Source organism: Asanoa iriomotensis (genome assembly GCF_016862515.1).
Lineage (GTDB): Bacteria > Actinomycetota > Actinomycetes > Mycobacteriales > Micromonosporaceae > Asanoa > Asanoa iriomotensis.
Genome location: NZ_BONC01000061.1, coordinates 1 through 49,373, shown reverse-complemented (window position 1 = coordinate 49,373; position 49,373 = coordinate 1). Strand labels below are relative to the sequence as shown.

The 49,373-nt window shown below is 70.8% G+C and carries 53 protein-coding genes; 27 read left to right on the top strand and 26 right to left on the bottom strand.

Annotated features, from left to right (window positions below; translation table 11 throughout):
* Positions 1-639 (top strand): GOLPH3/VPS74 family protein (locus tag Air01nite_RS31560; RefSeq protein ID WP_203706999.1); only part of this gene is annotated, 639 nt, incomplete at its 5' end.
* Between the two features lie 3 nt (positions 640-642).
* Here the strand turns inward: Air01nite_RS31560 and Air01nite_RS31555 are convergent.
* From Air01nite_RS31555 to pgsA, 3 genes are read right to left on the bottom strand one after another with little or no spacing between them, the layout of a single operon-like run.
* On the bottom strand, positions 643-1,794 hold the full coding sequence (locus Air01nite_RS31555) for a glycosyltransferase family 4 protein (protein ID WP_203706998.1): 1,152 nt from the start codon (positions 1,792-1,794) through the stop codon (positions 643-645).
* A 13-nt stretch (positions 1,795-1,807) separates the two neighbouring features.
* Positions 1,808-2,710 (bottom strand): phosphatidylinositol mannoside acyltransferase, encoded by a 903-nt coding sequence (locus tag Air01nite_RS31550; protein WP_203706997.1) that lies wholly within the window; start codon positions 2,708-2,710, stop codon positions 1,808-1,810.
* Entirely contained in the window at positions 2,707-3,348 is a 642-nt protein-coding gene (pgsA, locus tag Air01nite_RS31545; RefSeq protein ID WP_203706996.1) for a phosphatidylinositol phosphate synthase, read from the bottom strand. The genes Air01nite_RS31550 and pgsA overlap by 4 nt, the downstream gene beginning before the upstream one ends.
* Positions 3,349-3,511: 163 nt before the next feature.
* Between pgsA and Air01nite_RS31540 the strand changes: the two genes are divergently transcribed.
* The gene (locus Air01nite_RS31540) at positions 3,512-5,674 is read left to right on the top strand and encodes an elongation factor G-like protein EF-G2 (protein ID WP_203706995.1); all 2,163 of its coding nucleotides are present in this window, start codon (positions 3,512-3,514) and stop codon (positions 5,672-5,674) included.
* Positions 5,675-5,764: 90 nt separating this feature from the next.
* Positions 5,765-6,850, top strand: a complete 1,086-nt coding sequence (locus tag Air01nite_RS31535) for a winged helix DNA-binding domain-containing protein (RefSeq protein WP_203706994.1) — start codon at positions 5,765-5,767, stop codon at positions 6,848-6,850.
* Positions 6,851-7,636: 786 nt separating this feature from the next.
* On the opposite strand, the gene soxR is transcribed toward Air01nite_RS31535, so the two are convergent.
* Positions 7,637-8,089 carry a redox-sensitive transcriptional activator SoxR gene (soxR, locus tag Air01nite_RS31530; RefSeq protein WP_203706993.1) on the bottom strand — a complete coding sequence of 151 codons (453 nt, stop codon included), beginning with the start codon at positions 8,087-8,089 and terminating at the stop codon, positions 7,637-7,639.
* Between the two features lie 51 nt (positions 8,090-8,140).
* Between soxR and Air01nite_RS31525 the strand changes: the two genes are divergently transcribed.
* Complete coding sequence (locus tag Air01nite_RS31525; protein ID WP_203706992.1) at positions 8,141-8,989, top strand: NAD(P)H-binding protein; 849 nt, start codon at positions 8,141-8,143, stop codon at positions 8,987-8,989.
* Between the two features lie 52 nt (positions 8,990-9,041).
* Here the strand turns inward: Air01nite_RS31525 and Air01nite_RS31520 are convergent, their stop codons facing one another.
* From Air01nite_RS31520 to thrS, 3 genes are read right to left on the bottom strand one after another with little or no spacing between them, the layout of a single operon-like run.
* On the bottom strand, positions 9,042-10,112 hold the full coding sequence (locus Air01nite_RS31520; RefSeq protein ID WP_203706991.1) for a CapA family protein: 1,071 nt from the start codon (positions 10,110-10,112) through the stop codon (positions 9,042-9,044).
* Between the two features lie 24 nt (positions 10,113-10,136).
* Positions 10,137-10,655, bottom strand: coding sequence for an HIT family protein (locus Air01nite_RS31515; RefSeq protein ID WP_203706990.1), 519 nt, complete (start codon positions 10,653-10,655; stop codon positions 10,137-10,139).
* Positions 10,655-12,661, bottom strand: a complete 2,007-nt coding sequence (gene thrS / locus Air01nite_RS31510; protein WP_203706989.1) for a threonine--tRNA ligase — start codon at positions 12,659-12,661, stop codon at positions 10,655-10,657. Before thrS ends, Air01nite_RS31515 begins: the two co-directional genes overlap by 1 nt.
* A 95-nt stretch (positions 12,662-12,756) precedes the next feature.
* Between thrS and Air01nite_RS31505 the strand changes: the two genes are divergently transcribed.
* Complete coding sequence (locus Air01nite_RS31505; RefSeq protein ID WP_239091095.1) at positions 12,757-13,902, top strand: class I SAM-dependent methyltransferase; 1,146 nt, start codon at positions 12,757-12,759, stop codon at positions 13,900-13,902.
* Here the strand turns inward: Air01nite_RS31505 and Air01nite_RS31500 are convergent.
* Entirely contained in the window at positions 13,899-14,462 is a 564-nt protein-coding gene (locus Air01nite_RS31500; protein ID WP_203706988.1) for a TetR/AcrR family transcriptional regulator, read from the bottom strand. The two genes, Air01nite_RS31505 and Air01nite_RS31500, sit on opposite strands and share 4 nt — an antisense overlap.
* Before the next feature lie 153 nt (positions 14,463-14,615).
* On the opposite strand from Air01nite_RS31500, the gene Air01nite_RS31495 reads away from it, so the two are divergent.
* The 5 genes from Air01nite_RS31495 (at position 14,616) to Air01nite_RS31475 (ending at position 19,411) form a co-directional block, all read left to right on the top strand.
* Complete coding sequence (locus Air01nite_RS31495; protein ID WP_203706987.1) at positions 14,616-16,091, top strand: MFS transporter; 1,476 nt, start codon at positions 14,616-14,618, stop codon at positions 16,089-16,091.
* Positions 16,092-16,203: 112 nt separating this feature from the next.
* Entirely contained in the window at positions 16,204-16,593 is a 390-nt protein-coding gene (locus Air01nite_RS31490; RefSeq protein ID WP_203706986.1) for a nuclear transport factor 2 family protein, read from the top strand.
* Between the two features lie 91 nt (positions 16,594-16,684).
* Positions 16,685-17,374, top strand: a complete 690-nt coding sequence (locus Air01nite_RS31485) for a response regulator transcription factor (protein ID WP_203706985.1) — start codon at positions 16,685-16,687, stop codon at positions 17,372-17,374.
* A gap of 29 nt (positions 17,375-17,403) precedes the next feature.
* A complete protein-coding gene (locus Air01nite_RS31480) occupies positions 17,404-18,768 on the top strand; it encodes a HAMP domain-containing sensor histidine kinase (RefSeq protein ID WP_203706984.1) in 1,365 nt (454 codons plus the stop codon).
* Positions 18,769-18,811: 43 nt separating this feature from the next.
* Positions 18,812-19,411, top strand: coding sequence for a hypothetical protein (locus Air01nite_RS31475; RefSeq protein WP_203706983.1), 600 nt, complete (start codon positions 18,812-18,814; stop codon positions 19,409-19,411).
* 1 nt (position 19,412) lies between these two features.
* Here the strand turns inward: Air01nite_RS31475 and Air01nite_RS31470 are convergent, their stop codons facing one another.
* On the bottom strand, positions 19,413-20,429 hold the full coding sequence (locus tag Air01nite_RS31470) for an adenosine deaminase (RefSeq protein ID WP_203706982.1): 1,017 nt from the start codon (positions 20,427-20,429) through the stop codon (positions 19,413-19,415).
* Entirely contained in the window at positions 20,426-21,214 is a 789-nt protein-coding gene (locus Air01nite_RS31465) for a trans-aconitate 2-methyltransferase (RefSeq protein WP_203706981.1), read from the bottom strand. The genes Air01nite_RS31470 and Air01nite_RS31465 overlap by 4 nt, the downstream gene beginning before the upstream one ends.
* Positions 21,215-21,309: 95 nt before the next feature.
* On the opposite strand from Air01nite_RS31465, the gene Air01nite_RS31460 reads away from it, so the two are divergent.
* Together Air01nite_RS31460 and Air01nite_RS31455 are read left to right on the top strand one after the other, a co-directional pair.
* On the top strand, positions 21,310-22,290 hold the full coding sequence (locus Air01nite_RS31460; protein ID WP_203706980.1) for an aldo/keto reductase: 981 nt from the start codon (positions 21,310-21,312) through the stop codon (positions 22,288-22,290).
* Between the two features lie 4 nt (positions 22,291-22,294).
* A complete protein-coding gene (locus Air01nite_RS31455) occupies positions 22,295-22,504 on the top strand; it encodes a hypothetical protein (protein ID WP_203706979.1) in 210 nt (69 codons plus the stop codon).
* A gap of 101 nt (positions 22,505-22,605) precedes the next feature.
* Here the strand turns inward: Air01nite_RS31455 and Air01nite_RS31450 are convergent, their stop codons facing one another.
* From Air01nite_RS31450 to Air01nite_RS31410, 9 genes are all read right to left on the bottom strand, one after another.
* Positions 22,606-22,809: a cold-shock protein gene (locus Air01nite_RS31450; protein ID WP_007075740.1), complete on the bottom strand. Its 204-nt coding sequence runs from the start codon at positions 22,807-22,809 to the stop codon at positions 22,606-22,608.
* 167 nt (positions 22,810-22,976) lie between these two features.
* Entirely contained in the window at positions 22,977-24,545 is a 1,569-nt protein-coding gene (locus Air01nite_RS31445; RefSeq protein WP_203706978.1) for an MFS transporter, read from the bottom strand.
* Positions 24,523-25,224 (bottom strand): LppX_LprAFG lipoprotein, encoded by a 702-nt coding sequence (locus tag Air01nite_RS31440; protein WP_203706977.1) that lies wholly within the window; start codon positions 25,222-25,224, stop codon positions 24,523-24,525. Before Air01nite_RS31440 ends, Air01nite_RS31445 begins: the two co-directional genes overlap by 23 nt.
* A 36-nt stretch (positions 25,225-25,260) precedes the next feature.
* Positions 25,261-25,533, bottom strand: a complete 273-nt coding sequence (locus Air01nite_RS31435; protein WP_203706976.1) for a DUF4235 domain-containing protein — start codon at positions 25,531-25,533, stop codon at positions 25,261-25,263.
* A gap of 37 nt (positions 25,534-25,570) precedes the next feature.
* A complete protein-coding gene (locus tag Air01nite_RS31430; RefSeq protein ID WP_203706975.1) occupies positions 25,571-25,921 on the bottom strand; it encodes a DUF3618 domain-containing protein in 351 nt (116 codons plus the stop codon).
* Complete coding sequence (locus Air01nite_RS31425; RefSeq protein ID WP_203706974.1) at positions 25,918-26,382, bottom strand: phage holin family protein; 465 nt, start codon at positions 26,380-26,382, stop codon at positions 25,918-25,920. Before Air01nite_RS31425 ends, Air01nite_RS31430 begins: the two co-directional genes overlap by 4 nt.
* A 124-nt stretch (positions 26,383-26,506) precedes the next feature.
* The gene (locus Air01nite_RS31420; RefSeq protein ID WP_203706973.1) at positions 26,507-27,328 is read right to left on the bottom strand and encodes a DUF1206 domain-containing protein; all 822 of its coding nucleotides are present in this window, start codon (positions 27,326-27,328) and stop codon (positions 26,507-26,509) included.
* Between the two features lie 37 nt (positions 27,329-27,365).
* A complete protein-coding gene (locus tag Air01nite_RS31415; RefSeq protein ID WP_203707000.1) occupies positions 27,366-27,695 on the bottom strand; it encodes a hypothetical protein in 330 nt (109 codons plus the stop codon).
* A gap of 40 nt (positions 27,696-27,735) precedes the next feature.
* Entirely contained in the window at positions 27,736-28,653 is a 918-nt protein-coding gene (locus tag Air01nite_RS31410; protein ID WP_203706972.1) for a phosphotransferase, read from the bottom strand.
* A gap of 17 nt (positions 28,654-28,670) precedes the next feature.
* On the opposite strand from Air01nite_RS31410, the gene Air01nite_RS31405 reads away from it, so the two are divergent.
* On the top strand, positions 28,671-28,955 hold the full coding sequence (locus Air01nite_RS31405) for a GNAT family N-acetyltransferase (protein ID WP_203706971.1): 285 nt from the start codon (positions 28,671-28,673) through the stop codon (positions 28,953-28,955).
* Positions 28,956-28,957: 2 nt separating this feature from the next.
* Complete coding sequence (locus Air01nite_RS31400) at positions 28,958-30,115, top strand: amidohydrolase family protein (RefSeq protein ID WP_203706970.1); 1,158 nt, start codon at positions 28,958-28,960, stop codon at positions 30,113-30,115.
* A gap of 492 nt (positions 30,116-30,607) precedes the next feature.
* Here the strand turns inward: Air01nite_RS31400 and Air01nite_RS31395 are convergent, their stop codons facing one another.
* Positions 30,608-31,222: a TetR/AcrR family transcriptional regulator gene (locus tag Air01nite_RS31395; protein WP_203706969.1), complete on the bottom strand. Its 615-nt coding sequence runs from the start codon at positions 31,220-31,222 to the stop codon at positions 30,608-30,610.
* Between the two features lie 137 nt (positions 31,223-31,359).
* Between Air01nite_RS31395 and Air01nite_RS31390 the strand changes: the two genes are divergently transcribed.
* Positions 31,360-31,704, top strand: a complete 345-nt coding sequence (locus tag Air01nite_RS31390; protein WP_203706968.1) for a YciI family protein — start codon at positions 31,360-31,362, stop codon at positions 31,702-31,704.
* A gap of 7 nt (positions 31,705-31,711) precedes the next feature.
* Here the strand turns inward: Air01nite_RS31390 and Air01nite_RS31385 are convergent, their stop codons facing one another.
* Positions 31,712-33,205, bottom strand: coding sequence for a glycoside hydrolase family 3 N-terminal domain-containing protein (locus tag Air01nite_RS31385; RefSeq protein ID WP_203706967.1), 1,494 nt, complete (start codon positions 33,203-33,205; stop codon positions 31,712-31,714).
* 253 nt (positions 33,206-33,458) lie between these two features.
* Here Air01nite_RS31385 and Air01nite_RS31380 point away from each other — a divergent pair, with 253 nt between their 5' ends.
* Genes Air01nite_RS31380 through pcaD form a run of 3 tightly spaced genes read left to right on the top strand, consistent with a single transcriptional unit; the run spans position 33,459 to position 36,385 of the window.
* Positions 33,459-35,099: a RecQ family ATP-dependent DNA helicase gene (locus Air01nite_RS31380; RefSeq protein ID WP_203706966.1), complete on the top strand. Its 1,641-nt coding sequence runs from the start codon at positions 33,459-33,461 to the stop codon at positions 35,097-35,099.
* Positions 35,100-35,139: 40 nt separating this feature from the next.
* The gene (locus tag Air01nite_RS31375; protein ID WP_203706965.1) at positions 35,140-35,643 is read left to right on the top strand and encodes a hypothetical protein; all 504 of its coding nucleotides are present in this window, start codon (positions 35,140-35,142) and stop codon (positions 35,641-35,643) included.
* A gap of 1 nt (position 35,644) precedes the next feature.
* Positions 35,645-36,385: a 3-oxoadipate enol-lactonase gene (gene pcaD / locus Air01nite_RS31370; protein ID WP_203706964.1), complete on the top strand. Its 741-nt coding sequence runs from the start codon at positions 35,645-35,647 to the stop codon at positions 36,383-36,385.
* On the opposite strand, the gene Air01nite_RS31365 is transcribed toward pcaD, so the two are convergent.
* Positions 36,382-37,611, bottom strand: coding sequence for a glycoside hydrolase domain-containing protein (locus Air01nite_RS31365; RefSeq protein ID WP_203706963.1), 1,230 nt, complete (start codon positions 37,609-37,611; stop codon positions 36,382-36,384). The two genes, pcaD and Air01nite_RS31365, sit on opposite strands and share 4 nt — an antisense overlap.
* Before the next feature lie 225 nt (positions 37,612-37,836).
* Between Air01nite_RS31365 and Air01nite_RS31360 the strand changes: the two genes are divergently transcribed.
* From Air01nite_RS31360 to Air01nite_RS31345, 4 genes are read left to right on the top strand one after another with little or no spacing between them, the layout of a single operon-like run.
* The gene (locus Air01nite_RS31360) at positions 37,837-38,553 is read left to right on the top strand and encodes an energy-coupling factor ABC transporter permease (protein ID WP_203706962.1); all 717 of its coding nucleotides are present in this window, start codon (positions 37,837-37,839) and stop codon (positions 38,551-38,553) included.
* Positions 38,550-38,930: a PDGLE domain-containing protein gene (locus Air01nite_RS31355; protein ID WP_203706961.1), complete on the top strand. Its 381-nt coding sequence runs from the start codon at positions 38,550-38,552 to the stop codon at positions 38,928-38,930. Before Air01nite_RS31360 ends, Air01nite_RS31355 begins: the two co-directional genes overlap by 4 nt.
* Complete coding sequence (gene cbiQ / locus Air01nite_RS31350; RefSeq protein ID WP_203706960.1) at positions 38,930-39,691, top strand: cobalt ECF transporter T component CbiQ; 762 nt, start codon at positions 38,930-38,932, stop codon at positions 39,689-39,691. The genes Air01nite_RS31355 and cbiQ overlap by 1 nt, the downstream gene beginning before the upstream one ends.
* Positions 39,688-40,464, top strand: coding sequence for an energy-coupling factor ABC transporter ATP-binding protein (locus Air01nite_RS31345; RefSeq protein ID WP_203706959.1), 777 nt, complete (start codon positions 39,688-39,690; stop codon positions 40,462-40,464). Before cbiQ ends, Air01nite_RS31345 begins: the two co-directional genes overlap by 4 nt.
* Before the next feature lie 45 nt (positions 40,465-40,509).
* Here Air01nite_RS31345 and Air01nite_RS31340 read toward each other — a convergent pair whose 3' ends face one another.
* From Air01nite_RS31340 to Air01nite_RS31330, 3 genes are all read right to left on the bottom strand, one after another.
* A complete protein-coding gene (locus Air01nite_RS31340) occupies positions 40,510-40,971 on the bottom strand; it encodes an SRPBCC family protein (RefSeq protein WP_203706958.1) in 462 nt (153 codons plus the stop codon).
* Between the two features lie 49 nt (positions 40,972-41,020).
* Positions 41,021-41,431, bottom strand: a complete 411-nt coding sequence (locus Air01nite_RS31335; protein ID WP_203706957.1) for a DUF2795 domain-containing protein — start codon at positions 41,429-41,431, stop codon at positions 41,021-41,023.
* Between the two features lie 66 nt (positions 41,432-41,497).
* Entirely contained in the window at positions 41,498-42,463 is a 966-nt protein-coding gene (locus Air01nite_RS31330) for a YihY/virulence factor BrkB family protein (protein WP_203706956.1), read from the bottom strand.
* 213 nt (positions 42,464-42,676) lie between these two features.
* Between Air01nite_RS31330 and Air01nite_RS31325 the strand changes: the two genes are divergently transcribed.
* The 4 genes from Air01nite_RS31325 to Air01nite_RS31310 all read left to right on the top strand — a co-directional run bounded on the left by Air01nite_RS31325 (position 42,677) and on the right by Air01nite_RS31310 (position 47,149).
* Positions 42,677-43,873: a glycosyltransferase gene (locus Air01nite_RS31325; RefSeq protein WP_203706955.1), complete on the top strand. Its 1,197-nt coding sequence runs from the start codon at positions 42,677-42,679 to the stop codon at positions 43,871-43,873.
* A gap of 84 nt (positions 43,874-43,957) precedes the next feature.
* On the top strand, positions 43,958-44,896 hold the full coding sequence (locus tag Air01nite_RS31320) for a hypothetical protein (RefSeq protein WP_203706954.1): 939 nt from the start codon (positions 43,958-43,960) through the stop codon (positions 44,894-44,896).
* Between the two features lie 239 nt (positions 44,897-45,135).
* Positions 45,136-46,737 carry an AbeC-like domain-containing protein gene (locus Air01nite_RS31315; RefSeq protein WP_203706953.1) on the top strand — a complete coding sequence of 534 codons (1,602 nt, stop codon included), beginning with the start codon at positions 45,136-45,138 and terminating at the stop codon, positions 46,735-46,737.
* 22 nt (positions 46,738-46,759) lie between these two features.
* Positions 46,760-47,149 (top strand): hypothetical protein, encoded by a 390-nt coding sequence (locus Air01nite_RS31310; RefSeq protein ID WP_203706952.1) that lies wholly within the window; start codon positions 46,760-46,762, stop codon positions 47,147-47,149.
* Between the two features lie 6 nt (positions 47,150-47,155).
* Here the strand turns inward: Air01nite_RS31310 and Air01nite_RS31305 are convergent, their stop codons facing one another.
* Positions 47,156-47,695 (bottom strand): hypothetical protein, encoded by a 540-nt coding sequence (locus tag Air01nite_RS31305; protein WP_203706951.1) that lies wholly within the window; start codon positions 47,693-47,695, stop codon positions 47,156-47,158.
* Between the two features lie 141 nt (positions 47,696-47,836).
* Between Air01nite_RS31305 and Air01nite_RS31300 the strand changes: the two genes are divergently transcribed.
* Positions 47,837-49,342, top strand: coding sequence for a glycosyltransferase family 4 protein (locus Air01nite_RS31300; RefSeq protein ID WP_203706950.1), 1,506 nt, complete (start codon positions 47,837-47,839; stop codon positions 49,340-49,342).
* Positions 49,343-49,373 lie beyond the last annotated feature (31 nt).

The following is a 49,373-nucleotide window of genomic DNA, read 5'->3' as shown; positions in this document are numbered from 1 at the left end:
GAGGATCTGCTGCTGCTGGGCTACCAGGACGACGGGACACCGACGCAGGACGCGGGGACGCTCGACTACGGGCTCGCCGGTGCGGTGCTCGTCGAGCTCGCGGCCGCCGGGCGGATCTCGCTCTCCGGTGGGCGCGTCAGCGTCACCGACCCGAAGGCCACCGGCGACCCGGTGCTCGACCACGGCCTGCGGCGCATCACCGGGTACGGGCGGGAAGCCACCCCCGGTGAGCTGCTCGACGGCATCCGGGGCGGCCTGCGCGACCTCGTCCTCGACGGTCTCGTCGCCCGCGGTGTGCTCCGCCGCGAACCGCACCGGGTCCTGCTGGTCCCGCTCCCCCGCTATCCCTCGGCCAACGGCGGCCAACCCGACGCCGAGACCGCGACCCGCGCCAAGCTCGATCTCCTCGTCAAGGGCGAGCCCACCGACACCCGCACGCACACCCTGGCCACCCTCGCCCTCGCCACCGGCCTGACCGCGTCAGCCTTTCCGGGCGTCGCCCGCGCCACCGTCGAGCGCCGCCTCGCCGAAGTCTCCGAGCCGGCCGAGCCCTGGCCCGTCGCCGCCGTGCGGGAGATTCTCGACGAGGTCCAGGTGTCGATCATCGCGATCACCACGATGTTCATGACCAGCGGCTGACGATCAGCGGTCCGCGGACCACTCCACGTCGATGACCCGCCCGTCGGTCGCCTCGATCGCGGCCGCGTACACCTCCAGCACCCGCAACGCCACCACCGGCCAGTCATAACCCGCGACCGCCGACCGTGCCGCGTCGACCAGGGCGGCGCGCTCGGCCGGCGCGTCCAGCAGCGCGTCCAGCGCCGAGCCCAACGAGGCCGCGTCGCCCGTCGTGAACAGCCGCCCCGCCCGGCCACCGTCGAGCACCCGGCGGAACGCGTCGAGGTCGCTCGCCACGACCGGCGTACCTGCGGCCATCGCTTCGGTCAAAATCATGCCGAACGACTCGCCGCCGGTGTTCGGTGCGACGTAGACGTCCACGCTGCGCAACATCCGCGCCTTGTCGGGCTCCGACACCAGGCCCAGATAGGTCACCCGGTCGTGCAGAGCCGCCGGCAGCCCGGAGCGCAGCTCGTCGAGGTCGCCCGGGCCGGCCACCAGCAGGCGCAGGTCGGGACGCGACGGCGCCAGCGCCACGAACGCGTCCCGCAGCACCGGGAAGCCCTTGCGCGGCTCCGTGAACCGGCCCAGGAAGCCCAGCGAACCACCGGAACCCGGCCAACCGGGCAACGGCGACGCCGCCGCGTAACGCGCGACGTCGACACCGTTCGGGATCTCGACCGCGCCGCCGTCGAGGTGCTCCACCTGCACCTTCCGGGCCAGCGCGCTCACCGCGATCCGTGCGGTGATCCGCTCCAGGACCAGCCGCAGCACGCCCTGTGCCGCGGACAGCGCCCGCGACCGGGTCATCGCCGTGTGGAACGTGGCGACCACCGGGCCCCGGCTGTTGAGCACGGCGAGCATCGACAGGCTCAGCGCCAGCGGCTCGTGCACGTGCAGCACGTCGAAGTCGCCGCGGGCCAGCCAGCGGCGCACCCGGGCGCTGGAGATCGGGCCGAAGGCGATCCGGGCCACCGAACCGTTGTACGGGAACGGGACCGCGCGGCCGGCCGGCACCACGAACGACGGCAGCTCGGCGGCGGCGTCCTCGTCGGCCGGTGCCAGCACGCTCACCTCGTGCCCGAGGGCGATCAGCGCCTGCGCCAGGTCGAGGACGTGGTTCTGCACGCCGCCCGGCACGTCGAAGGAGTAAGGGCACACGATGCCGATCCGCATGCTGCCCACCTCCTCAGACCTCCGGGGCCGGCGGTTTGTCCAGCCAGAGCCGCTGGAGCATGTGCCAGTCCTGCGGGTGCCGGGCGATCGACGCCTCGAACTTGCTCGCCATCTCCTGGGTCACGGCCGACACCCGTTCCCGCAACGTGCCCGTTTCCGGGCCGGGTATCTCCACCCGATGGTTCACATAGCCGCGAAGCGACTCCTCGTCGTACCACAGGTCGATCACCAGCAACGGCTTGCCCGTGCGGATCGCCAGCAACGCGGGACCCGACGGCATCCGGGTGCGCCCGCCGAAGAAGTCGACCTCGACGCCCCGCGCGGACAGGTCCCGATCGGCCAGCAGCGGCACGACCGCGCCCGCCTGCAGCCGGTCGACCAGGATGTCGAAGGGCGGCCGCTCGCCGCCCGTCAGCGGGAGGATCTCCATGCCGATGCTGCGGCGGAACTCGACGAACCGCTCGAAGACCGACTCGGGCTTGAGCCGCTCCATGACCGTGGTCAGCTTCCAGCCCATCGCGGTGACCCAGGCGCCGGCGGTGTCCCAGTTTCCCGAGTGGCTGAGCGCCATGATCACGCCGCCGCCGTCGGTGTTCATGAGCTCGACGAGCATCTGCCAGTTGGCGACCCGGAAGTCGTCGAGGTGCTGCTGGTGCGTCCGGGAGGGAAGGCGGAAGGCCTCTTTCCAATATCGGGCGTACGACCGTAAGCCGGCGCGTACGACCTCGTCGAGCTCTTCATCGGGCATGTCGGGGCCGACGACGCGCCGCAGGTTGCCGCGCAGCCGCTGCGTACCCTTGCCGTCCTTGCGATGGGCGTAGTCGGCGGCCGCGTTGAACAGCCCGCGCGCGACGGGCTCGGGCATGCCACGCACGAGCTTCCAGCCGGCCGCGTAGCCGAGGTCGACAGGGTTCACTCGGCGACCCGGGCGCGATCGGCGGCGTCGAGTTCCTTCGCCTGCGGGTACACGTACGCGATGCGCTGGATGATCGTGATGACGGAGAGGACGGCCAGGAACCAGACGGCGGCGGCGAACCCCCACGCGACGCCGAAGCCGGCGAGCAGGCCGCCGACGCCGATGATGATCAGGCGTTCGGCGCGCTCCGCGATGCCGACGTTGGCCTTCATGCCGAGACCTTCGGCGCGGGCCTTCACGTAGGACACGACCGCACCGAGGACGAGGCAGACGATGCCGCCGACCACGCCCCAGCGGTCGCCGCGGCCGGCCAGGATGTAGATCACCGTGCCGACGATCGCGCCGTCGGCGATGCGGTCCATCGTCGAGTCGAGCAGCGCGCCGAACCGGGTCGACCCACCGGACAACCGGGCCATCGTGCCGTCGACCAGGTCGACGAGGGCGAAGACCGTGACGACCAACGCACCGGCGACGAAATGGCCCGTCGCGCCCAGACCGACGGCGGCGCCGACCACGCCGATGGTCCCGGCGACCGTCACCTGGTTGGGCGTCACGCCCCACGCGATGAGTCGCCGGGCGACGGGTTCGACGACGTGGGCCATCGCGGCCCGCGCTGACACCTGGAAGATCTTCGCCATGGCGCACCCACGATAACGGTGCGGCGCCCGTGACGATACGGTGCCCGCTGTTCCCGGGCGGGTCGTCCGTCACTTGCTCACCTTTGTGGTCGGGCTTGTGTACGGCGGGTTGCGGGTGTGGGATCGAGAGATGACGTGAGCTAGCTCACCCAGGGAGGTCCCCATGGCTCAGAAGGGTCAGGAGAAGGGAGTCACCGGCCCCGCGCCGGTGGTGGATGAGCCCGGCAGGGTACGCAACGTGGTGCTCGTCGGACATTCCGGGTCAGGAAAGACGACCCTCGTCGAGGCGCTGTTGGCGGCGACCGGCACGATCAGCCGGGCCGGCTCGGTGACCGAGGGCACCACGACCTGTGATCACGACCCGGCCGCGGTCAAGCAGCAGCGGTCGGTGAGTCTCGCCGCCGCCCCGTTCCTGCACGAGGGCATCAAGGTCAACCTGCTCGACAGCCCCGGCTACGCCGACTTCGTCGGTGAGCTCCGGGCCGGGCTGCGCGCCGCCGACGCGGCGCTGTTCGTGGTGCCGGCCGCCGACGGCATGGACGCGGCGACCGCGACGCTGTGGGAGGAGTGCGCCAGCGTCGGCATGCCGCGCGCGGTCGCGGTCACCCGGCTCGACCATCAACGCGCCGACTTCGACGAGACGGTCGCGCTGTGCCAGCGGGTGTTCGGCGACAACGTACTCCCGTTGTATCTGCCCATGCTCGGTGACGACGGCGTGTCCACGGTCGGCCTGATGGGCCTGATCACGCAGCGGGTCTTCGACTACAGCAAGGGCTTCCCGCCCGAGGTGCGCGACCCCGATCCCGAGCACCTGCCGGCGATCGCCGAGGCGCGCAACGAGCTGATCGAGGGCATCATCGCCGAGAGCGAGGACGAGACGCTCATGGAGCGTTACCTCGCCGGCGAGGACATCGACACCGAGGTGCTCATCAACGACCTCGAGACCGCCGTCGCCCGGGGTCACTTCTACCCGGTGATCCCGACCTGCGCCGAGAGCAAGGTCGGCATCGACGCGCTGCTCGAGGTGCTGACCTCGGCGTTCCCGTCGCCGCTCGAGCACGACCTGCCGGTGGTCACCGGCGTCGACGGCTCGCCGCGGCCGCCGCTGACCTGCGACCCCGACGGGCCGCTGGTCGCCGAGGTCGTGAAGACCACGATCGACCGGCACGTCGGCCGGGTGTCGCTGGTGCGGGTGTTCTCCGGGACCCTGCGCCCGGAGGCGACCGTCCACATCTCCGGGCACGGCATGGAGCAGCGCGGCCACCCCGACCACGACTCCGACGAGCGGATCGCGCACATCTACTCGCCGTTGGGCGCGTCGCTGCGCGAGGTGCAGTCGTGCATCGCCGGCGACATCTGCGCGATCACCAAGTCGGGCAGCGCGGAGACCGGTGACACGATCTCGTCGAAGGACGACCCGTTGCTGGTTGCGCCGTGGGAGATGCCCGAGCCGTTGTTGCCGGTCGCGGTGGTCGCGAAGACCCGGTCCGACGAGGACACGCTGGCCAAGAACCTCGGCCGGCTGGTCGCGGGCGACCCGACGATGCGCCTGGAGCGCAACCCGGAGACGCACCAGATGGTGTTGTGGTGCATGGGCGAGGCGCACGCCGACGTCGTCCTCGACCGGTTGCGGGGTGGCGGGGCCGACATCGACACCGAGCCGGTACGCGTCGCGCTGCGCGAGACGTTCGTCGCCGGCGCCAAGGGTCACGGCCGGCACGTCAAGCAGTCCGGCGGGCACGGGCAATACGCGGTGTGCGACATCGAGGTGGAGCCGCTGGAGCGCGGCGCCGGCTTCGAGTTCGCCGACAAGGTGGTGGGCGGCTCGGTGCCGCACAACTACATCCCGTCGGTGGAGAAGGGCGTCCGCGCGCAGATGGAGCGCGGGATAATGGCCGGCTATCCGGTCGTCGACCTGCGGATCACGCTGTTCGACGGCAAGGCGCACAGTGTCGACTCGTCGGACGCCGCTTTCCAGACGGCCGGGCAGTTGGCGCTTCGCGATGCCGCGGAGAAGGGCCTGCTGACGCTGCTGGAGCCGGTCGACGAGATCACGATCCGGGTGCCGGACGCCTACGTAGGCGCCATCATGTCCGACATGTCGGGCCGTCGTGGCCGGGTGTTGGGCACGGAGCCTGACCCGGCCGGCGGTGAGCGGACGTTCGTCAAGGCCGAGGTGCCGGCCACGGAGCTGGTGCGCTACGCGGTCGAGCTGCGGTCGATGACGTCGGGTGCGGGGACGTTCGGGCGTTCGTTCGCGCGGTACGAGCCGATGCCCAGCCATCTGGCCGAGGCCGTCCGGAAGGAGCATGCGGCGTCCCACTGAGCTGATTCACGTCTTTGTCCGGGCGCGGCCAGTTTCTGCTTTGGTCGCGCCCGGGCTTTTTTGTCGGTGGTCGTCCATACACTCGGCGTCATGGATGGGCACGAGATCGCGCAGCGGCGGCTCGCACAGCAACATCTGGCCGGGCCGCCGTCCGCCGATCCGGTTTCGGTGGTGCGGCGGCTGGGGTGTGTGCAGTCGCAGGAATACGCGGTGGCCAAGTGGTCGCTGGGCCAGCGGTGCGCGCCCGGTGTCACCGACGCTTCGGTGCAGTCTCTTGTGGACGACGGCACCATTCTGCGCACGCACATCCTGCGACCGACGTGGCATTTCGTGCTGGGCGAGGAGCTCGGCTGGATCCAGGCGGTGACGGGCCCGCGGGTCCACGTGTTCAACGGCTACTACAACCGCATGCACGGGCTGTCCCCCGACGTCGCCGCCCGCACCACGTCGGTCATCACCTCGGCGCTGAGCGGCGGCAACCACCTGACCCGGCCGGAGCTGGCCGCTGTCTTGGCTTCGGCCGGCCTGCCGGCGACGGGCAACAAGCTGGCCTACGTGGTGATGTTCGCGGAGCTGGAGGGGTTGATCGCCAACGGGGTGCGGCGGGGCAAGCAGCACACCTATGCGCTGGTCGCGGAGCGGGTGCCGGCGCCGATCACGCTCGACCCGGAGGCGGGCCTGGTCGAGCTGACGCGGCGCTATTTCACGAGCCACGGGCCAGCGTCGATCAAGGACTTCGCATGGTGGTCAAGCCTGACGGTGACCCAGATCAAACGCGGCATCGAGGGCTGCGGCGACGCCCTGACCAGCACGGTGGTCGACGGGCGGACCCTGTTTTTCGCTTCGGACGGCCCGGAGCCCGCTCCACCGCCGGCGGCTTCCTTGCTGCAGGGTTATGACGAATATGTGGTGGCTTACACGGACACGAAGTTTGTCTACAACGTGGAGGGTCGGGCGCCGACACCGGGCCGCTACAACGAAAACATGATGTTCCACCCGATCACCTTCGACGGCCAGATCGGCGCCTTCTGGCGGCGCACCCCGACCCCGAAGCAGATCACCCTGGAGATCGACCTATTCGTCGAGCCAACGGCCCGACAACGCAAGGCCCTTACGGAGGAGGTGGAACGCTATGAAGCTTTCGCCGGCTTACCGGTGACAGTGACCTTCGTCTAACGCCAATGGCCATGGCCTGGGTGCGCGATCCGGCTCCCGGCCGTAAGACGACGTCTTTGATCTGGCAATGATTGGTGCTTCGACGGAGCTCGGTTTTCGGGTTGCCGCCGAAGACCCGCCGATCATTTCGGCGGCGTGCCGCCGAGGCCCCGCGTCTCACGCGGCCGACGCGGAAGCAGCTCGTCCTTGGGCACGGCCCGCTGGCAGGGGAAGCCCGCGCCTTGGGGCGCCGCGCGGTGACCAGCGCGGGACGCAGGATTACGAGGAGGGAGCAGTCGGGGCCGAGGCGGAAGCAGCTCGTCCTTGGGCACGGCCTGCCGGCAGGCGAAGCCCACCTTCGGGGCCGCCGCGCCGTGACCAGCGCGGGACGCAGGCCGCCGAGGACGTAGATGCCATGCGGCAGCGGAAGGCCGCTGTTAGGCGCGGGCCACTGGTGGACGCAGCTCTTTGAGGCCGCCGCGGCGGTCGACGCGGCACGCTGGCCACGAGGCGAGCGCCGCAGGCGCCGGGGCGAGGCTTCTCGCCGCTACGAACGGCCCGCTGGCAGGCGAAGCCCGCACTTTGGGCCGCCCTGCCGCAGCCAACACACGACGCGTGCCGCGCAGGAGGTGGGGGCCGTGCCGCAGCGGAAGCGTCGCCGTTAGGCGCGGGACGCTGGTGGGCGCAGCCCGCGCTTTGGGGAGCCGCGCAGGTGGTCGACGCGGGCCACGACGGCGCGCGCGTCGGGGCCGCGGCGTATGTGTCACGTTGGCCGGCGTTGCCCGCGGTTAGGGAGGCGCAGGGTGGTCAGCGGGTTGGGCGGGCCTCGAGGAGGTGGGCGCCGGGGCCGCGGGCGCTGAGTTCGTCGTTCGGGTTGACCATGGCGCATTCGTCGAAGGAGAGGCAGCCGCAGCCGATGCAGGTGGTGAAGCGGTCGCGCATGCGTTGGAGTTGGGCGATTCGGTCGTCCAGGGCCTCGCGCCAGCATTCTGAGGCTCGTAGCCAGAACTCGCGGGTTGGCGGTTGGCCTTCCGGTAGGAAGCCGAGGACCTCGCCTACCTGAGCCAGCGGGATGCCTGCCCGTTGTGAGGCGCGGATGAAGGCTATGCGGCGCAGCGTGGTGCGGTCGTAGCGGCGTTGGTTGCCCGTCGTGCGGCGGCTGGAGATCAGACCCTGGCGCTCGTAGAAGCGCAGCGCCGACTGTGGGACTCCGCTGCGGGCCGAGAGGTCCCCGATCGTCAGCTCCTTCGCGGGTGGCACCCGGCCAGCCTAGCTTGACTTGAACAAATGTTGAGGTTTGAGGGTGGTGGCATGACGGACCTGAACGGCACCATCCTTGTCATCGGCGGCACCGGGAACATCGGGCGGCGGCTTGTCGATTTCCTTCACGGCCAACCGCTGCGGGTGTTCGCCCGCCGGGCCGCCGCGTTGCTCCCGCCCGGCACCGACGTCGTCCGTGGTGATCTCGGCGAACCGGGCTCGCTCGCGGCCGCGCTCGGCGGAGTCGACCGGGTCTTCCTGCTCTGGCCCTCGCTCGACGCTGACGGGATTGACGGCGTGGTCAACGCGCTGGCCAAGGGCGGCGTCAGGCATGTGGTGTACGTCTCGGCCCTGCAGGTCACCGACGACAACCGCCGCACGATCGGGGTCTGGGGCGAGGTCGAGCAGGCCGTGGTCGACGCCGGGCTCGGTCACACGTTCCTGCGCGCGAGTGGGCTCGCCACCAACACGCTCGGTTGGGCACCAGCGGTGCGGGCCGGCGAGCCGGTTCGCATCCCCTACCCGGGTGCGCGACGGTCGTTGGTCCACGAGGCGGACATTGCCGCTGTCGCCGCCGCCGCGCTCACAGAGGGCAAGAAGCACGTCGGACGGTCCTATGTGCTCACCGGGCCTGCGGCTGTCAGCCAGGCCGACCAGGTCGCCGCGATCGGCGACGCCATCGGTCGCCGGATCGAGGTCACCGAGCAGCCGCACGACGAGGCACGGGCCGCGATGACCGCCTGGGCGACGCCGGAGTGGGCCGACAACGCCCTGGCCTACTGGGCGTCGCTGGTCGACCACCCCGAGCCCGTGACGAGCGACGTCGAGGACATCCTCGGCCGCCCGGCCCTTTCCTTCCGACGCTGGGCCGCGGACCACGTCGCGGACTTCAGCGCCTGACCCCCACGCGCGATGTGGCCGTCGACGAGGCGAGCGGCCGCGCCGTCTCGTGTCAGGCCGGGGCGTCGGACAGGCCCGTGCACCTGGACGCCACGCGCAGCTTGTCCTCGATCTTCTTCTTCGCCGCCCCGGAGACCAGGACCGGTTGGCCTGTGCCCGAGACCGTTGCCGGCAGGAACGTCTTGTCGACGACCGACCGGCCGCGGACCGTCAGTTTCAGGACGCCCGAGTCGGTGCTGTGCGAGTTGCCGTACCACAGGAAGTTGCCAAGACCATAGTGGACATACGTCGAGTCCAGCCAGCCGTCCGTCAACAGCGTGTGGGCGTGCGTGCCCAGCACGATGTCCGCGCCTGCCCCGGACATCCGTTGCGCGAACGTCTTCATCTGGCCGCTCGGGCACGAGCTGCCCTCCACGCCCCAGTGCATGAAGACGATGACCAGGTCCGCTTTGGCCCGCGCCGCTTTCACCGCCGCGGTCGCGCGCGCGGCGTCGAAGGCCATCGCCACACCTGGGCGGGTCGCCGTCGGCTTCCATTCCGCCGACAGCTCGCCCACCTGCGACATGCCCAGGACCGCGATGCGGACACCCTTGATCTCGGTCAGCCACGGGGCATAGGCCTCGTCCGCGGTTCGGCCCGCTCCGAAGATCGGGTACTCCGCCTCGGCGGCCGACGTCAGCGTGTCGAGCAGGCCCAACCGGCCGTAGTCCAGCGCGTGGTTGTTCGCCACCGACGCCGCGTCGATGCCCGCGGCGCGCAACGCCGCGTAGGCGCTGTCCGGCGCGCGGAAGTGGAACCGCTTCGGCTCCGGTGTGCCCCGGCCCGTCACCGCCGTCTCCAGGTTGACGATCGTCAGGTCCGCGTCCGAGAGCGTCGAACTGATCTTTCCGAACGCCGTGGCCGGGTCGTCGAGCAGACCCAGCGTCCGCCCCGTGAAGTGGACGTCCCCGGCGAACGCGAGCGTCAGCTCCGCCGGCGGCGCCGGAGTCGAAGCAGCGGAGGAAGGAGCGGCTGACGGAGACGAGGCGACGGAGTCCCGCCACCGAGGGTCACCGGCCGCCTCGCCGGCACACCCGGCGGTCAACGCCGCCACCAGCACGACCGCCGCCCACCCACGTCTCATGGCGAGAGGGTACGAGAGAAACGCTCAGTTTCCAGTCCCCCAGGCGTCCGAGAGCAGGTCCCGGGTGTCCGTCAAGAGCTGCGGCAGCACTTTTGTCTGCCCCACGATCGGCATGAAGTTGGCGTCGCCGCCATAGCGCGGCACCACGTGCTGGTGCAGGTGGCCCGCGATGCCGGCGCCGGCGACCGAGCCCTGGTTGAGGCCGATGTTGAAGCCGTGCGCGCCGCTCACCCGGCGGATCGTGCGCATCGCGTCCTGGGTGAACGACGCCACCTCCGCCACCTCGTCGTCGGTGAGGTCCGTGTAGTCGGCGACGTGGCGGTAGGGGCAGATCAACAGATGACCAGGGTTGTACGGGTACAGGTTGAGCACCGCGTAGACCACCTTGCCGCGGGCCACCACCAGGCTCTCGTCAGCCGGCAAATGGGGCGCCCGGTCGAACGGGCACCCCTCGCCGGACTTGTCCCCACCGCCCGTGATGTATTCGAGGCGGTGGGGCGTCCAGAGCCGGTCCAGTCCGTCCGGCGTGCCGGGGCCGGCCATCAGGACGCCGACGGCGACTCGTTCGTACGCGACCGCACGACCGAAACGACGTGCGCGACGGCCTCCGCCAGCGGCACACCGTTGCGCTGCGAACCGTCGCGGTAGCGGAACGAGACCGTCGAACCCGACACGTCGTCGTCGCCGGCGATCGCCATGAACGGGATCTTCTGCTGCTGCGCCGTGCGGATCTTCTTCTGCATCCGGTCGTCGGAGGTGTCGACCTCGGCCCGGATCCCCTCGGCCCGCAGAGCGGAGACGAAAGCCTGCAGATAGTCGGCGTGGTCGTCGCGGATCGGGATGCCGACCACCTGGACCGGTGCCAGCCACGCCGGGAACGCGCCCGCGTAGTGCTCGGTCAGGATGCCGAAGAACCGCTCGATCGAGCCGAACAGCGCCCGGTGGATCATCACCGGCTGCTGCCGGGTGCCGTCCGCCGCCTGGTACTCCAGCCCGAACCGCGCGGGCTGGTTGAAGTCGACCTGGATCGTCGACATCTGCCAGGTGCGGCCGATCGCGTCACGGGCCTGCACCGAGATCTTCGGACCGTAGAACGCGGCGCCGCCCGGGTCGGGCACGAGCTCCAGGCCGGAGTCGCGGGCCGCCGACTCGAGGTGCGCGGTCGCCTCGGCCCAGTCGGCCTCGTCGCCGATGAACTTCGGCGAATCGTCGCGAGTGGACAGTTCCAGGTAGAAGTCGGAAATGCCGTAGTCGCGCAGCAGGTCGAGCACGAACGCGAGCAGCGACCGCAGCTCGCCGGGCATCTGCTCCCGGGTGCAGTAGATGTGCGAGTCGTCCATCGTCAGGCCGCGCACCCGGGTCAGGCCGTGCACGACGCCCGACTTCTCGTAGCGGTAGACCGTGCCGAACTCGAACAGCCGCAGCGGCAGCTCCCGGTAGGACCGCCCGCGCGCCTTGAAGATCAGGTTGTGCATCGGGCAGTTCATCGGCTTCAGGAAGTATTCCGCGCCTTCGAGCTGCATCGGCGGGAACATCGTGTCCTTGTAGTACGGCAGGTGCCCGGACGTCTCGAACAGATGGCCCTTGGTGATGTGCGGGCTGTTGACGAACTCGTAGCCGGACTCCTCGTGCCGCAGCCGCGAGTAGTGCTCCAGCTCGCGCCGGATGATCCCGCCCTTGGGGTGAAACACCGCGAGCCCCGAGCCGATCTCGTCGGGGAACGAGAAGAGGTCCAGGTCCGCGCCGAGCTTGCGGTGGTCGCGGCGGGCGGCCTCTTCGAGCAGCTTCAGGTACGCCTTCAGCGCGTCGCGGGTCGGCCACGCCGTCCCGTACACCCGCTGCAGTTGGGGGTTCTTCTCGGATCCGCGCCAGTAGGCCGCCGCCGAGCGCATCAGCTTGAACGCGCCGATGAGCCGGGTGCTCGGCAGGTGTGGGCCGCGGCACAGGTCGGACCAGCAGGTCTTGCCGCTGTCCGCGTCGACGTTGTCGTAGATCGTCAGCTCGCCGCCGCCGACCTCGACCGTCTCCTCGGAGTCGAGCTCGCCGGTGCCCTTGATGTCGACGAGCTGCAGCTTGTAGGGCTCGTCGGCGAGCTCCGCCCGCGCGTCGGCAGGCGAGGCGAACACCCGGCGGCGGAACCGCTGCCCGGACTTGACGATCTCCTGCATGCGCTTCTCGAGCTTGGCCAGGTCGTCGGGCTGGAAGGGCTTGGCCACGTCGAAGTCGTAGAAGAAGCCGTTGTCGATCGGCGGTCCGATGCCGAGCTTGGCCTCGGGGAAGACGTCCTGCACGGCCTGCGCGAGCACGTGCGCAGTCGAGTGCCGCAGCACGTTGAGGCCGTCGGGCTCGTCGATCGCCACCGGGGTCACCGTCGTGTCGACCGCCGGCACCCAGTCGAGGTCGCGCAGGCGGCTCTCGGCGTCGCGCACGACGACGATCGCCTTGGGCCCGTTCATCGGCAGGCCGGCCGCGGCCACCGCGTCGGCCGCCGTCGTCCCCGCGGCGACGACGACAGGGTCGGCCACGGCGAGGGTGCGGGATGCGGACACGGCGGATCTCCTCGGTCGAAGGACGTTTGGGTAAATGCTAGTCATCACGCCTGGCGACGCTGCGATCAGCCGGAGAAGGGGGTTACATTCAGCCCGTGAGCCCGTCGGACATGATCTCGGCCCTCAAGCGCCGCTACCAGTCGTTCTCCGCGACCGAGCCGGTCGTGCCGTTCGCCGTCGTGCCGGCCGGGGGATCCCCGCAGGTGCTCGGCACCGGCGACCCCGTCTTCACCCTCACCGTCAAGGACCCGCGCGCCGCCAAGGCGCTCGGCTCGCTCGACCAGCTCGGCGTCGCGATCGCCTACCTGCAGGGTTGGCTCGACGTCGACGGCGACCTGGCCGCGGCCCTGAAGATGCGCAAGTTCTTCAACGACTTCCACCCGATCGCCTACCTGTCCCGGTTCACCCCGGCCGCCCTGTTCCAGGGGCGCAAGGAGAACGACCGGCAGGCCATCTCGCAGCACTACGACGAGGACAGCGAGTTCTTCCTGACCTTCCTCGACACCCGGCACCGCTGCTACACCGAGGGCGTCTTCGCCAGCGACGACGAGCCGCTGGAAGACGCGATGACCCGCAAGATGGACCTCGCGCTCGAGGCGATCGAGGTCAAGCCCGGCGACCGGGTGCTGGAGGTCGGCGGCGGCTGGGGCGCGTTCTCGGAGCACGCCGCCCGGCGCGGCATCGACGTGACGACCACCACACTGGCGGTCGAGTCGGAGCGCTATCTCAAGGACCTGTTCGCCCGTGAACAACTGCCGGTGAACGTGGTGCGCCAGCACATCTTCGGCTACCAGAGCGACCAGAAGTTCGACGCGATCGTCAACATGGGCGTCACCGAGCACCTGCCCGACTACAAGACCACGCTGGCGAAGTACGCGGAGCTGCTCAAGCCCGGCGGCAAGGTCTATCTGGACGCGCTGGCGATGCGCCGCAAGCACGGCATCTCGACGTTCATGAAGCGCTACATCTACCCGGGCAACTCGGCGCCGCTGCTGCTGCACCAATACCTGCGCCACGTCGCGCGGTCGCCGTTCGAGCTGATCAGCATCGACGACGACCGGCACAACTACTACCTGACCTGCCGCGAGTGGGCCAAGCGCCTCGACGAGCGGCGCGACGAAATCGTGGCCCGCTGGGGCGAGCCGCTCTACCGCCGGTTCCGGCTGTTCCTCTGGGGCTCGGCGGCCGGCTTCGACACCGGGCTGGTCCAGGCGTACCGCTGGGTGCTGAAGATGCCTTAGGGCTGCGGGGGCCGCAGACCGTCCAGGACGAAGCCGAGCAGTCGGTCGGCCATCTCGGGGACGGTCTCGGTCGCCAGCACCACGCCGTGCACCAGGCGCAGGACGTCGTCCGGGTCGACGTCCTTGCGGATCTCGCCGGTCTCCTGCGCGCGCTCGAGCAGGTCGCCGGCGGCGTCGCGCATCAGCGCCTTGCATTCCAGCATCGTGGGTGAGCCGGTGCCGAGCATCCGCTTGACCGCCGTGCCCACGCCCCGCTTGGCCTTGATGTGGTCGAACTGCAGCCGCAGCCAGCGGGCGAACGCCTCGCCGGGCGGATATTCCTCGGCCAGGGCCCGGCCACGCTCGGCCAGCACCTCGATGTCGGCGCGGTAGACCGTCGCGAGCAGTGTCTCGCGGTCGGGGAAGTGTCGGTAGAGGGTGCCCGGGCCGACCCCGGCCCGCCGGGCGATCTCGTCGAGCGTCGTCTTCTCGCCGTGCTCGGCGAAGGTCTCCCGGGCGGCCGCCATGACCCGTTCCCGGTTGCGGCGCGCGTCGGCGCGCAAGGGACGCTCAGTCGTCACCGCTTCCTCCCCTGGTCACTGTGTGGCACCACACTATTTCCGGAGACTGTCTCCGGATAGTGTTGCGAAATCGGAGACGTCCTCCATATGCTAGCTCACGAGCTAAGCGGAGACGATCTCCGCTTCCATGCCTCTCCTCGGGGGAAGAGAACCTTGTCCACGCAAACGTCAACGCCGGCGATCGTGAGCAGCGCCGGCACCGAGGCCCGCGCACCGGGCCGGCTCGCGCTGTTGATCATCGTGGCGTGCCAGCTCATGCTGGTCGTCGACGGCACGGTCATGAACGTCGCGCTGCCGCACATCCAGGAGGGCCTCGGCTTCTCCACCGCCGGGCTGTCCTGGGTGATCAACGCGTACACGCTGACCTTCGGCGGTCTGCTCCTGCTCGGCGGCCGGGCCGGCGACATCCTCGGCCGGCGGCGGCTGTTCATAGCCGGCATCGCGCTGTTCACGGTCGCGTCGCTGGCCGGCGGTCTCGCCACGTCCGCGACCTGGCTGCTGGTCGCCCGGGTCGTCCAGGGCATCGGCGCGGCGATGGCCGGCCCCAACACGATCGCCCTGATCTCCACCACGTTCACCGAGCCGCGCCAGCGGATCCGGGCGCTCGCGCTGCTCTCGGCGATGGCCAGCGCGGGCTTCGCGATCGGCCTGATCCTCGGCGGCGTCCTCACCGACGTGCTGTCCTGGCGCTGGGTGCTGTTCATCAACGTGCCGTTCGGCATCGCCGCGGTGCTGCTCGCGCCCCGGCACGTCCGGGAGCCGCAGCGCCACCCGGGCCGCCTGGAGTGGCCCGGCGCGGCCACCGCGACGCTCGGCATCGGCGCCCTGACCTACGGCTTCATCCACGCCTCCACCCACGGCTGGTCGGCCGGGCAGACGCTGACCGCGCTCGGGCTCGGCGCCGTCCTGCTGGTGACGTTCCTCGCCATCCAGATGCGGTCCGCGCAGCCGCTCGTACCGCTGCGGCTCTTCAAGGACCGCAACCGGGCGGTGGGTTACATCGGCTTCATGCTGGCGCCCGCGGCGATGATGTCGGCGTTCTACTTCCTGACCCAGTACGTGCAGATCGTGCTGCACTTCGGGCCGCTGGCGACCGGCCTCGCGTTCCTGCCGATGGCCGGCTCCGTCTTCCTGATCAGCCGGGTCGTGCCGCGGGTGCTGCACCGGATCGGCCCGCGCCCGCTCGCCCTGACCGGCGCGCCGCTGATGATCGCGGGCCTGGCCTGGCTGACGCAGCTCGACACCACCAGCTCGTACGCGGGATCGCTGCTCGGCCCGATGTTCCTGCTCGGCCTCGGCGGCGGCCTGATCTTCGTGCCGCTGACCCCGGTGATCATGGGATCGGTGGAGCCGCGCGACGCGGGCGTCGCCGGCGGCGTGCTGCAGACCATGCAGCAGGTCGGCGCGACCCTCGGGCTCGCGGTGCTGATCGCGGTGTTCGGTGCCGCGGTCGGACCGGCGGGCGCGGCGGGTACGACGGACGCGGCGACCTTCGTGCACGGCATGAACGTGGCCAACGTGGCCTCCGTGGTGATCGCGGCCGGCCTGGTCGTGGTGGCCCTGAGCTTCCGCTCGGTCCGCCGACCGGCCGCACAGCCAGAGCCGCACGTGGTCGTCGAACCGGCGTAGCCGCGCAAGGAACGGTCCGTTTTTAACGCCTCGCCCAGAGTGGTGTTAAGAACGGACCGTTCCTATGCGAAAAGCGTTAATAACGGACCGTTGCTTGCGGAAAGATGCCCGCATGGATGGTTCACGCGGCCGGGTTGCCGACTGGGTCGAGGCGTACGAGCGGCTGTGGCGCACGCCCGGCACCGAGGGGCTGGCCGAGATCTTCACGGGAGACGCCCGCTACAAGCAGGGCCCGTACGCGGAGCCGGTCGTCGGCCTGCCCGCGATCGCCGTCATGTGGGAGGCGGAGCGGGACAGTGCCGCCGAGCCGTTCACGATGGCCCCCGAGGTGCTGGCGGTCGACGGCGACACGGCGGTCGTCCGGCTCGAGGTGCGCTACGCCGAGCCGGTGCCGCACGAGTACCGCGACCTGTGGGTCCTCCGGTTCGCCCCCGACGGGCGATGTCGGGAATTCGAGGAATGGCCGTTCTCGCCAGGCGACCAGACTGTTATGTCCGAATAAGACGGTCTAAGTCCGGCGAATCGGACGTAGCCGTATGGATGACGGACAGTGTGCCCGCCCCCCGACTTGCCAAGGGCAGTAGGTTCTTCACGTGGCCACGGTCCTCCTGGTCGAAGACGACCATGTCGTACGCGGCGCCATGCTGCGGTCCCTCGCCGACCGCGGGCACGCGGTCCACGCGGTCGGCACCGCACTCGACGCCCTGCGCCGGGTCGCCGCCGAGACGCCCGACCTCGTCGTGCTCGACCTCGGTCTGCCCGACCTCGACGGCGCCGACGCGCTGCGCATGCTCCGCGGCATCACCGACGTGCCCATCATCATCGCCACGGCGCGCGACGACGAGCAGGGCATCGTGCGGCTGCTGCGGGCCGGTGCCGACGACTACATGGTCAAACCGTTCACCGGCGCCCATCTCGACGCCCGGATCACCACCGTGCTGCGGCGGGTGGGCCGGGCCAGCCGCACCGTCGCGCCGGCGGTGCACGAGGTCGGCGGCCTGCGCGTCGACGTCGGCGAGCGCAGCGCCCAGCTCGACGGCGAGGCGCTCGCGCTGACCCGCAAAGAGTTCGACCTGTTGGCCTACCTCGCGGCACGCCCGGGCCGGGTAGTCTCCCGCCGGGAGTTGTTGGAGGAGGTATGGCGCCAGCCGTCCGTCGGCGAGGATCAGACGATCGACGTCCATCTGTACTGGCTCCGCCGCAAGCTGGGCGAGTCCGCGGCGAAACCCCGCTACCTGCGCACCGTGCGGGGGGTCGGGTTCCGGCTGGTGGCCCCCGACTGAGGCCGGCGCTGGCCGCGCTCGCGGCCGGCATGACCACGGTCGTCGCCCTCGCGTTCCTCATTCCGCTCGGCATCGCGATCCAGCGCGACAACCGCGAGGACGCGCTGTCCGAGGCTGCCCGGCGCAGCGGCATCGTGGCCGGTGCGCTCGCCGTGACCACCGAGGCCGAGCGACTCGACACCGCGATCCAGGCGGCCGGCGGCGACATCCACGTGCACGGGGTCGAGGCCGGCGCCAAGTCGCGGGCCGCAGGCGTCGACATCGAGCGCGCGTCCGCGGGCGACCAGCCGATCGTGGTCGACGTCGACGGCGGCGCGCTGCGGCTCGAGCCGGTCAAGGTCGGCAACCGGATCGCGGTCATCGAGGTGTTCGTCGCCGACAAGGCCCTCGCCGGCGGCTCCGAGCAGACCTGGCTGCTGCTGTTCGGGATCGCGCTGGCCCTGGTCGTGGTCACCGTGATCGTGGTCGACCGGATCGCCGGCCGGGCGGTCGGCGCGGCCCGCACGCTGGCCAACGCGGCGGTCGGGCTCGGCGACGGCGACCTGACGACCCGCGTGCGACCCAGCGGCCCGCGCGAGCTGGCGGAGGCCGGGCTCGCCTTCAACCGGATGGCCGAACGGCTCAGCGTCACCCGCACCGACGAGTTCGAGCTGGTCGCCGACCTGTCGCACCGGCTGCGTACGCCGCTGACGGTGTTGCGCCTCGACGCCGACGCCCTCGACTCCGACGACACCAGCATCGGCTCGTTCAGCGAGGCCGAGCTCGACCGGCGGCGCACGATCCGCCGGATCAGGCAGGCGATCGTCACGCTCGAGGGCGAGATCGACGTGCTGATCAAGACCACCCGCAAGACCATCTCGCAGGACGTCGGCCCGGGCAGCTGCGACGCCAGCGAGGTCGTCCGCGAGCGGATGGTGTTCTGGTCGCAGCTCGCCGACGACCAGAACCGCCCGCACCGGGTGGTCGGCGCGCACACCCGCATCCAGGTGCCGGTGCCGCGGGCCGAGCTGGCCGCGGCGATCGACGCGATCATCGGCAACGTGTTCCGCTACACGCCGCAGAGCACGGCGTTCGAGGTCGCGATCTCGCGCCGGGACGGTTACGTCGCGGTCCGGGTCGACGACGCGGGCTCCGGCATCGCCAACCCGGAGCGCGCGCTGCGCCGCGGTGCCAGCGACCGCGGCTCGACCGGCCTGGGTCTCGACATCGCCAAGCGGGTCACGCTGCAGGCCAACGGCTCGGTCAGCATCGACCGGGCCCAGCTCGGCGGCGCCAGCGTGGTCATGCTGCTGCGCGACCCGGACGCACCGGAGAAGCAGGTCAGCCGCTTCGGCCTGGTCGGCCGCCTGGCCCGCGAGCCCGCCGCCCGCCGTCGCCAGAAGCGCGGCGAATAATCCTCCCCTTCCACAACGATCGACCGGCGGCGATACTGGCGCGGTGAAGCTCAGCCGCCGCGCCGCCGGTCCTCTGCTCGCCGCCGTTCTCGCTCTGGTGCTCTGGCCCGCGCCGGCGTTCGCGCACGGTGGCGCGAAGATCACCGTCAACCACGACGGTCGCGGGTCCGTGTGGGTCACCGTGACCTATGCGGACGGGCACACGAACGAGGGGTTCGTCGACGCCACGCTGACCGCCAAGGAGGCCGACGGCACTGCGGTGGAGCCGGCCAAGATGGTGCAGTCGTCGGCGCCCGGCACGCTCGTCTACATGAGCACGCTGCGGGCCGGCGCGTGGGACGTCACCGTCGAGTTCGGGCCGCCGATCGCCCGCACCTGCAACGCGAAGTTCCAGGTCGGCACCAGCAACAACACGCAGCAGACCAACTGCGACGCGCCCACTCCCCTGGCCGCGTCGGCCCCCGCGGACGAGAGCGCCGGCGGCGGCAACACCACCGCGTGGCTGCTGATCGCGGTGGCGGCCGTCGGCGGCCTGGTCTGCCTGATCATCGCCGTGCTGCTGCGCCGCCGCCGCGACGCCGAACGCGCCGAGGCCGCCGCGGCCGCCCGCCGCAAGACACCCAAGGCAACCGCCAAGAGGTGACTCAGGCGGCGGCGTACGCGTCGATCTCCGCGGTGATCCGCGTCTTCTCGGCCGCCGGCAGGAACGAGGCGTCGACCGCCGCGACCGCGAGGCGGGCCACGCCGGCCGCGTCCAGGTCGAGGAGGCGGGCCGCGACCGCGTACTCGTCGTTGAGGGTCGTGCCGAACATCGGCGGGTCGTCGGAGTTGATCGTCACCGGCACGCCGGCCGCGACCAGGGTCGGCAGCGGGTGCTCGGCGAGGCTCGCCACCGCGCGGGTGCGGACGTTGGAGGTCGGGCAGACCTCCAGCGTGATCCCCTCCCCGGCGAGATACGCCATCAGCGACGGGTCCTGGGCCGCGGAGATGCCGTGGCCGATGCGTTCGGCGCCGAGCTCGCGCACCGCGTCCCAGATCGTCTCCGGGCCCGTGGTCTCACCGGCGTGCGGCACCAGGCGCAGGCCGGCCGCCCGCGCCTTCTCGAAGTAGGGCTTGAACTGCGCGCGCGGCACGCCCACCTCGGGGCCGCCGAGCCCGAACGAGACCAGACCGTCGGGGCGCTCGTCGAGGGCGACCCGCAGGGTCTCCTCGGCCGCCGGCAGCCCCGCCTCGCCGGGGATGTCGAAACACCACCGCAGCACGATGCCGAGCTCTTTCTCGGCGGCCAGCCGCGCGTCCTCGATCGCGGCGCAGAACTCCGGCGCCGGCATGCCACGGCGGATCGACGAGTACGGCGTGACGGTCAGCTCCGCGTAGCGGACCTGCTGCCGGGCCAGCTCGCGGGCGACCTCGTACGTCAGGATCCGGACGTCCTCGGGCTCCCGGATCAGATCGACCACCGACAGGTAGATCTCGATGAAGTGCGCGAAGTCCCGGAACTCGAAATAGGACGCGAGCGCGTCGATGTCGGTCGGCACCGGCGTGCTGCCGGCGTGCCGCGCTGCCAGCTCGGAGACGATCCGCGGCGAGGCGGAGCCGACGTGGTGGACGTGCAACTCCACCTTGGGCAGGCAGGCGATGAATGCGGCGAGGTCGGTCACCAGGAAGCTCCTTGGGTCTGCGCCACCACGAAGACGCGGCGGAAGGGGAAGAACGCGCGGTCGTGGCTGACCGGATAGGCCGCCGCCAGCCGCTCACCCAGCTCGCCCCGGTAGGCGGCCCAGCCGGCCTCGTCGGCGCCGAACGCGGCTCGGACGGGGCGCAGCGCCGTGCCCTCGAGCCACGCGAGGACGGGGTGGTCGGCGGCGTTGCCGGGGAGCAGGTGCACGTACTCAGTCTCCCAGGCGTCCACCGCGCAGCCCGCCGAGGTCAGCTCCACTGCGTACTCGGCCGCGGAGGGCACCGGCATCCGCCGCACGACCCCGCCCAGCGTCTCCTTCCAGCGCGGCGCGTCGGCGAGCTCGTAGAGCGCGTCGTGGGCCGGCGAGGAGAAGTTGCCGGGCACCTGGAAGGCGAGCCACGAACCGTTCGCCAGCGCGCCCGCCCAGCGGTGCAGCAGCGCGAGATGGCCCGGCACCCACTGCAGCGCCGCGTTGGAGACCACGACGTCCACGCCGGGCGAGGGCACGAAGTCACGCAGGTCGCCGAGCGCGAAGTCGACCGGCACGTCGAGCGCGCGGGCGGACGAGATCATCTCGGCCGACGAGTCGATGCCGCGGACCAGCGCGTCCGGCCAGCGGGCGGCCAGCGTCGCGGTCAGCGTGCCGGGGCCGCAGCCGAGGTCGACGACCTGGCGCGGCCGTTCGGCCGGGATCCGGGCGACCAGCTCGTGGAAGGGGCGGGAGCGCTCGTCACCGAACCGGCCGTAGACCGCGGGGTCCCACATGATGCCTCCAAACCGTACGTACGTCTTGCTACAGACTAGGGACTGGGCGGTACCGCCGGCAAGGGCCTTTAAACGTTCCAGATAGGGTTCCCCTCGTGGAACACCGCCAGTTCGGCCGGATCGGCCGCGACGCTTCCGTAGTGGGCCTCGGTGCCTGGCAGCTCGGCGCCGATTGGGGCGACGTCAGCGCCGACGACGCGTTCGCGACCCTGGACGCCGCGGTCGACGCGGGCACCACCTTCGTCGACACCGCGGACGTCTACGGCGACGGCCGCAGCGAGCAGCTCATCGGGCAGTTCCTGCGACGCCGACCGGAACAGATCATGGTGGCCACCAAGATGGGCCGCCGCGTGCCGCAGGAGCCGGCCAACTACACGGCCGCCAACTTCAAGGCGTGGACCGACCGCTCCCGCGTCAACCTCGGTGTCGAGCGGCTCGATCTGGTGCAGCTGCACTGCCCGCCGACCGCGGTGTTCGCCGACGACGAGGTCTTCGACGCGCTCGACGCGCTGGTCGAGGACGGCGCGATCGCGGCGTACGGCGTCAGCGTGGAGACGGTGGACCAGGCGCTGACCGCGATCGCGCGGCCGCACGTGGCCAGTGTCCAGATCATCCTCAACGCGTTCCGGCTCAAGCCGCTCGACCGGGTGCTGCCCGCCGCGGCAGCCGCCGGCGTCGGCATCATCGCCCGCGTCCCGCTGGCCAGCGGGCTGCTCTCCGGCCGCTACGACGCCAGCACGACGTTCGCGGCCGACGACCACCGCACCTACAACCGGCACGGCGAGTCGTTCGACGTCGGTGAGACGTTCTCGGGCGTCGACTTCGCGACCGGCCTGCGCGCGGTCGAGCGGCTGCGGCAGTACGTGCCGGACGGCACGACGATGGCCCAGTTCGCGCTGCGCTGGGTGATCGATCAGCCGGGCGTCACCGTGGTCATCCCGGGCGCGCGCGGCCCCGAACAGGCCCGCGGCAACCTGGCCACGGCGGCACTGCCGCCGCTGACGCCGGAAGCGCTGGCCGGGGTACGCGAAACGTATGACGCGCTCATCCGGCCGGCGGTCCACGACCGGTGGTGACCGCATGAGGGGCTGGTTCCGGCTCACGCTCGGCCTGCTGGCCGTCGTCGTCGGTTTGGTGTGGACCCTGCAGGGCCTCGGTCACCTGCGGGGCAGCGTGATGTCCGGCGACGACGTCTGGGCGATCATCGGGCCGGTGGTGGCCGGGATCGGCCTCGTGCTGCTGGTGGTGGGTCTGCGCGCCCGCAACAAGGCGAGGCGACAGCAGCGGTGAGCACCACCAAAAGTCGAGCCCCACGCGCCGGTCGGCGAGAGGGGCTCAACCTACTCCATGGGCCGGCTGGCGCCGGCCCGTCACGTCTGGTTCCTGAAACGTCAGATGGGGCGGACCTGCTCGGCCTGCGGGCCCTTCTGGCCCTGCGCGATCTCGAACTCCACCCGCTGGTTCTCCTCCAGCGTGCGGTAGCCGCTGGTCTGGATGGCCGAGAAGTGGACGAACACGTCAGCACCCCCGCCGTCGACGGTGATGAAGCCGAAGCCCTTGTCTGCGTTGAACCACTTCACGGTTCCCTGCGCCATGTGTATCTCCTTGTCGAAACTGGCGGCCGAACGCCGTGCGGCCGGTTGGCCGTTTTCGAGCAGCGGCGCCTGAGTCGGCCTCCATCTCAACGAAGGAGGTCTCTCAACCCCGATGTCTCATCAACAGCGGGGACCAGCAAACCACGTACCGAAAAACTCCGCATAGCCTACCCGACGAATTTCTCCGACATGTGATCTGCGGCGTCGGAGTTCGATACCGGAATGGCCACGACCGGCTCAGGCGCATCGACGTGTCGCCCTGCCAGCGCGAGCGCCACGAGCGCTCCCAGCCCGCAGAGCACGGCCGTGGCCAGGAAGATCTCGCGGTATTCCTGGCGCAGCGCCGCCGCGACCGCGGCCTGGTAGTCGGCCATGCGGCGCGCCTGCGTCGCGGCGTCCACACCGAACCCGAGCGGTGGCACGAGGTCGGCGGTCAGCTCCTGGAAACGGTGCAGACCCCAGCCGGTCAGCGCGGCCAAACCGACGAGCATCCCCACCGTTCGGGCGACCACCGCCGCGGCCGAAGCGATTCCATGTTGCGCACTGGGCACCGCGCGCAGCACCGCCGCCGATAGCGGCGCGATGACCAGCCCGAGTCCGAGACCCGCGAGCACGAGGTCGGTATCCATCCGGGGCAATGGCCCGAACCGCGCCGCCGCGAGGTCCGCGGGCCAGTTCGCGATCAACAGGTACGCGACCGCGGCCAATGCCAGACCGGCGAAGGTCACCACGCGCTCGCCGAGCCGCCGCGTGAGCAGCCCGCCGAGCACGGCGCCGACCGGCAGCGCGACCAGGAACCGGGTCAGCACCAGCGCGCCGTCGAGGCCGTCGCGGCCGAGCGCGGTCTGCGCGAACAGCTGCACGTCGACGAGCGTGACCATGAGCGCGGCGCCGGCCAGCAGGTTGGCCACCAACGCGGCCGAGAACGGGCGCAGCAGGGCACCGACCGGGTCGAGCAGCCGCGTGCGGGCCTTGGCCTCCCAGACGACGAACACGACGCCCACCGCGGCCGCGGCGCCCAGCGTCGGCAGGCCCCAACTCGGCAGCACGGCGCGTTGCGGGTCGGGGTTGTAGAGGGCCACCACGAGCAGCCCCAGCGCCACGGCCAACAGCAGGCCGCCGACCACGTCGACGGGTTGGCGTTCCCGCCGTTCGTCGTGGCGGCCGGGCAGGCCGCGGTGCACCGCGAAGGCGACGAGCGCGGCCAGCGGCAGGTTGATCCAGAAGACGCCGCGCCAGCCGGCGACCGCGGCGATCAGGGCGCCGTAGAGCGGGCCCAGCACGCTGCCCAACTCCTGCGCGGCGCCGACCAGGCCGAGCGCCAGCGGGCGCTGGCGGACCACGAGGTCCGCGGCCAACGCCATCGTGACCGGCAGCAGCGCGCCGCCGGCCAGCCCCTGCACCGCGCGCCCGATGGCCAGCGTGACCAGGCCGGGTGCGAGCGCGGCGACCAGCGAGCCCACGGCGAAGCCGGCCAGGCAGACCTGGATCACCAGGCGCCGGCCGTAGCGGTCGGAGAGGCGGCCGAGCAGCGGCATGCCGGCGACATAGCCGAGCAGGTAGCAGGTGACCACCGGGGTGATCCGCTCCAGCCGGTTCACCGGCACGGCCAGGTCTTTCATGATCTCGACGAGCAGCGTCACGACCACGTACGCGTCGAGGGCCGCCAGCAGCACCGCCACCCCGCCCGCGGACAGGGCGAGGCGGCTGCGCCTAGACGGCGGGGACGGTGACATCGACGGGCTTGTCGAAGTCGCTGAACTTGATGGTCACGGTGCCCTTGCCGTCGCCGGGCACGACGAACCGGAGCTGGCGGACCAGCGAGTCCGCGACGCCGATCCAGACGGTGCCCTGCACGTCGCCGCTCACGCCCGGCACCAGGCCGGCCATCGCGCCGCCGTTGAAGGTCGCGTCGACCACGTAGTGCTCGGCACCGTCCAGGGTCTCCTTGCCCTTCGTGGTGCCCTGTGCGGACGAGAGCACCGCGCCGATGCCCTTGGCCGGATCGAGGATCGCGGTCGGGTCGTAGAGCGCGGCGGCCTGGGCCAGCGGGATCTTCTGCCAGCCGCCGGTCAGGCCGTTGACGTAGATGAAGCCGTCCTTGGCCACGAACTGCAGCTCGATCGGCATGCCGACCTGCTCCAGCGTCGCGGTGCCCTGAGCCGTGCCGGTGTTGTCGATCGCGCCCTTGGCGGACTTGATCGGCAGCGCGCCGGTGTCCCCTTCGGTCGTGATGTCGAACGCGGCCGACGTGATCGTGCGCATCTTGGCGGCCGCGGCCGGCAGCAGCGTCGAGGCCGCGGGCAGGTTGGGGTCGCCCGCGGCGGCGTTGCCGTCGCCGTCGTCGCCACAGGCGCTGACCGAGGCCAGCGCCGCCAAGAGGACGGCAATGATGAATGTGCGGGGAGGGCGCATACCGGGATGCTACTCATCCCGAGCCCTCCTGCCGCGTTAGTCGTGTGGCCAGTGGCCGGTGAACTTACGGACGCCGGTCGCGCCCGCCCGGTCGATCGACGCCCGGATCATCGCCACGATCGCGCCCTGCAGCGCGGCCGCCAGCAGGATCTCGCCCCAGCCGCGGTCCTCGTCGATCGCGTGCGGCGCGGAGCTGTGCATGGTCATGGACCAGACCCGCTGGAACACCATGCCGGACAGCGTGCCCGCCGCGAGCCCGAGCACGATCGACGCGGGTTTGTAGTTGGCCTTGCTGATCTGCTTGGACACTTTGGTTCCCCCCGTAGAACCTGTGGCGCGCCCTGACTCAGCGGCGACGCCTACGCATCACCAACAGGATGACAGCCACGGCACTCGCCGCGACGCCGATCAGCGTGGCTACCGGCACCGGATTGGGGCGCAGGCCGGCCTGGCCCCCCGACCGGCCGCCGTTGGTGTCCCGCATCCGCGCCGCCGTGGTGCTGGCCCGGGCCCGGAACCGGTCGCGGGCCTGCGACGCCGAGCTCCTCATCCGCGCCTTGACGTCGGCCTTGGCGGCCAGCAGCTGGACGGTCTCGCCCAGCTCGGCGCGCGTGCGCCGGATCTCCGCCCGGAGCTCGGCCGGGTCGGACGACGTGCTGCCGTTGCTGTGGCCGTGACCGTTGCCCGATGCCGTCATCGCGAAGCACCTCCGCCGCTGCGGTGGCCGTTCCCATTGTTCCGGAAACCGTCCTTGACGGTCTGGAGGTCGGCCTTGAGACCCTCGGTGACGTCGGCCGGCACGGGCGGCGTGGCCCGCTTGACCTGGCCGCGGCCGACCACCGCGAAGAGGCCGGCGAGGATCAGCAGGAAGCCACCGACGGCCAGCGCCGCCAGCCAGAGCGGCAGCACGATGTCGATGGCGATCACGGCGGTGGCGATCAGCACCGCGATGCCGAAGTAGGCGAGGCCGGCGGCGCCCCCGAAGAGCCCGGCGCCGATGCCGGCGTGCTTGGCCTTCTGCGTCAGCTCGGCCTTGGCCAGCGCCAGCTCGTCACGGACGAGCCGGGACATCTGTTCGGTGGCGCGCTGCACCAGCTCCCCCGTCGACGGGTCGGCGTCGGCACGGGGCGGTGCGGCGGCGTTGCGTGCGTCGACCATCGCGGCCTCCTCTCACGAGGCTTTCGTATGCCCCGCGCCCGCGCCGGTCAATCCTCGTGTCCGGTGCGAGTCACAGGTGCGTGGTGGATACACCGCGGAACGGACATATCCGATGATCAGTCTGTCAGACCTTGCGGTACTTCGACTGCAGGAAGCAGAACAGCGCAAAAGCGGCAATTCCGACAGCGATCAGAGTGAGGAGGATAGCGCCGTACGCCTGGCCGCGCAGGGTTTCGAGGGCGGCGTCGAGGCCGCGCGCCTTCGACGGGTCGTAGGTGGCCGCCGCGACGACGAACAACACGCCGGCGATGCCGTACGCGACGCCCTTGGCGGCGTAGCCGGCCGTCCCGAGCCGGAGCGCGACCTGGCGGGTCTTCGGCGCCATCTGCCCGGTCTTGAGGTGGCGCTTGAACGCCTTCTTGAACCCGTAGACCACGAGCCCGATGCCGAGCCCGGCCAGTGCCAGACCCGCGATGATCACGACGGCCCGCCCGCCGCCGCTGCCCAGCAGGTCCTGCGTCTTCTGCTGCTGGGTGTCGGCGGACGAGGCCGGCGACCCCTTGAAGACCTTCCAGGCGGTGTACGCGAAGTAGGCGTAGACGATCGTGCGGAACGCCGACGCGATCCGTTCGAGGACCCGCCGCTTGCCCTGCTCGTCGTGGTGACCGATCAGCGCCTCGGAGAGCTGCCAGATCGCCATGGCGAGCAGCCCGACCGCGATGGCGACGACGAGGACCTTGCCCATCGGCTGCTGCGCGAGCGTCATCAGCGCGCCGGACTGGTCGCCCTCGGCGGCCGGCTTGCCGAACGCGATCTGCAGCGCCAGCCAGGCGAACAGCAGGTGGACGATCCCGTAGCCGATGAAACCGGCCCGGGTGAGAGCTTCGAGGGCCGGGTTGTTGGCGGCCTTGGAGGCGGTGGCCTCCGCGCGACTGACTGCTGACATGGCGGTCAATGTGACCGCCACGTCAGCTTTTCAAACGTCAGCCGGGGTTGCGCGCGATCTGGACGGACACCTCGTTGTCGGTGATGGACGACAGCGAGACCTGCAGGCCGCCGACGTCGACGGCCTGGCCGCCGGTGGTCAACGAGATCTGCTCACCGGCCACCTCGAGGGTGACGGTGTTGGCGTCGGCCTGCACGAACTTGGCCTCCACACCGAGGATGCTGGCGTTGCCCTGGACACCCCGGTCAAAGGTGACGGTGCACTGGTCGAGGCCGCAGTTGGTGGAGGCTCCTTCGGAGCTGCAGCCGGCGAGGAGGGCGCCGCCGAGGGCGAGCGCCGCGAGAAGGCTCACGGTCGTTCGTCGCATATTCACCCGGCCAAGGGTACGGAACGCGGTCCACCCCGGACTAAGCGAGGAGGCGTCCGGCGGCTGCACGCAGGGCGGACAGCTCGCGGTCGGCCCAGCCTTCGCCGATCGAGTCCGTGCCCCGGAACGTGGGTTTGTCGACCAGGTGGAAATGCAGGTTGGCGATCAGGTCGCGCACCGTGAGCCAGGGCAGGGCCGCGAGGTCCGCGTCGCCGAACGGGCGCACGGTGCGGTAGCCCGCGAGGAACGCCGGCCACCAGGGCGTGGTCGCGACGCCGGTCAGGTCGGCGGCGCGGTAGTCGTCGGCCGCACGGTCGAGGTCGTAGAGCACCAGCCGGCCGCCGTCGAGATGCACGTTGTCGAGCGAGACGTCGCCGTGGCAGATCCCGCGGTCGAGGTCCTCGGCGACGATCTTCTCGGGGAACGCGGCCGCGAGCACGTCGAGCAGTTCGCGGTCGGCGGGCTCGACCACCGCACGCAGGTCGTCGAGGACCGGGCCGAGCACACCGCGGCGGACGGGCGCCGGCTGTGGGCCGCCCGCGTCGGCGGCGGCGTGGAAGGCGGCGACGGTCCGGCCGAACCCGGCAGCGAGCCGGTCGTCGAACGCCGCGCCCGGCAGCGCCCCCGGTGCCCATTCCCAGAGCAGGTAGGCCCGCTCCCCCTCGGGCGCGGCGAGGGTGCCCGCCGGCTCGCCGTGCTCGCGGGGCACGGCGCGGACGATCGGCACCCCGCGGTCGTGCAGGTCAGCAGCGAGGCGTGCCTCCCATGCGACCTCGCTCACGTCGCGGCCGTGCCGGTAGAGCTTGAACACCAGCGGGCCATGGCCGGTTTCGACCCGGTAGACGTCGTTGACGAGGGTGCGCAGCAGCGCGACGGCGTCCACCCGGAGGCCGTAGGCGTCGGCGACCAACGCGGCGACGTCGGCGGGAGCGAGCAGGGATCGCAGTGGACTGATCACGAGGTAGAACTGTAGGCGTGGAATCAGTGGTCAACGACAATCCCGGCAAACACCGCTTCGAGATCTCCGCCGACGGCGAGGTGGCGGGCTTCTCCGCGTACCGTCTGCGCGACGGCGCGATCACCTTCACCCACACCGAGATCGACCCCCGCTTCGAGGGCAAGGGCCTGGGCAGCAAGCTGGCCCGCACGGTGCTCGACGAGGCGCGGTCGCGGGGGCTGCGGGTCTACGCGCAGTGCCCGTTCATTGCCGGCTACATCGACAAGCACCCGGAATACCAGGACCTCCTGGCCAGCGACTGACGATGCTCGCGATCCGTGCCGCCCGCCTCTTCGACGGGACCCGAACCACCAAGAACCCCATCGTGTACGTCGAGTCCGGCACCGTGGTCGGTGTGGCGCACGGTGCGTCGCCTGCCGACACCGAGGTCCTCGACCTGGGTGACGCCACCCTGCTGCCGGGCCTGGTCGACGCGCACACCCACCTGGTCTTCGACGCGAGCGACGACGCGGTCGGCCGGTTGCGGTCGGTGTCCGACGACGACCTGCTCGCCGGCGCCCGGGTCGCCGCCGGCCGGGCGCTGCGCGCCGGCATCACGACGGTGCGGGATCTCGGCGACCGCGGCTACGTGGCCCGCCGCCTGCGGGCGGAGCTGGACCGGTCGCCGGAGTCCGGGCCGCTGGTGCTCTCCGCCGGCCCGCCCCTGACCAGCCCGCGTGGCCACTGCTGGTGGCTCGGCGGCGAGGTCTCGGGCGAGGCGGCGATCCGGGCCGCGGTGGCCGACCACGCGGCACACGGCGTCGACGTGATCAAGGTGCTGGCCACGGGCGGCGAGATCACCCTCGGCACCAAGCCCTACCTGCCGCAGTTCACGCCGGCGGAGTTGGCCGCCGCGGCGGACGAGGCACACCGGCACGGCCTGCCGGTGGCCGCGCACGCACACAGCGCGGGCGCGATCGCGGCGGCGGTGGACGCGGGTTTCGACACGATCGAACACGGCTCGTTCCTCACCGAGGACGGCGCGGCTGCGGACGACGCGGTGATCGCCAAGCTGGCGGCGAGCCGGTCGGTGGTCTCGGCCACGCTGGGCTACCTGCCGGGCCGGCCGGTGGCCCCGCGCACGGCGGCCATCTCGGCGACGCTGACGGCGATCTTCACGCGGCAGCGCGCCGCCGGGGTGCGGATGATCGTCACCAGCGACGCCGGCATCGACCCGTCGAAACCGCACGACGTGCTCCCGTACGCCGCCGAGATGTTCCTGCTCTTCGGCGACGGGCCGGAAGCGGCGCTGCGCGCGGTGACCGCCGACGCGGCCGCGGCCTGCGGCGTGGGCGCGACGAAGGGCCGGGTGGCGGCGGGTTACGACGCGGACCTGCTGGTCGTCACCGGCGACCCCACCACGGACATCACCGCGCTCCGCGAGGTCCAAGCGGTCTTCCGGTCGGGCGTCCGGGTGCGCTAGACGATCGATGCCGAGCGGTCGGTGGTCGCCGTAGGTTGAGCTTTGGCGGGGTCTTCGACTCGTGATGGATCCTCACGTGCGGTGCGGCGGCGGGGCACGGCCGGTTCGTGATCGGATGCGGCCGACCGGGACGACGAGACGCCCGCGTGATCGTGTGCGGCTGGTCGGCACGGCTGGACGCCCAGGCCGTGATCATGTGCGGCCGGTCGTGTGCCCACACGGCGTGTCGACCAGACCCGGTGCACACGATCAGCGGTGCGGCCTCCGACCTTCCAGATGAGCCACACATGATCATGGTCTGGGATCACAGCCCGCGAACGGTGGCCCACCGCCCAGGTCCGGCGTCAAGGTCGTCCTCGTCCACCCCAGAAGCCCGCAGCACCGGGTCGGCGGACCTGGTGGATCGCGGCTCGAACTCCTAGAACCCGCCGCCCAAGCTCAGGCACATCCCGCACGGGCTCGCAATAGCACGGATCCCCTGGAATAGGTCGTCTAGCTCTCGGGCTTGACGGCGCCGTAGAGGAAGACGTCGACCAGGTCTTCGATCGCGACCGTGCGCGGGCCGCTCTGGCCGCCGACGCGGGCCGGGAAGAGCAGGCCCAGGAACGCGTTGGTCAGCGTCTCGACCGGCAGGCGCAGGCGGTCCTTGTCGGGCTCGATGATCTCGGTGACCGCCTCGAAGGTGGCGCTGACCGACCGCTCCCGATCAGCGGCCGCGGCCGCGGGGGCCGGGCGGCGGTGGCCGGTGTGCCCGGTCGCGTGCAGTGCGCCCAGCACGGATCCGACGCGGGCGAAGTGGGCCTCCAGCGCGTCGGCGGCGTCGACCAGGCGGACCGCCAGCGGCTGGTCCAGCGAGATCGACCGCAACTCCTGGAGCACGACGGAAGGATCGAGGGCGGCGGCCACGACCGCTTCGAGGACCGCCTGCTTGTCGTCGAAGACGCGGAAGATCGTCGCCTCGCCGATGCCGGCGGCCCGGGCGATCTGCGCGGTGGTCACCGCGGCACCGTGCTCGGCCACCAACGGCAGCGCGGCCCGCACCACAGCCTCGCGGCGCTGCTCGGGGCTCATCCCCGGCGCCCGCCGCCGGGTCTCGGTCTCGGTCATGCACCCACCCTAACGGAGTGAGTGCTCACTCCGCCAGGTCTTCAGAATTTCCGGCCGGGCCTGTCGGATCCGGGGCGGGGCGTTCGTGGAGACGGTGACGGGTGGACGCACGGTGCCCACCCGCGTAAGGAGGAGACATGACGGAGTACCTCATCGCTTTCAACGACGAGTGGGTGCCCGACCACACAGACGAGGAGCTGCGGGCGAAGTCCGTGGCGGTCAGAGCGCTGGTCGCGGAGATGAAGGCCGCGGAGGTCTTCGTCTTCACCGGCGGCCTGGACGACGCCGCCCCGGTGTTCAGCGTCGACGCGTCCAGCGGCACGCCCCTGTTCACCGACGGACCGTTCGTCGAGTCCAAGGAGCACCTCGGCGGCTTCGCCGTGGTGGACGTACCCGACGAGGCCGCGGCCCGGTTGTGGGCGGCGAAGATCGCGGTCGCCTGCGGCTGGCCGCAGGAGGTCCGGCGCTTCCGTCGGGGCTGAGCGCGCTCTATCGCCCGGCGAGGAGTTCCGCGGCGGCCAGGCCGCTCGAGCGGGTGGCGCCGTGGGTGGCGATGTGGGTCGCGCCGGTGACGGTGACGGGGACGCCCAGCTCGACCACCACCGCGTCGGGGCGGGCGGTCAGGGCCGCTTGGACCAGCGCCGACATCCAAGCATGACGGTGCAGGTCGCGGACCACCAGGACGAGGGGGCGGCCGGCCGCCGGTGCGACCACTGTGGACGCGTCGGCGGCGTCCGCCTCCGTCAGGCGGACCGCGGTGGTGCCCGGCAGGAGCGCGGCCAGCGGTGCGGCCAGGCCCCACGGGGTGTCCGTGCCCGCCGCGATGTTGGCCGGTGGGGACAGCTCGACGACGTGGGGCGGTGCCGCCAGCGGCAGGGCCGGCGCCGTGCCGGCGACCTTCACCGCGCGGCGGGCCGCGGCCAGGCCGACCGGGGAACCGTCGGGCCCGTGCCACGAGCCCGGTGCCGACGCCGCGCGGGCCGTGGCCGCCCAGGCCGCCAGGTGTTCCACCCGCTTCGCCGCCTCCACCAGGCGCTCCTCCGCCAGCTGCCCCGCGACCACCGCGCCGGCGATCGCCGTCCGCAGGCGTGACGCCGTGCCCTCGTCGGCGTGCTCGCCGCCCACGCAGATCGCGTCGGCGCCGGCCGCCAGCGCGGCGACGACGCCGTCCTCGAAACCGAAGCGGTCGACCACCGCGCGCATCTCCATGGCGTCGGTGATCACCGCGCCCTCGAAGCCCAGCTCGTCGCGGAGAAGTCCGGTGAGGACCGAGCGGCTCACCGTGGCGGGCAGCGTCGGGTCGATGGCCGGGACCAGCAGGTGGCCGGTCATCACCGCGTGCACGCCGGCGGCGATCGCGGCCCGGAACGGCAGGAGCTCCAGCGCGTCCAGGCCGGCCCGGTCGCGCGGGATCCGCGGCAGGTCGTGGTGCGAGTCGACGGCCGTGTCGCCGTGGCCGGGGAAGTGCTTGGCACAGGCCGCCACGCCGGCCGCCTGCAGGCCCGTGACCCACGCACCCGTGTGGCGGGCGACGAGGGCCGGGTCGGCGCCGAAGCTGCGTACGCCGATGACCGGGTTGTCGGGGTTGTTGTTGACGTCGGCGTCCGGCGCGTAGTCGAGGTTGACGCCCGCCGCGGCCAGCTCACGGCCCAGGTCGTGGGCGACCTCCTCGGTCAGCGCCACGTCGTCGACCGCGCCCAGGGCCAGGTTGCCCGGCCGCGAGCTGCCGGTGCGGGACTCGAACCGGGTGACGTCGCCGGCCTCCTCGTCGATCGCGACGAGGACGTCGGTCCGCTCCGCGCGCAGCGCCGCGGTCAGCTCCGCCACCTGCCGGGGGTCGCGGACGTTGCGGGCGAACAGCGCCACGCCGCCGAGGCCCTCCCCCAACCACCGGCGCACCCAGTCGGGCGGCGCGGTGCCCACGAACCCGGGCTGCAGAACGGTCGCGGCCAGCCGCAGCAGTTCGCCGCCAGGCTCGGTCATCAGCGCATCCCCCCGTTAATCAAGGCCTCGGTCCTCGAAATGGTCACACCCGTCCCGGAAATAGTCAACAAACCTTCCAGTTGTCGGCGGCGCTACAGTGCCGGCATGGCGGCGGAGAACGTGAGTTGGTACGACGTACCCGGAGTCCAGATCTTCGGTGCCGTCATCGGCACGCTCGTGCTCGTCTACGCGATCCGCCGGATCTTCAAATAGCCGTTTCGGTGCACCCCGCCCCGGGTAACGCGGCTCGGCGATGAAGTCACCCATAACCTCCCTGCGGCTGCGCCGGGCCGCCCGCACGCTCTTCGGTTGGAAGACCCTGCGCCCCGGCCAGCTCGACGCGATGCGCGCGATCCTGCGCGGCCATGACGTGCTCGCCGTCATGCCCACCGGCGCCGGCAAGTCGGCGCTCTACCAGGTGCCGGCGACCCAGCTCGCCGGCCCGACCGTGGTGATCTCCCCGCTGCTCGCGCTGCAGCAGGACCAGATCGGCGGCCTGGAACGGCGCGGCTCCGCCAACCTCAAGGCGGTGCGGATCTCCTCGGCCGAGACACCCAAGCAGCAGCAGGCCGCCCTCGCCGCCCTGCGCGACGGGCACGCCGAGTTCCTGTTCATCACGCCGGAGCAGCTCGCCGACCCCGATCGGCTCGCCGAGGTCAAGAAGCTCAAGCCGTCGCTGGTCGCCGTCGACGAGGCGCACTGCATCTCGGCCTGGGGACACGACTTCCGGCCCGACTACCTGGCGCTCGGGCACGTGGTGCGGGCGCTCGGCCGGCCGCCGGTGGTGGCGCTGACCGCGACCGCCTCACCGCCCGTCCGCGACGACATCGTCGCCCGGCTCGGTCTCGAGCGGCCCAAGGTGATGGTGACCGGGCTCGACCGGCCCAACCTGTTCCTGGAGGCCAACAACTGCCCGACCGAGGACTACCGGTGGCGGCGGCTGCAGGCGCTGCTGGCCGAAGGTGAGACCCCGGGGATCGTCTACGTGCCCACGCGGCGGGGTGCGGAGGAATTGGCCGGGCGGCTGCGCGCGGCGGGCCACGAGGCGGCGCACTACCACGGCGGCATGGCGGCCGGCGCCCGCGAGAAGCTGCACGAGGAGTTCCTCGCCGACAAGGTGCCGATCATGGTGGCCACGTCCGCGTTCGGCATGGGCATCGACAAGCCGAACATCCGCTGGGTGGCGCACGTCGCGCTGCCCGACTCGCCGGACAGCTACCTGCAGGAGATCGGCCGCGCCGGGCGCGACGGCCTGCCCGCCCGCACCCTGCTGCTCTGGCGGGCCGAGGACGAAGGGCTGCAGCGCTTCTTCACGGGCGCGGCCCCGGGCAGCGACGAGCTGCGCGACCTGGCCGCGGTGCTGCGCGCCGACGGGCCGCTGACCAAGGCGGCGCTGCGGGACCGCACCGGGCTCGGCGCCCGCAAGCTCGGCCAGCTCGTCGCCCTGCTGGAGCAGGTCGGCGGCGCGGTCACCCGATCGGGCGGCAAGGTCGCGAGCCCGCGGTACGCGCCGCAGCCGGCGGAGGTCGCCGCGCTCGCCGTGGCCGAGGCCGAGCGGCAGCAGAGCCTGCAGCGGTCGCGGACCGACATGATGCGCGGGTACGCGGAGGCGCGCGGCTGCCGCGGCCAGGCGCTGCTGGCGTACTTCGGCGAGAAGATGAACCACGTCTGCGGCCACTGCGACAACTGCGTGGCGGGTCGCGGCACGCCGGACAACGGCGCCGTGGGTCCGTTCCCGGTCCACACCACGGTCCGGCACGCCGAGTGGGGCCCCGGCATGGTGATGGGCTACGAGGACGACCGGATGACGGTGCTCTTCGACGAGGTGGGCTACAAAACCCTGTCGGTGCCGGTGGTCTCGGAACAGGGCCTGCTGGTGGCCGAGCCGCGTTGACTACGCTGTCGTTGGTTTTCGACTGGAAGGTTGCACAATCGTGACTGACTCTCCCGTGTTCACCGAGTTCGGGTTCTCCGACGCCGAGTGGGGCCTGCTGGTTGGCCTGCCGCAGTCGGTGCTGACCGCCGCGAGCGCGGCCGAGCACGACGGCACCCGCCGCACGCTGGCCGAGAACCACGCCGGCCTGGAGGCGATCGCCGAGGGCCGCGAGTCGCCGAGCCCGCTGGTCACGGCCGTGGCCGGTGAGCTGGTCAACCGCGTCGGCGACCCGGAGGCGGGCGAGGAGCTGCCGGCCATCGAGCCGGCTGACCCGGCCGCGTACGCCTCCGACGTCCTGACCCGGGCCGGCGAGGCCGCCCAGCTGCTGACCGCCAAGGCCAGCGAAGGTGAGGCCGGCGCCTACAAGCACTGGCTGGTGACGATCGCGGAGCAGGTCGTCACGGCGGCACCGTCGGGCGGCATCCTGGGCGTGGGCGGCGACGTGGTCACCGACACGGAGCGCGCGTTCCGTGACCGGCTCGCCGCGGTGCTCAACGACTGACATGCTCGCCTACGAGGCGGTCGGGCCGGCCTCGGCGCCGGTCGTGGTGCTGGGCAGCTCGCTCGGCACCACGCGTGCGATGTGGGCACCGCAGGTCGCTTCGTTGAGTGCGGACTTCCGCGTCGTCGCGTACGACCATCGTGGACACGGCGCGTCGCCGGTGCCGCCCGGCCCTTATGCCATCGAGGATCTGGGCCGGGACGTGCTCGGGCTGCTCGACCACCTCGGGCTCGACCGGGTGCACTACGCGGGGCTGTCGCTCGGCGGCATGGTCGGCATGTGGCTGGCCGCACACGCACCGGACCGGATCGACCGGCTGGCCCTGCTGTGCACGTCGGCCCATCTGCCACCGGCGTCCGGCTGGCACGACCGCGCGGCGACCGTGCGATCGGCCGGGATGGCCGCGATCGCCGACGCCGTGGTGGCCCGGTGGTTCACGCCGGTGTTCCCGGCGGACGATGCGGCGGCGTTCAGCAAGGCGCTGGTCGCGATCGACCCGGACGGCTACGCGTCATGCTGCGAGGCGATCGCGGCGATGGATCTGCGTCCGGTGCTGGGCTGGATCACCGCGCCGACCCTGGTGATCGCCGGCGACGCGGACCCGGCGACGCCGCCGGCGCACGCCCAGACCATTGTGGACGGAGTCGGCGCCGCCATGGTGGTGATCCCCGGCGCCGCCCACCTGGCCAACGTCGAGCGGCCCGACCACGTCACCGGCCTGCTCCAGGACCACTTCGCCTAGAGGCGGGTGAGCCGCACCGCGTCCGCGATGACATAGCCCGTGCCGCTGGTCCAGCGACTCACGCCGACCTTGTTGCCCGCGCCGCCGGCCAGGGTGAACACGCCGAGCGACACCCACTGCCCGCCGCCGGTGCGCTGGTTGACGGTCACCGACTGGTTGCCGGTCGTCGTCGCCACGACGTACGGGGTCTGGTTGTTGTAGCCCGCGTCCGCCGGATACCAGACGTCGACCGCGTACGTGTCGGTCGCCGGTGTGGTCGCCGCGTACCAGGCGACGTCGCTCGCCGAGACCGGGCCGGCGAACCGGTAGTCGGCGCCGAACCGCTGCGCCGAGAAGGCTGACGTGCCCCAGTTGGCACTGGCCGTGAAGCCCGCCGACGCGTTGTCGAGCGTGACGCTCCACTCCTCGCCCGGCGGCGGACCGGCGGCGTTGCTCACGTCGAGGTAGTTGCGGTCGATCCGGATCGTCACGCCGCCCCAGGTCTCGGTGACCTCACCCGCGTACTGGTGCAGCCGCTGGTGGTCGGCGTAGTGGTCGTCCGGGCAGTAGCTGCCGGCGTCGGTGTCCGCGACACCGTTCCACCAGGCGATCCAGATCTGGTCGAGCCGCGTGTACGCCGGGTCGTCGTAGGCGTCGCAGACGTCGCGGATGCCGGAGGACCCGCTCGAGTAGACCCCGGCGAGATAGCCGCGCGCGTGCAGCCGCTGCGTCCAGCCCGACAGGAACGACAGCACCGCAGCCTTGCAGGACGCGGTGGTCGGATAGTGCTCCACGTCGTTGTAGAGCGTGCTCCCGGCACCGATGCCCAGGGCCTGAGCCGCGCTGACGGCGGAGTCCGCGGCCGTGCCGCCCTGCGTCCGCGCGGTGGCCGGGTTCGCGGACATCTTCGGCGTACGCGTGCCGCACGGCGCCTGGTAGCCCAGCTCGATCGGGATGAGCCGCCAGCCGTTGGCCACCTGGTTGGCGACCCAGGTCGCGGTCAGGTTGGGCTGCGCGCACGACCGGCTGGCACCGCTGATGTAGATGCCGACGGCCCGGTAGGGCGAACTGGCCCGCCACGCGTTCATCGCGGCCTGCGAGGGCGCCGCGCAGGTGTCGAACCCGCGCCCCACAAACGTCCCGGGCTGTGGCGCCACGGCCGCCGACGCGACACCCGGCGCCGGCACGACGACGGACGCCGCGGCCGCGACGACCAACCCCACCACCCGAGCCAGGGTCCTGCGCATGGGCGTACTCCTCGAAGGTTTTCTGCGAACAGGTGGTAGAGCTTGAAGATTTCTACCACATATCCATGGATGGCGATAGATACGAGGTGGTACGCGCGTTCGTCCGGCGTGTGAACTGTGGATTTCCGGTGATCAACTCTTGTTGCCAACACTATGCAATAACCGGATCGGCGCAATATGCTACCGGCGGCACGGCGGCTCGGTCGCCTTTCGGGGAGGGGTCCAATGAACGGTGTGGCGATGCACATCGCCAACGGCATCGTCAACGCCCAGGTGTCGGCGGTCGCCGCCGCCGTCGCGGCGGCGGCGCTGGCGATCTGCGTGTGGCGCGGACGCGCCGATCTCGACGACCGGCTGGCCCCGATGGCCGGCCTCGTCGCGGCGTTCATCTTCGCGGTACAGATGCTCAACTTCCAGGTGCTGCCCGGCGTCTCCGGCCACCTGCTCGGCGGCACGCTCGCGGTGGTGCTGGTCGGCCCGTGGGTCGGCGCGCTCTGCGTCTCGACCGTGCTGATCATCCAGTGCCTGCTCTTCGCCGACGGCGGCCTGACCGCGCTCGGTCTCAACATCACCAACATGGCGGTGATCGGCACCGCGGCCGGTTATTTGCTGGTCGCCGGGCTGCTGCGGCTCCTGCCGAAGACCCCGCGCGGGGTCGCGGTCACCACGTTCATCGCCTCGATCGTCAGCGTGGTCGTCGCGTCGCAGGCGTTCGTCCTCGAGTACGCGCTGGGCGGCACGACCCAGCTCTCGCTGGCCACGATCGCCGGCTCGATGGCCGGGGCGCACATCCTGATCGGCATCGGCGAAGGCCTGATCGCGGCGGTCACGGTCGCGACGGTCGCCCGTGTCCGGCCCGATCTGGTGTACGCGCTGCGCCGGTTCCGCAACGCCCGGCCCGCGGTCACGCCCGCCACGAAGACGGTTGGAGTGCAGGCATGAAGAAGCGGCTCGGCTGGTTCATCGCGGGCGGCCTGCTGGTCGCCGCCCTGCTCGCGGGCGTGGTGTCGAGCTTCGCCTCGTCGAGCCCGGACGGCCTCGACGCCACCGCGCGCCAGGGTTGCACGTTCGACGCCGACGACAACATCACCGGCGGCACCTGCATGCTCCAGCAGGAGCAGGACCACCAGCTCAAGGACAGCCCCCTGGCGGACTACGGCATCAAGGGCATCGACAACGAGTTCCTGTCGACGGGCCTGTCCGGCGTGCTGGGCGTCGCGGTCACCTTCGCGATCGGTGGCGGCGTGTTCTGGCTGGTGAGGCGGCGTGGCCACCACGAGCAGAAGTCCGACTCGGCCGCGGGGAGCGCGAGCGCCTGATGGGCGCGGGACACGCCCACCCGCTCCACCTCGACCACGACAGCCGGATCCACCGGCTGCCGGCCGAGGTGAAGATCGTGGCAACACTGCTGTTCACCATCGTCGTCGTGATCACCCCCCGCGAGAAGTTCGTGGCCTTCGCCGGCTACCTCCTGCTGCTCGTCGGGGTGCTGGTCCTCGCCAAGGTCCCGCCGCTGTGGCTGGCCAAGCGGGCGACGATCGAGCTGCCGTTCGTCCTGCTCGCCGTCGCCCTGCCCTTCGCGGGGCACGGCGAGCGGACCGAGTGGCTCGGCATGTCGCTGTCGATCGACGGCCTGCACGGCGCGTGGAACATCTTCGCCAAGGGCACGCTGGGCGTGCTCGCCTCGCTGCTGCTGGCCGCCACCACCACGACCCGTGACCTGATCCTCGGCCTGGACCGGCTACGCTGCCCGCAGGTCTTCACCCAGATCGCGACCTTCATGCTTCGATACCTCGACATCCTCTTCGACGACGCCCGTCGCATGCGCGTGGCGCGACTCTCGCGCGGCTACGACCCGCGCTTCCTCTGGCAGGTCAAGGCATTCGCCGTGGGCGTCGGCGCGCTGTTCATCCGGTCGTACGAACGCGGCGAGCGCGTCTACCTCGCGATGGTGGCCCGCGGTTACGGCGGCCGGCTCCCCCGCCCTGACGGCCCGGGCGCGACGACGGCCGACTGGGCCCGCTCGGCCGCCCTGCCGGTCGCGGCCGGCATCATCGCGCTGGCGGCGGTGATCCTATGACCGCCTCGCTGACCGTCTCAGATCTCCACTTCGCCTATCCCGACGGGCGCGAGGTGCTGCACGGTGTCGACCTGACCGTCGGCGCCGGCGAGCGGGTCGCGCTGCTCGGCCCCAACGGCGCCGGCAAGACCACCCTCGTGCTGCACCTCAACGGGATCCTGCACCCGGGGTCGGGCTCGGGCTCCGGGACCGTCGACGTGGCCGGGCTGACCGTCGACCCGGGCGACCGGGCCGCCATCGCCGAGATCCGCCGCCGGGTCGGGATCGTCTTCCAGGACCCCGACGACCAGCTCTTCATGCCGACCGTGGCCGAGGACGTCGCGTTCGGCCCGGCCAACCTCGGGCTGCGCGGCGCCGAGCTCCAGGAACGGGTCGACGAGGCCCTGGCCGCCGTCGACATGGCCGCGCACCGCGACCAGGTGCCGCACCACCTGTCGTTCGGTCAGCGGCGCCGGGTCGCGGTGGCGACCGTGCTCGCGATGCGGCCGGAGATCCTGGTGCTGGACGAACCGTCGTCCAACCTGGACCCGGCGAGCCGGCGGGAGCTGGCGGAGATCCTGCGGTCGCTGCCGGTCACGGTGCTGATGGTCACCCACGACCTGCCGTACGCGCTGGAGCTGTGCCCCCGCTCGGTCATCCTCGACCAGGGCCGGATCGCCGCCGACGGTAAGACGGTGGACCTGCTCTCCGATCCTGAGCTGATGCGCGGCCACCGGCTCGAGCTGCCGTTCGGCTTCGACCCGGCGTTCGCGGCCGGACAACTGCGAACATGAGGAGGAGCCCGCCCCGAAAGGCGGGCTCCTCGCCGTTTCCGTGCGTCACGGGATCGGCCGGTTCACTTCACCGCGCCAGGCGCCGGTCTCGGTGCCGCGGCTCTCGATGAACTGCTTGAACCTCTTGAGGTCACCCTCGATCCGGCGGTCGACCACGTGCAGCTTCTCGCCGGCCTTCTCGAGCATGCCGTCCGGCTCGTACTCCATCTGCGCGGTCACCCGCGTGTGTTCGGCGTCGAGCCGGTGGAACGTCACCACTCCGGACTGCTTCGTGCCGCCCACGGAGGTCCAGGCGACCCGCTCGTCCGGCAGCTGTTCGGTGATCCGGGCGTCGAACTCCCGCTTCACACCGGCGATCTCGGTCAGCCAGTGCGTGGTGCGGTCGTCGAGCTGCCGGACCTCCTGGACCCCCTCCATGAAGCGGGGGAACTCCTCGAACTGGGTCCATTGGTTGTACGCGGTGCGCACCGGCACCGCGACGTCGACGGACTTGGTCACGCCACCCATGTGGCTTGATACCTCCTCGTCGGCCGATGACCGTGCCCGGGCCCGGCGGTCACCAGCGTCGTGTCTCGTTGTGGTGTCCGAGCGCGGCCCAGGCCTCGGACACCGTCTGGAACCGGACCCCGGTCGGGAGCCGGTCGATCTCGGCGAGCACGTCGTCGGGCGCCTCGTTGCGCTGCGCGTCCGCCTTCAGGCGGTCCCGGTCACCCGGCAGCGCCGACCGGTTGATGTACCGGCCGAACCGGCTGCGCAGCTCGACCTCTTCGGGCGTCATGCCCTGCGGCACGCCGCCGCGGTCGTCGCCCTCGGGCGAGATGCTGGCCGAGGGTTGGTCCTCGCCGGCCGGTTCGGCCTCGCGGAACTCCTCGGCCCGCCCGCCGGCGGTGCCCTTCACGATCCCGTCGACCTCGTGCGCGAGCTCGTCGTCGACACGAGGACTGTGCTTCGCGTTGCCCCGTTCCATGCGTTTTGGCCTACCCCGGGCTCCGGCGGCTAAACCGGAGCAGTGGCACCAACCGCCCCACCGGGCTCAGTCGGCCGGTGACCGTGGCGGCAGCACCGGGTCGTCGACCTTCTCGGCGCCGGCCTGCAACTCCCGGCCGCGCTGGACCTCCGCGTTGACCTCGACGCCGAACAGCACCGCGGAGTTGACCAGGTAGATCCAGACCAGGAACGCGATGACCGCGCCGAGACTGCCGTACGTCTTGTTGTACGAGCCGAAGTTGGCCACGTAGACACCGAAGCCGAACGAGGCCAGCCCGGTCGCCAGCAGCGCGACGAAGCCGCCGACGGTCAGCCAGCGGAACCGCGGCTGGCGGACGTTGGGCGCGATCCAGAACAGCATCGCGAGCAGCAGCATCGCGATCAGCACGAGCACCGGCCATTTCGCGACCGTCCAGGCCAGCCGGGGGGCCTCACCCAGGCCGAGCCGCTCGCCGAGCACGGTGGTCACCGGCCCGCTGACGATGAGCCCGAGGGCCACCAGGGCCAGCAGCACGAGCGACGCGATGGTGAGCAGGATCTGCAGCGGGCCCAGCTTCCAGAACGGCCGGCCCTCCTCGACCCCGTAGATCGCGTTGGACGCCCGGGTGAAGCCGCCGACGTAGCCGGAGGCCGACCAGATCGCGGTCAGCAGACCGAAGCTGAGCAGCACGCCCGCCGAGCTCTTCTGGCCGACCACCTCTTTGATCGCCTCGACCACGCCGTCGTTGTCGACCAGCGACGCGGCGCCCATGTCGCGCAGCAGCCCGACCACGGTGTCGACCGTCTGGTCGCCCTTCGACACGATGTTGACCAGCGCGACCACCACGATCGCCGACGGGAACAGCGCGAGCACCGAGTAGTAGGTCAGGCTGGCCGCCCAGTCGGAGCAGTTGTCCTTGACGAAGCCCTTGCCGGCGCGGACCAGCACGCCGCGCCAGGTGCGCCAGTTGAGCTGCCGGACCCGCTTGGGCAGAGCAGCGGGGTCGAAGTCGAGACCGGCCGTGGTAGCCATGCGTCCGCCCTTCACCGTCAGCGCGGCGTTCGTACCCACTGTTGTCGTGCGGCAAACGTACCGGTGAAGCATGGTGCATGCGGTGCTGGTGATGTTTAGCGCGTCGGCGACCGGAAACCACTGAGCCCTGGTGAGGTTGATGTCACCGGGCGGAATCGCCGGGAAGGACCAGACTTGCACGGGTACGCCGGTTCGGCGCGGGAGGATGAACGCATGCGCATCGCGATGATCTCCGAGCACGCGGACCCGTCCGACGGGGCGGCGAGCGGCGGTCGCGGTGCGTACGTCGGCGACCTGTCGACCGCGCTCGCGGCCGCCGGCCATGACGTCCGGGTCTACACGCGTCAGGTGAGCGAGTCCGCCGGCCCGTCGACCTTCGGCGGCGTTTCCGTGCTCCGGGTGCCCGCCGGCCCAGCCCGGCCGCTCTCGGACGGCGAGCTGCTCCCGTACACGAAGGATTTCTCGCGGTGGCTCGTCGACCGCTGGCGCGGCGACGACTGGACGCCCGCGGTGGCGCACGCCCACTTCTGGACCAGCGGGCTGGCCGCGGTGACGGCGGGGCGGCAGACCGGGGTGCCGGTCGTGCAGTCCTACCACGAGCTGGCCATCGCGGCCCGGCGCAACGACGTGTTCAGCGGGCCGCCGCAGCGGACGGGTTACGAGCGGGTGCTCGGCCGGGCGGTCGACCAGGTGGTCGCGCAGAGCCAGGACGAGCTGCGGGAACTGGTCCGGATGGGCGTGCCACGGTCGCGCCTGGTGCTGATCCCCGGCGGCGTCGACGACGAGCTCTTCAACCCGGACGGCCCGGCGGTCGAACGCGGCCCACGGCGGCGGCTGCTGTCGGTGGGCGCGCTGACCCCGCGCAAGGGCCACCAGGAGCTGATCTCCGCGCTGCGCCTCGTCCCCGACGCGGAGTGCGTCGTGGTCGGCGGACCGGAGGCGGCGTCGCTCGCCGACGACCCCGGGGCGCGCTCGCTGCGGGAACTGGCGGACCGCTTCGACGTGGCCGACCGGCTCCACCTGGTGGGCCGGGTGCCCCGCGACGAGATGCCCGCGTGGTACCGGTCGGCGGATTTGCTGGTCGCCGCACCTTGGTACGAGCCACTGGGCCTGAGCCCGCTGGAGGCGATGGCCTGCGGCGTGCCGGTGGTCGGCACGGCGGTGGGTGGCATCGCGGAGACGGTGGTGGAGGGCTTGACGGGCGACCTGGTGGCACCGCGCGACGCGCGGGCCCTTGGGACGGCGATCCGGCGACTGCTCGGAGACCCGGTCCGCCACCTGGCCTACGCCACAGCGGCCATCGACCGCGCCCGCCAGGTCTATTCGTGGAAGCGCGTGGCCGCGCAGCTGTCCTCGGTCTACACGGCTCTGGCCACCATCCGCACCCGCCCGAGCGGCGCCGTCGCCTGACGATCTCGTTCATCGTCCTACATAGACTCCCAGCGACACTCACCGTAGCCTCGAACCAGAACGCCAGTACCTGGAGGTTCGCGCATGGCTGACGGAGACTTGGACGAACCATCCCCGACTGGCCGGGCTCGCGCGGTTCCTTGGCAGGCGATACGCGCGCTCGTTGCGGCGCTGGTTCGCGCGGTCCCGGGGCTTGACGAGGATCGGTCAACGGCTGCTCGGCTAGCGCGGGAGGCGGGTATCGACCAGCTGCATGGCGAGTCGCTGGCGTGGGGGGTACTGGCGGTTCTTGAGGCGATGGGTGCGATCGAGCCGCCCCGCGAGGAGGACGGCGAGCATTCCTTTCGCACCGGCACGGAGACCGGCGCCCTATTTCTCGCCAGCATGGCCGAACACATCGACGCGGGACTGCCGATGCTCAAGAGCTGGCGCGACCGGTCGATTACAGAACCGCCCCTCACGGGCACCATGGCGACGCGGGCAGCCCAGTTCCTGTGGCTCGCGGAGAACGAGCGACACGAAGCACTTGACGAGGCCCCGGCGATCCGGCGCGTTCCCATCTCGTTGATCATCGCCAAGGCCCAGTTGGGCCGCAAGCATGTCCGGTACCTCATGCATTTCGACGCTGAAGAACGCGAGTACCGACCGCTCGGCGGGCAACGACTTCGCATCGACAACAGCATGAAGGCCGCCGCCATACGAGAACTCGAAGCTCACCTTCCGGCGTTCCGTTTCGACCCAGACACCGACAAGCTCTTCAAGCTCGAGCGGACAGTCGTGACAGCGGTTCCGGCCGACCGAGGCGTGGTGACCGCTCACGAAATCCACTTCTGGGAGTTCCAATCGACGCGCACCCGCCTCTCGCTGTCGCCCTCTGTCCGATGGGCGACCGGCGAGCAATTGCTCAAGACGGGCGCCCTCGAGCACGGCTACACCCCGGTGGTCCAGGGACTCCGGTATCTGGCCGGGCGCATCCCCGGCGGTCTCGACGGCCTCCGCGTTGGCGTACGCCTGTCCCGCTGACGGGACCTCAGCCAACTGTCCGGATAGATGAATGACACAACGTACGCGCTCCGATACCGTCGCCGAATGGCTGCCGTGCTGAGGGAATCGATACGGGCCCGCGTCGCGCACGCGTTTCGCGGCCGCTCGACCGGTGGCACCAATGACCACGTCGCCGACCTTGGGACCTACGCCGGCACAATGCCACCCGGCACCTTTGCGCAGCGGCCTACCTTGACGACAACTACCGTGACCGCGTTATGGCGGACATCTTTGCGCAGCGTCGTCGCTGGGCCGCGCCTTCGTACGGGTTCGATCTCATAACGGTGCTGCGAAATGTCCGGACGGCATGGTGGCTGAGCACGGCTCGCGGCACGCTCCTGCTGGGAGCGATCATCGTGGCGGCGGCCGTGACTCCGTTCGCCGCATCGCTCGCCTCCGTGGCGATGCTCATCTGGTGGCTCATTGGGATACGACTGCGTATCACCGGGCAGTTCGTGCAGTCATTGTTCAAGCCGAATCCACCGGAGTTTTACCAACAGCTCGAGTATCGCCGCAAGTGGGCGACGAACAGTTTGGTCGCGGTCGTCCTCGCTGCCGCGGTTGCATACGGCATTCGGTTGTCGCGGCGGGGGGGCGAAGTAGGCGCGGCGGAGTTGCGTGCACAGTTGGTGCCGTGCTTGCTGCTACTGACTGCGATCGTCGGTATCGTGGTCGGGACCGCCCTACTGCAGGCGACCTTCCTATCGCGATTGCGACACGTGGGCCATGGCCCCATTCCATCAGGGCGGCTCCGGCATCTCGACATGGAGCAGCATCACACGGTAACGGTCTACTCCGGGCCGTATCCCTTCATCGGCAGTGGATATCAACTGGCCACCTGGTCGTTTGCACAACGCCTGGTCGTGGCGCCCGACGACCTCGCGACGGCGTTCGGCTCAGTTGCGGACAGGCTGAGCGGCAAGAAGGCACCACGTCCATCGTTGGACGACAACCTGGACGACCTGACGGCGGAGACCCAACGCTCCGAGCGAGAACGGGAGTTCGACGAGCCGCCCTTCAAGACCGGTCAGCTGATCGGATACCTGGAGGAGCGGCTGCTGGCACTTCGCGACGAGAAGGACGAGGAACTTCGCCTACCCGGACTCCGCGTGCGTCATCGCGTCTTCGTGCCCGGGATCGAGAGCGAATGGATTCCTGATCTAGACGACAAGTTCATCGTGGGTCGATCTATCGCCAACCCCAGCCTGCCGCTGCGCCACCACCTGGCCTGCGAAGTCTCATCCTGGGGCGGAGAGATCTACACGATCGTCTTCATCCACATCTCGCTGCAGGGCAAGAGTCTCTACATCGAGTTCTCGACGTGCGTTCTCCCCCCGACCAGAGCCCAGTATCACGTGTTCGACGAGTCCGGCAAGATCGGGCTGAAGCACGCAATCGTCAGCGCTGCTCGCTCGGCCTGGCATTTTCCGTCCTATCTCGTTCGCAGTCCCTTCGATCTCTGGCGCCTCGCCAGATACAGCACGGCTGTACTCATTGGGCTTCCTGGGCGGTCTCGCGCGGTACGGCGTGGCCTCGACGTCGGGGCAAAGCTCAGTGTCCGGGAGCTTGGCGCGGACATACACACTCACGATTGGTTCCAATTCCGCGACTCGCGGAAGCATTGGAAGATCATTGAGCGTCGGTTGCTCGCCAGCGTGCTGGATTTCCTGCAGGATCGCGGAGTTGACGTGACCGAGTACCGCCAGCGCTCGATCGAGGTGCTCAACCGGGGCATCATCAACACAGGATCGGGAACGGTCGACGTCAGTGGCGTGGTAGGCGATCACAGTAGCGTGCAGACTGGAACCCAGTCCGCGTAGCTAACCGTGCTGGGGAGTGGTGATGGCCGAGAACAACATCTACAACAGCGGCGGCGGAAGTATCTCGATCTCCGGAGTCGTAGGCGACAACAGTTCCGTCACCCACGGTGGACAGTCGACGGCTGAGCCGGAGGGTCGAACCGAAGCGGGCGCTGCGGACGCCGACGGGGGTCGCTCGCCCTACAGCGGTCCGACCAAATGGGCCTTCATCCGACGCCTGGATTCAAGTTGTCACGAACTCGCAGACTATTTGGACATCCCCACCCAGGGAATCCCGGACGGGCCTGCCGGTTCCAGACAGCTCTGGGATGCATTGGAGAGCCGAGACATGTTCGAGCAACTTCCCGCTGCCCTCGAAGCGATCGACCGGCCGGATCTGACCAGGCTGCTGGCGGAGGGACGCCGAAAGTAGCGAAAGTCACGACGTGGCCAGCGAACACCGGTCGCAGCTTTCGACCTCCGACCAGGAGGCTCGGTCGACCACGGCCGGCGTCAATGGTGATCGACCGAACGCGGTCCGTACGGCGACTCGGTAGCTCCACAGTGCTTCGGCGAACGCATGGTAGGCACCGTGGTACTCGGCCGACTGGAGCGTCGCGCCTTCACGGACGACGTTTCGCACTTGCACGACTCGCAGGAAGGCACGCTCACCAGCAGTTGCGAGATCGGTGCCAGCGGACATCAGCATCCGCTCCCGGATCGCGAAGACGCCCGCATCGTGGACAGCCGAGTTCGCCGCGCTCCTGTTCGCCGCGGCCGCGTCGCCGCTGGCCGCGACGTCACGCAGCGCGCTGTGTGCGGAGTCGAGCGCGAGTCCGAAGTCAACGCACGTCTGCCATTCCTCCTGGTCGCGGTCGCGCCGTCGCTGGCCGCGATCTCGCCGGACCTCGGCCAGCAGACTGCCTGACAGAGCGATCGCAGCGCCGGCAATAGCGCTCAACAGGGGCACCCAATCCATGGCACCATCGTGGGGTCCGAACGCAACCATCACAACCTCGGTTGACGCAAACCGCGGTCTGCCCGGAGCCACGATCGTCGTGGGACGATGTAATGCATGACGGGCGGAGGTCAGTTTGCAAACTTGAGACACCCCGTCAGGGTGCTTTCGCTGGATACTCAATGGTTTTCGGCAAAGGGCGGAATCACCACCTTCGACCGCAATCTCGCGATCGCTCTGGCACGGAGCGGCGCCGAGGTCTGGTACGAGGTCCTCGACGCCACACGCGAGGAGGAAGACGACGCTCGGCGCGTCGGCGTGCGTCTGATCATCGCTCCGACAACGTACGGCGAGTCGGAGCGAGAAGCATTGATGCGACGCCCGCCACTCCCAGCAGGGATGGCACCGGACATTGTGATCGGTCACGGTCGGGTCACCGGTCCGGCGGCGCGTGCGTTGGCCAAAGACCACTTTCCGAGCGCTGCCCGCTTCCACATCGTCCACACCTCACCGGACGAGATCGAGTGGAACAGACCCGATCGTGCCGACGACGCCGGCGAAGTCGCCACGGAGCGCCTTCGGAAGGAGCGGTTCCTCGCTCGTGATGCGACGCGGACGTTCGCGGTCGGCCCGCGCCTGCATGACCTTTATCTTCGGGAGTTGTCGCCGTTTCCGGGTGTGCCGACACCGTTGCAGATCGACCCCGGCTTCGATCTCGATGGTCCGGTCTCACGGACCAACCTAGGCAGGTCAAGCCAAATCATGCTGCTCGGTCGGCTCGAGGACTCCCACGTCAAAGGCCTAGATGTGGCTGCCAGAGCGATCGCATACGCCGTGGACGAGCTCGATACCAACGAGTCCGAGCTCGAAGTTGTCCTCAGGGGAGTCCCGCCGGGCGCCGGTGCACAGCTTCGCGATGCCTTTCGTCACCACGCCGCGCGCCGAGACCTTCGCGTCTCGACCCGACCGTTCTCGATCGACATCGCCGAGCTGCGGCAGGATCAACACCGTGCATCACTCGTCATCGCTCCGTCGCGGGCCGAAGGGTTCGGCCTGGTCGGAGTAGAAGCGATCGTAGCTGGAACGCCGCTTCTGGTGAGTGCGCGCAGCGGCCTAGGCATGCTGCTCCGTGACCTTGTTCCTGATCTGGCCCGACACGTAGTGCTCACGGTCGATGACGACCAGTCCAACACCACGCGAGTCTGGGGTGCCGCCATCGCGGGCGTACTCAGAGATCCTGCTGCCGCATTCGATCGCGCCGAACGACTCCGCGAAGCGATGGCACGAAAGCGCACGTGGGCCATGGCCGCAGACGTCATCCTCAATGCTGCAGCCGACGCCACCGTAAACGTGGCAGCGGCGTCGGAGGCGCGTGCGACCGGGGAACGGGCCAGCGCCCAGGCATCGACAACATCGATGCAGAGCCGCGCGACCACGCGCTACTCAGGCCGAGTGAAGTGGGAGTTCTACCAGCGGCTCGCCGGCGATTGGGGAGCGTTGGCAGATCATCTCGAAATCCCTCCGGCGGCACAGGCTGGGTTCGCCCAGCCAGAGGGCAGGCAGGTCTGGGAATGGCTGGAAGTTCGCCTTCGGCTTGGCGACCTGCGCGACGCCGTGGTCGCGATCAACCGTATGGACCTCGTCAGGTTGCTCGACGGCGGAGAATGACGATCGCTGCCTAGATACGATTGTAGGTTGG

Excerpts from the sequence above, each read along its gene's own strand:
- Air01nite_RS31555 (WP_203706998.1), bottom strand. The coding sequence starts at position 1,794 with ATGCGGATCGGCATCGTGTGCCCTTACTCCTTCGACGTGCCGGGCGGC.
- pgsA (WP_203706996.1), bottom strand. The coding sequence starts at position 3,348 with ATGGCGAAGATCTTCCAGGTGTCAGCGCGGGCCGCGATGGCCCACGTC.
- Air01nite_RS31540 (WP_203706995.1), top strand. The coding sequence starts at position 3,512 with ATGGCTCAGAAGGGTCAGGAGAAGGGAGTCACCGGCCCCGCGCCGGTG.
- Air01nite_RS31535 (WP_203706994.1), top strand. The coding sequence starts at position 5,765 with ATGGATGGGCACGAGATCGCGCAGCGGCGGCTCGCACAGCAACATCTG.
- Air01nite_RS31525 (WP_203706992.1), top strand. The coding sequence starts at position 8,141 with ATGACGGACCTGAACGGCACCATCCTTGTCATCGGCGGCACCGGGAAC.
- Air01nite_RS31520 (WP_203706991.1), bottom strand. The coding sequence starts at position 10,112 with ATGAGACGTGGGTGGGCGGCGGTCGTGCTGGTGGCGGCGTTGACCGCC.
- Air01nite_RS31515 (WP_203706990.1), bottom strand. The coding sequence starts at position 10,655 with ATGGCCGGCCCCGGCACGCCGGACGGACTGGACCGGCTCTGGACGCCC.
- Air01nite_RS31490 (WP_203706986.1), top strand. The coding sequence starts at position 16,204 with ATGGATGGTTCACGCGGCCGGGTTGCCGACTGGGTCGAGGCGTACGAG.
- Air01nite_RS31480 (WP_203706984.1), top strand. The coding sequence starts at position 17,404 with ATGACCACGGTCGTCGCCCTCGCGTTCCTCATTCCGCTCGGCATCGCG.
- Air01nite_RS31465 (WP_203706981.1), bottom strand. The coding sequence starts at position 21,214 with ATGTGGGACCCCGCGGTCTACGGCCGGTTCGGTGACGAGCGCTCCCGC.
- Air01nite_RS31455 (WP_203706979.1), top strand. The coding sequence starts at position 22,295 with ATGAGGGGCTGGTTCCGGCTCACGCTCGGCCTGCTGGCCGTCGTCGTC.
- Air01nite_RS31450 (WP_007075740.1), bottom strand. The coding sequence starts at position 22,809 with ATGGCGCAGGGAACCGTGAAGTGGTTCAACGCAGACAAGGGCTTCGGC.
- Air01nite_RS31445 (WP_203706978.1), bottom strand. The coding sequence starts at position 24,545 with ATGTCACCGTCCCCGCCGTCTAGGCGCAGCCGCCTCGCCCTGTCCGCG.
- Air01nite_RS31440 (WP_203706977.1), bottom strand. The coding sequence starts at position 25,224 with ATGCGCCCTCCCCGCACATTCATCATTGCCGTCCTCTTGGCGGCGCTG.
- Air01nite_RS31430 (WP_203706975.1), bottom strand. The coding sequence starts at position 25,921 with ATGACGGCATCGGGCAACGGTCACGGCCACAGCAACGGCAGCACGTCG.
- Air01nite_RS31425 (WP_203706974.1), bottom strand. The coding sequence starts at position 26,382 with ATGGTCGACGCACGCAACGCCGCCGCACCGCCCCGTGCCGACGCCGAC.
- Air01nite_RS31420 (WP_203706973.1), bottom strand. The coding sequence starts at position 27,328 with ATGTCAGCAGTCAGTCGCGCGGAGGCCACCGCCTCCAAGGCCGCCAAC.
- Air01nite_RS31415 (WP_203707000.1), bottom strand. The coding sequence starts at position 27,695 with ATGCGACGAACGACCGTGAGCCTTCTCGCGGCGCTCGCCCTCGGCGGC.
- Air01nite_RS31400 (WP_203706970.1), top strand. The coding sequence starts at position 28,958 with ATGCTCGCGATCCGTGCCGCCCGCCTCTTCGACGGGACCCGAACCACC.
- Air01nite_RS31395 (WP_203706969.1), bottom strand. The coding sequence starts at position 31,222 with ATGACCGAGACCGAGACCCGGCGGCGGGCGCCGGGGATGAGCCCCGAG.
- Air01nite_RS31390 (WP_203706968.1), top strand. The coding sequence starts at position 31,360 with ATGACGGAGTACCTCATCGCTTTCAACGACGAGTGGGTGCCCGACCAC.
- Air01nite_RS31385 (WP_203706967.1), bottom strand. The coding sequence starts at position 33,205 with ATGACCGAGCCTGGCGGCGAACTGCTGCGGCTGGCCGCGACCGTTCTG.
- Air01nite_RS31380 (WP_203706966.1), top strand. The coding sequence starts at position 33,459 with ATGAAGTCACCCATAACCTCCCTGCGGCTGCGCCGGGCCGCCCGCACG.
- pcaD (WP_203706964.1), top strand. The coding sequence starts at position 35,645 with ATGCTCGCCTACGAGGCGGTCGGGCCGGCCTCGGCGCCGGTCGTGGTG.
- Air01nite_RS31365 (WP_203706963.1), bottom strand. The coding sequence starts at position 37,611 with ATGCGCAGGACCCTGGCTCGGGTGGTGGGGTTGGTCGTCGCGGCCGCG.
- Air01nite_RS31360 (WP_203706962.1), top strand. The coding sequence starts at position 37,837 with ATGAACGGTGTGGCGATGCACATCGCCAACGGCATCGTCAACGCCCAG.
- Air01nite_RS31355 (WP_203706961.1), top strand. The coding sequence starts at position 38,550 with ATGAAGAAGCGGCTCGGCTGGTTCATCGCGGGCGGCCTGCTGGTCGCC.
- cbiQ (WP_203706960.1), top strand. The coding sequence starts at position 38,930 with ATGGGCGCGGGACACGCCCACCCGCTCCACCTCGACCACGACAGCCGG.
- Air01nite_RS31345 (WP_203706959.1), top strand. The coding sequence starts at position 39,688 with ATGACCGCCTCGCTGACCGTCTCAGATCTCCACTTCGCCTATCCCGAC.
- Air01nite_RS31340 (WP_203706958.1), bottom strand. The coding sequence starts at position 40,971 with ATGGGTGGCGTGACCAAGTCCGTCGACGTCGCGGTGCCGGTGCGCACC.
- Air01nite_RS31335 (WP_203706957.1), bottom strand. The coding sequence starts at position 41,431 with ATGGAACGGGGCAACGCGAAGCACAGTCCTCGTGTCGACGACGAGCTC.
- Air01nite_RS31330 (WP_203706956.1), bottom strand. The coding sequence starts at position 42,463 with ATGGCTACCACGGCCGGTCTCGACTTCGACCCCGCTGCTCTGCCCAAG.
- Air01nite_RS31325 (WP_203706955.1), top strand. The coding sequence starts at position 42,677 with ATGCGCATCGCGATGATCTCCGAGCACGCGGACCCGTCCGACGGGGCG.
- Air01nite_RS31320 (WP_203706954.1), top strand. The coding sequence starts at position 43,958 with ATGGCTGACGGAGACTTGGACGAACCATCCCCGACTGGCCGGGCTCGC.
- Air01nite_RS31315 (WP_203706953.1), top strand. The coding sequence starts at position 45,136 with ATGGCGGACATCTTTGCGCAGCGTCGTCGCTGGGCCGCGCCTTCGTAC.
- Air01nite_RS31310 (WP_203706952.1), top strand. The coding sequence starts at position 46,760 with ATGGCCGAGAACAACATCTACAACAGCGGCGGCGGAAGTATCTCGATC.
- Air01nite_RS31305 (WP_203706951.1), bottom strand. The coding sequence starts at position 47,695 with ATGGATTGGGTGCCCCTGTTGAGCGCTATTGCCGGCGCTGCGATCGCT.